Source organism: Catenuloplanes japonicus, assembly GCF_000717135.1.
GTDB classification, from domain to species: Bacteria; Actinomycetota; Actinomycetes; order Mycobacteriales; family Micromonosporaceae; genus Catenuloplanes; species Catenuloplanes japonicus.
Genome location: NZ_JNXY01000051.1, coordinates 1 through 46,514, shown reverse-complemented (window position 1 = coordinate 46,514; position 46,514 = coordinate 1). Strand labels below are relative to the sequence as shown.

The window sequence follows — 46,514 nt, the reverse complement described above, 5'->3', positions numbered from 1 at the left end:
TGCACGTTCAGCTGCTCGGCCAACCGGCGAATCGTCGGCTTCGGCTCCGACTCGCGATACAGACGCACGGCACGTGCCCTGAGTTCGTCGGGGTACTTCTTCGGTGCGGCCACGGATACTTCCTCCCCATGATCAGTCGATCATGCTTGAGAAGCTCCGCCAAACCGGGGGGGGGGGGAACTCACGTCATGGATCCGCAAGGATCGACGCTCGTACGATCGGGACGGCCTTGCTGACCAAGGGACGTGCGATGACCTACGACGAAAATCTACAGTGGCCCGCGTCGGAGTACATTGGACGCGAGCATCGCAACGTGGATTGGGGAGATATCGATTACCAGGTCGACAGCGAAACGGCCGAGCGCATCGTCGAGCTGCGCCGGATCGAACAGCTCGACGACCCGATCGATATCAGTACACGCCTGGCCCGAGAGGGCCACACCGCCTCGCCAGCGACCGTCGAGTGGGTGCTCGAGCAGAGCGTCGAGCAGTCGTAACCACCCGCCACAGGTGCAGCGGCCCAGATGGTGGCCACCTGCTTCGTTTGGATGGGCGAGCAGGTGTGGCCTCTACGAGCTGCACCTCGATCCGGTGCAACCATTCGCCTCCCAGCAGCAACCGCATCCCGGACAACCAACCGGCCTCGTCGGCCTGCACCATACACTCAACACCAAGCTCGTGGCCGCCGTACTCGGTTTCGACCCGCGGGCCCCGTTCCTATCTCAATCATCCATCCGTGGTCGGACAACGCCGACAGCGCAGACACAGACAGGCGAATCCTGAACGGTCGACGCGGCCGTGGCGGGCGTTGGTTCTGGCGAAGCTCCTCTCGGCCGAACAGTGGGTCATGGCATCAGCCCAGCAGCATGAGCCTGGGTGATCAGAAAGCCGACCACGAATCAACCGATCGCCATCTACACAGCTAGTCCTAGATTCGACACAATGCGTGAATGTCGTCTCTCCCTTCAGAGCCGAATCCAGCGCTTCGCCTGGTTGCCGCACGTGCGGGCAGCGACGCCGTCGAGCAGGCGATCCGGCTTGGCAACACGGCACGTTCGACGCTCGGTCACCTGGCGTTCGCCGTCTACGACGATGCCGCGGCGAAGGGCTGTCTTCGCGTGGCATACCAGGGTGAACGGGCGGTGGCGTATGCGCTGTACGGCCTGGGCCGGGGGCGCGTCAGACTGACGCACCTATGTGTGGACGAGAAGTTTCGGGGACACGGCTTCGCGCGGATCCTCGTGGACGACATCAGTCAGCGACATGCCGAGTACCGGGGCATCCTGGTGCGCTGCCGCCATGACTATGGCCTGGCCGAAATGTGGATCAGTCTGGGCTTCACCAGCATCGGCGAGAAAGCCGGCCGGGGCCGTGACCGCGAGCCGATTGTGGAATGGTGGCGCGATCACGGCCATCCCAACCTGTTCACCGTCGACGCCGAGACCGTTCTCGTCCGCGCCGCGATCGATTTGAACATCCTTCGCGATCTCGCAGAGTCGGCGCGAGGAGACCGCGAAGACTCATTGTCGCTGCTCAGCGACCAGATGGCGGGGCGCCTGGAGTTGGTGCGCACTGCGGCTCTCGATCGGGAGATCGCCACCATGAACGGCGATCTGCGCGCCCGGTGCTCGCGCACCGCGCAACCGTTCCCGTCAGTCCGTGCGGACGGGACCTTCACCTCGCAGCTCAGGGCGCAGTTGACGGTGGAGGGAAAGAAGACACATCCGGACTATCCACGGAACGCCAACGATCGGTTCGACCTCGCGCACGTGGCGGATGCCGCAGCGTCGGGAGTCAAGGTTCTGATCACCAAAGACAGCGACCTCACGCGGACGCTCGGCCCAGCTGCAGCAGACCACGGCGTGCGGATTCTGCGCCCGAGTGACGTGGTCGTTCACCTGGATGAGTTGGAGAGAGCGGAGTCGTACCGCCCGGTGGATCTGCTGGCCACGGGCTACGTACGGCATCTGATCGGCAGCGGCCACGACGATTCCACCGCCGTGCTCGCCAATCGGCGGGGCGGTGAGAGCCCCAAGCATTTGCTTCAGGCTATGCGGAAACTCGCGCTCGGCAAACACGACCGCATCGGCGTCTACGGGCCCGACGGAAGCATCGACGGGCTGTACGGGCTGGTCACGACGCCGGATAAACTTGTGGTGCCGCTGCTGCGCGTCACGGACGCACCTATCGGAGATACCCTGGCGCGCCAGTTGCTGTTCCTTGTCAGGCAACAGGCGCGTGATGCCGGCAGGCATGTCGTTCGCATTACCGACGGGTATGCGTCGTCGCAGGTCAGGTCCGCCGCGTTGACTGACGGTTTCGTCGGCGACGGACAGGACCTCGTTGCCTATGTGCTTCCGGCGGTCGGTACGGCAGGAGAGGTCGAACACCAGGCGGTCGTGGCGGCGCGCCGTGCCGGGCTCATCGAGCCGGCTACCTTACGATCCGGTATGCCCTCGTTGGTGGCCTCTGAGCTGGAACGCGCATGGTGGCCCGCGAAGATCATCGACAGCCGGCTGCCGACCTATCTCCTGCCGATCCAGCAGGCGTACTCCGCCGACCTTCTCGGCGTACCGGCCGGGCTTCTCCCGCGCCAGAACCACCTCGGCCTCAACCGAGAGCACGTCTACTACCGCAGCCCACGAGGTCTGCGCTTCTCCGCGCCGGCCCGGCTGCTGTGGTACATGAGCGCCACCGGCCCCACCACAGCCGCACCCCCAGGCGTCGTCGCCTGCTCGGCGCTCGACTCCGTCGTTGAAGGTTCGCCCGACGACCTGCACAGCAGGTTCCGGCATCTTGGGGTCTGGGACCGGTCCTCAGTCTGGGGCGTTGCCCGGGAGCAACGAGCGCAGGCGTTGAGGTTCACCAATACCGAGATTCTCGCCCGGCCGGTGCCACGCCGCCGCCTTGCCGATCTTCTGCGTCAACACGGACTGGCGGCGCAGGCTCCACAAGGTCCAATGAGGGTTCCGGCTGCGCTCTTCGCAGCGATATATAGAGAAGGTGTTGAACGGTGACGAGTCCGAAGACGCTGCTTCTGTCGCTTCGCCCGCGGTTCGCCGCGGCGATCCTGGACGGCACCAAGACGATCGAGATCAGGCGCCGGCCGGTCAACGCCCTGCCAGGAACTCCGGTCATCCTGTACGCCAGTAGCCCTGTCATGGCCATCGTCGGCACCGCCCGCCTCCGAACGGTCGAGTCCATGCCCGCCGACATGGCCTGGCAACGCTTCCAGAGCAGCTTCGCGCTGAACCGGCCGGAATTCGACGCCTACCTCGACGGAGTCGATACCGCGGTCCTCCTCCACCTACGCGCCATCAACACCCTAAACGAACCGCTGCCACTACGAGGACTCCGACAGTCAGGGACATTTCAACCACCACAGAGCTTCCGGTACGTTGCGGCATCCGACCCCGCGCCCCTGCATCGTCTCGCCCTAACCGCATAGACCCCGCCCAGGCAAAAGCTTTCGCTGCCTGGTGACCGGCCCTCGGACGCGGGGCCTCTCGTAGGTTCGAAGGGCGTTGCGTCCGTTAACACTGTCATCATGAAACTCGTGGCTACATCGGGGCCTCCGTGTAGATTGGATTCGTGAGCGTCGCATCAAACGGACTCGTTTCTGCTGCTGAGGTGGCCCGCCTCGCGGGCGTCACCCGCGCAGCGGTCTCAAATTGGCGACGCCGACACGCCGACTTCCCCGCTCCGGTAGGTGGCGGACGGAACGCGCTGTTCGTACTCTCAGAGGTGAACGACTGGCTTGATCGACAACGGAAACCTAGTCAGGCTTCCGACGAGGTGCTCGTCTGGCAAGCCCTCCGGGAACGGTACGGCGACGACATCGTCACCGGTATTGCTGATGTCGCCGAACTATTCACATTAAGTGCCTCCGGCCGCCTTGATGAGACAACTCAACTACGGTTGACCGCGATGGCCGCGCAGAGCAGCCCTTCAGAGGTAATCGATGCACTCATCGAGCGATCGCTCCCCTCAGGCGGGACTTTCACGGCTCCACCCCTTGCTGCTGTCGTGTCTCGGCTCGCGAGACTCGACGCAGGCGTCATATTCGACCCGGCTTGCGGCTCGGCATCGCTCCTCTTGACCGTCGCGCCAGGCCCGAATGTGCGCGTAGTCGGTCAAGAGGTCAACGAGACTTTCGCGCGCCTAGCGACAGCGCGTGCCGCTCTTGCCAACCTCGAATTCAGTATCGTCGTCGGCGACTCGCTTCAGGCGGATGGCTGGCCTGAGCTTCGCGCCGACTTGGTGGTCTGCGATCCTCCAGTCGGCAGCACAGCGTGGGGACGAGAGAACCTCATGCTCGACCCACGGTGGGAGTTTGGTGTGCCCACCAAAGCTGAGGTCGAGCTGGCTTGGCTACAACATTGCTACGCCCATCTGGCGCCTGGTGGAACGGCGATCGTGGCGATGCCACCGTCGGTGGCGTACCGGCGGCCAGGACGTCGAATCCGGGCCGAACTTGTGCGGCGCGGAGTCCTCACACAGGTCACCGCGTTGCCGCCCGGTCTAGCCACCGCCCACTCACAACCAGTACACCTTTGGTCGGTGGTCCGACCAGGGCAGACCAGCGGCCCGGTCGCCTCGGTTCGCTTCTGCGACTTGAGCGATGTCGACCCCATGGGCTCACTGCTTCCGGACGAGCATCATGTAGCCGAGGTACCACTGGTCGACCTTCTGGACGAGGATGTCGACCTGACACCGACCCGATACACAAAGTCGACGCAGCTCGACTGGACCGCTCAGTATTCAGCCGCTCGGAAAGCTGCTCTCGATCAGCTTAGCCAGGTAGCCCGTGAGCTACCGAGTCTCACGGCAGGACCAGGAAGCCTTGAAGGTAGTTCACTGCGCGTGTCTGATCTGAGCCGCGCCGGCCTGGTCGTCATTCACGACGGAACGGTGACGTCAAACAGCGACCAGCTCGATACCGCCTTCCTACGCGGATTCCTTCACAGTTCGACAAACGTCTCTCGGGCGACCAGCGGCAGTGGCAGCTTCCGCGCCGACATCCGCGGCGCTCGCATCCCTCAAATGAGCATCGATGAGCAGCGCCGCTACGCCGTAACGTTCCAGGCGCTCGACCGGGCAGAGGAACGGCTGCGCGAGATCACTCTCACCAGTCTCGACATGATTGCCCGAGCGCGCGAGGGTCTGGCTTCCGGCACGTTGCGGCCGGAGGCTTGATTTTCAGTGATCTCGACGGACGAAAGGGCTTGGCTGCCTGCTCCAGGAGACGTGTAGCGCCTCCCTTGCACGGGTGCACGCGACGAAGAGCAGGCAGCGCTCCCTAAGGAGATCACTGTCATGTTGCACGCGGTCGACCTCGGCTGGCGTGACTTCCTTCGCGAACGGCACCGACTGAGCCGTGACCCCCGCCACAGCGACACAACGAAACTCGAGCCCTTTCATCGCATGCATGGTCGACAGCCGTACACCGTCCTCGGTCGCTGCTGGGTTGTCCTTCACTCGCACCGTCCGTACTCCGGCCGCGGACAGCGCCTCGGCGATCCGGTTCAGCAAGAGGTTGAATCGAGCGCACACCGCGATCTCGCTGCTGTTGACCCCGCCGGCCAACCACTCCTGCACCTGGGCAACCAGAGCCGCCACTTCCTCCTGCTCGCTGGCATAGCCCGAGATGTGCGGCCGGCGTCCGTGCAGCAGGGAGCGATAGCCCGCGAGAGTGTCCGAGCCCTGGCCCTCCAGGTCCGCGACCGGCGACTCGTGCATGAGGCCGGCCGACCAGCTCAAGATCTCCTCGGTGTTTCGGTAGTTGAGGCGCAATCGGCTGCTGCGTCCGGCAACCGAAATGCCCACCGATGCCAGTGAAACCCGGTTGTCGTAGATGCGTTGGTGTGGATCGCCGGTCAAGAACAGATCGTCGGGACCGGGTGCCACCGCGGCTCGCAACAGTCGCCACTGCATCGGATGCAGGTCTTGCGCTTCATCGACGACCACATGCTGGAATTCGCGCATGGCCGGCTTCGCCCCGTCGACCAGCTCTGCGGCCGTCGCGCACATTCGCAGCTGGGTGGTCTTTCCCGCAGCGCTCAACTCCCCATGAAATGCCTCGACTGCATCCCAGATTAGATCTCGTTGTGGCGCTCCGATCGCACGGCCTCGACCTCGCCGCGCAGCGGCACGGTACTCCTCGCGGGTGCGCAGGTTCTGCGCCAGGATCACATGCCGGTACTCCTGCTGGAGAAACTGCTCAGCCCACGGCAAGCCGAGCCGACGCTGAACTCGACGCCACAGCTGTCGTTCATCGACGTCGCCGATCGGGGCGGGTGCCCGGCCTGACAGTTGTTGCACGGTCCGGTACGCGTAGGCGTTGACCGTGGAGACCTCCAGCCGAGGGGGCAGAGTGTCGACGCCGAGCAGCAGAGATAGGTTCGCCCGGAGCGTGTCGGCAAGCGCGTTGGTGAACGTGGTCAGCAGGATCCGATGGTCGGGGTATCGGGCCAGGAGGTGTTTGACCCGGTGCAGCGCGACGACGGTCTTTCCGGTTCCAGGACCACCGGTCACCTGGGCTGAGCCGAGGAATGAGACACGATAGGCGACCCGCCGCTGAGACGGGTGAAGGAAGACTCGCCATGCCTCGAACGGCTTCTCCAAAGCTTCGATCAGCTCATCGGGGCTGGTGACCAGCGTGATTCGGCTGCGGGTGTTGGCGATTGCGATCGCCAGACTCTGCTCGGACTCGTCGATCGGGTCGGGTGGACGTCGTTCCGCGACGACGTCGCGGTAGACCTCTTCCGGGCTGAAGCCCTCGGCGAGGTACTGCAGCACCTCGAACTGGTCCTCGGGGAGCAGCGTGCCGAACGCGTCGAGTTGGACCTTGTCGACGATTGTGCGCACCGCTCGCAGCACCTGGTCGTCGACTCCGAGATCGCGGAGCACGCTATCGGAGTGCTTCGCGAACAGCAGCGATGGTGCCTTCGCCGCCTCCTTCTCGAGCACCGGGGTCAGCTGTTCGATCGCGACGACGTTGCGTACCTCCAGCGCCCGGGTAGCAGTATTGACGGTGTAGACCCGTTTGGCCGCCCATCCGTATGCGTCGTCATGAGGCACCACGTTGAGCAGGAGGAAGGTCTCACTACCGTCGTCCGGAGCGAGGACGACACCGCGCCAGAAGTCGGTGATCCGGATGGTCCGCATCCGAGCGTCACGCGAGTTGTTGACCGACTCCAGATGCAGTCCCTTATCTGCATAGAGCTCGGCAACTGTCAGCTGTTGAAATTTCGCCATCGCCTTGCGCACGCCGGCCTTCATCGGCTTTTCCAGAACGTCATAGCTCTGCCAAAAGCTGGTGGCGAAGGCAAGCTGCGGCACGTCACACCCTCCGTGGTGATCGACGATTAGACGGTGACGATACTGTCCTGCTCGGTCAGGTGGGCTTGCTCGTAGAACCATTGCAGGCTCTCCAGCAGGATGTCGGCGGCGCCGGGAGTAGTGAGGACTTTCAGTGGAAAACCCGGGCGCAGGGTCAGCTTTGCGGCGGCGATCTCGACCCCCGGCACCCGGTTGAGCCGCTGTCGAAGCTGCTCCCGCAACGCCGGATCGTCGAACGGAGCACGGCTGCTCAGATGCTGGAACACCACCTCGAACTTGCCGCTCGGGTAGATGGTCGCCGGCCAGATGTCACCCTCGGTATGCCCTCTCTCGCGGGCCATCAGGAAGCACGACGTCTCAGCGGCCTCACCGTAGAGCAGACTGCCGCCCAACTCGGACCAGCGGTCGAGCAACGCCAGAGTCGCCCCGGCAACCCTGCCATCCTGAAGCACACCCATCTGCTCGGCGAAACGCTCGGCCCGCAGCTTCGCCTCCGCCAACCGAGGCCGAGGCATCCTCTGGGGTAGGTCTTCCGGGGCAGCGCCGCTCAGTTGAGCCAGCTCTTCGAGGTCGATGCGCTGGGCGGGATTGGCCACGCCCTGTTCGCTGAACGCCACGCCCTCCGAGGTCAACACCTTCATGGGGTCGTCAGTTCGGCCGTCCGGCCAGCGGAAACCACCCGCGACGGTCCCCTCGGCCTGCAGCACCCGGTGGGCGTTCGGGACGGGGTGGGCGCGTAGGCGGTTGCCGACCGGCTGCGGCGCGGTGCCGATCAGCGCAGCGAGATCACCGTACGTCGTCCAGGCACCCGCGGGCATCGCGGCGAGGGCCTTGGTCATGAGGTCCCAGCGGACCTCGTTCTGATCGGTCGTCTGCGCGGTCGGACCCGGCCAATATGCGATGATCCGTTCGGCGAGCGACTCGGCACGGGCTCGAATCTGCGGCCGGCCCCAGCGCTCGCTGTCGATGATGTCCTGAGTCAGCCGCAGGCCGCTCTTGGCCAGTTGCACCCGTTTGACGGGGAACGGGCTGTTACCCAGTTCGGCGTTGTAGCCGGTCAGGGTCAGATTACCCAGGGTATGCACCAGGGCGTCGTGGACCTCGGTGACGTTTTCGTCCGGATTGAGGTCCGCGGCGAGCATGCGCTGCCACTCCGGACCGATCTTCTGCGGCAACACGTGCTCGATGGTCAGCTTGCCCAGCGAGACGGGCTCCTTGCTGCCGTACGACTCCTCCAGCCAGCGCATCACCAGGGTCCGCTGTGCGGCCCGCCCGTTCGTATAGAACGGCAGCGTCCGGACAGCGTTGCGGACATCGTTGTCAGTGGCGTAGTACTTGCGGCCGGCCGAGAGGTAGGCGTGCACCGCCTGATCGACTGGCAGGTCCTTGTCCATCTCGGTGACGATCGACAGCAGGTTCCGGTTGATGTTCGCGGTGGCCCGGCCGATCAGCAGGCGCCGGACCAGGAAACTCTCCACATAGTGCAGTGCGGCGGCCACCTGGCTGCTGGTCGCGGTCTTCTGGCTGCGCCGGTCCAGCAGATGCAGTACAACCGGGTACACCGTCGTCGTACCCCACACATAGAGACGTTCGAGCCGGAAACGTACCGCCGGGTCCTGCTCCTCCTGGGGGTGCAGGATGAGCCGCAGCAGCTCACCGAGCCGACCGAACCGGCGCACCTCCGCCTCGACCTGATCCTCGGTGTCCAACCGGTCGAGTTGGGCCTGCTGCCGCGCGTAGGTGTCGCTCTGCGTGACGCGGACGTCCCGGTGAACCAGGTCGAGCCAGAACAGCAGCTCCAGCTCTGCCGGAGTGAGCCGCTCCTGCAACGGCAGCCAGTGCGCGTCGTAGACAGCCCTGCCCCGGCTCGGCAGCCGCATGAACAGGTAGTTGCGCAGCAGGTCGGCCTGGGTCAGCTTGAGACCGGTGTTGTTCAGCGACTCGAAGATCCGGTACACGTTGTCACCGGCCTGCGCGGTGACCGACACCAACCCTAGACCGAAGATCACCGCCTCTTCGAGTCGCTGGATCTCCGACGCCACGTCCGGCTCGGCCAGCTTCGCGCAGAAGTAGCGGTACGCGGCGCCGACCAAACCCTCGCCGGCCAGAGCCGAAGAATCCACGCATGCGACGTACGCCTCCAGATCGGCCTGGGTCGGGACGAGCTTGAGCCGACGCTGCGGAGCGTACTTATTGATCAGGTACTGCTCGTTGAGCCGGCCCTCATGCTCGACGCCCTCGGTGACAACCCGGTGATCACGGATCGCACAGAGCAGGATCGAGAGGGTAGTGAGGCGCTGCTGACCATCGACCACCAGGAAATCCTGTACGCCGGCCGGCCCGTTCTGAGGACTGGGCGCGAGCACCAAAGACCCGATGAAGTGCGTGGCCTTCGGGTTGCCCACCCGATCTTCGGCGAGCCGGAGAAGGTCATCCCACAAGCGTTCCAGGTGGTGCTCGGTCCACGAGTAGGTGCGCTGATAGAGCGGCACCTGATATTGCCTGGCGCCTTCGAGCAGACCTTGCAGGGTGGTCTCGGCTGCCACAACCATCGGAGGTGATCACCTTCATCTATTCCAGCCCGTTGCGGGCGACGTCGTTGTCGGGAGCGGGATGATGCCGGTCACTGCGCGGGGTGCCGCGGACCGTGCCCGGGTGGTGGGTTCAACGTCGAGGTGTAATTCTCGCCGTCGAGCGGCTGCGTAAGGCTCAGCCCGGCGGACGCCATCCGCTCATACTCAGCCAGCACCATTTCCTTGGTCCGGTACGAGCCGTACTTCGCAATCTCGTTGTTCTTCAAACCACCATTCTCGGTCTGGAAGCTCTCCAGGATATAGTCAACGTCCTTACGGACAATTCCATATAAGTGAAAGCAATACGCGTCCAGCTCTGCTCGGATGTGCGCACGCCGCTCCTCGTCCCAACGGAAGGGGGAAGTCCCGGCTGCATCGCCAAGGTCCATCGCGATCCCGACCATGTCCCACGTCGTATAGGTGAGTTCCTTCACACGCGGAACAAAGAACGAAGTATGGTCAGCCAGAACAGCAGGCGCGGGCACCGGAAGCTGCTTCCACACGAACTGTTTTAGGTGGGCACCACTGACTTTTTGACGACTCACGTAGTCGAATACTAGCGAGCTCTGCACGGCAATCAGGGCAGCAGCAAGTACAGGAGAGACCCGCGGGAGCATCAGTGGAAAAGTCTCCACAACGGCGGTGCGCGGCAGAAAGGCCGGGATAGCCGTTCTCTCATCGGTAGTGCGGCAGATGTCACGCCAACCGCATAGCCACTGCCGATCCCAGGCAACATCACCTAGTCGGATTTCCACACCGGGCACACGCATTTCTTTTCTTTTTCGCACCGTCTCAATTAGACCATTTTCTGCAACCCAATAACGCGGCATTGCCTGATTCGAAGAATCAAACTTGCCTTCGATTGAGACTCTTTCGCGCTCTTCGTTGCCCTCTCCAAAAAATGAATTCCACCGATGATCGAAGTGATGAACCATCTTGCCTTCATAGAGGGGGAGCATTCTGTCATCGCCGCGAACAAAAAAGTTCCCCCGATCAATCGCCCAGCCGTCAGCTTCAAGAAAATCGCGATTTCGAAATAGATCCGAGTCATCTGTAGTATGAAATGGAGTTGGAACGAAATCGATTGGCCAACCTTTCCGATCACCACCCGCCTCGGCAACAAGGACCGGCATCCGGCGATATATGTCGAGCGTAAGATCAGCGTCTCGACGACTTCGAAAAATCGGCAGGTTTCCCGTATTGGGACTCATCAATTTGATCTCATCCGGACTGAGAGCAAAGATCCGGGAAACATCTTCAAGCTCAGCGGGGTCTGACATAAAGAAAGCAAACCGTGATACAGGTTCACTCAAAGAAGTTCCGGTAAGCGACAGTAGGCAGAACTTATAGCGAGAATCCACGCCAACAAAGAGCGGCTTCCTATTATCAAAATCATACAGTGCCGAGACTGCACCGCGAGCGGTGAAATTTGCAAAAAGATACTGCGCCGCCGCGCCGGTCGCAATAGCAGTCGGGATGATAAATCCAATTCTGCCAGTGGCTTTCACTAGTGCGGACGCTCGCTCAGCGAAAAGCTGATCGATCTGCAACATGGTTACGCCCTTGACCGTGAGACCCTTTGAGCACATAGGGAAAATCCCGGAGTCGCCAGCGAAGTGGAAAGTGGCCTTCACAGTGCGACGGGCTTCCCGGTAGCGCTGTCCACCAGCTGGATTCTCGACCTCCCACTCCTCGATCCGGTTACGCCGAGCCACACCGGCAACAGCAGCAATCGCGGGTTTGACTACACTAAAATATTTCTTGTCTTCAAAGTCGACCTTGTCCCACGGCGGATTTCCCAGCACACAGGAGAATCCTCCGTCCCATCCAACAGCCCGGTCAATATGGTCTTCGGCAGATTCCTCCGACACAGCGAAGATCTCCGGGAAGACGAGATGCCAGTGAAAGAAGCTGTACTGACTACGGAGCCGTTCGATCTCCTGGAGTGTCTCCGCCGGCGCGGCACCTTTGGCGTCGCCCTGTAGGTTTACGAAGACCTCGTGGGTAATTGGGGCGGGTGCTTCTTTAGCCTTGTGCCAGGCAAAGGCAGCACACCAGGCGTCGGCCACCCGAACGGCCTTCTGATAGTCGTCGGAGCGGGTCCAGCTCTGGTACGCATCCGCCTGCCGACGGACATCTCGGAGGCTGTCGACGGCTACGCTGGTGATTTTCTGGAGTTCGCTGGCGAATCCAGTGTTCGCCGTGACTGCCTGGCGAAGCAGCTTATCGGTGCTGAGCTGCCCGGACCGTTCCTGGGCGTTACGTCGTCCCAAAGCCGCGGCAAACTGCGCGTTGTCGCCCTCGACCGGTTTGAATGCCTTGTCCGGAATGCCGTCACGTAGCAGCGCGGGCGTCGCCCCGATGAGGGCGTTGCCGTGCCGCAGATGTGCATCAAGGAAGCCGAGCGGCTTGCCTGGCTCCAGTGCCTCCAACCACAGCGAGACCTTCGCGAGTTCAATGGCCATCGGGTTCAAGTCCACCCCGTAGAGGCATCGGGCGACCACCTCATGCAGGGCATGCCGTACCGAATCCAAGGTTGGTTCCGGATTACTCTCCCGAACCGCGGCAACGCGCTTGGCGATCCGGCGAGCCGCCGCTACGAGGAAGTGGCCGGAACCACACGCCGGGTCGCAGACCGTCAGGGAGAGCAGCTCGTCGACGACGAACCGTGCCGTGTCAGGGCTCCCAACCCGCGCCGCCTTCTGCTCGCCACGCCGCTGCGCGTCGTCAATGACCGGGTCAAGGGAGGTATCCAGTACCCTTTCGATCAGCGACGTCGGCGTGTAATAGGAACCAGTATTCTTGCGATCGTTGCCGAGCCTATTGACCAGTTCAAACGTAGCCTCATCAGCACTGTACTTTGGTACGAGTTCAAGTAGCGACTCGTAGATGGAGCCCAGTTCCTCGGCACCCATGTTGCGGTAGTCGACCTGCCGCCAGCGACCGGATTTTTCGTCGCGTACCCGGCATAGCTGGCGTACCGCTTCGAGAATATCGGCGTTGGCAAGTAACAATTCATGCAATGGTGCGTCGGCCGTGCCGTTGTCGAAAAGCCCGCCAAGACCGGGCAGACCCAACTCGGGTCGGCCATGTTCGTTACCCAACGCGTCCAAAACAATCCTCAACGCCTGGTAGAGATCGGTGTGGCTAGTGCCACGGCGGCGTAGGGCTTGGCGGCGCAGCCGAGCTGAAGAGAAATAGTCCGCAAAGCGTCGGCGAACCTGTTCCGACGCGTTGGGGGCAAGCAGCGCGTCGCGGTCCTCCGCGACGAACAGAAAAATCAGGCGGTATACCAGGCGCAGCAGGGCGGTGTGCAGGGTCTCGGCGTCTAGATGTTGTCGAAGACGGCCGTTGGCGGGGTGGCGAAGGAAGCCGGTGCCCAGGGTGGTGATGGCGTTCTGGACGCCGTCACGCAAGTGGTCCAACGCACGGGTGCCAGAGGCGATCGCCTCGACGCGCCATTTCTCCAGCCAGCAGCTGGCCGGCAGGGCGCCGTCGGCGATGTCGAACCGAGAGACGTGCAGCAGCCGGTAGAGCAGAACAAACTCGCTGAACAGTTCGCCGTCGAAGATGGCTTCCAGATCGAATTCGACGTACGAGGCGGTGGCCAGGGCGCTGGAGTCACGAAGCAGGCGGATCTGACGGCCGTTGGCGAGCACAGCCCACAGATGGGTGCTGGTCCGGTTGAGACACTCCTGGACCAACGATTGTGGCGGTACGGAGCCGGGCGCTGGACGCATGTCGAGCGTGGCGTTCCATCTGATGAGGTGAATCGGCACATGCTGCCAGCGGTGGCTGATCGGGAAGGCCTTCGCACCGTCGTCGGCGCTGATGCCGGCGGCACCGACCGGGGTCAGAAGCCCAAAGCCCAACGTGTTGAACAGTGGCTCCAGCCATTCCCGGACGGCGAGGCCGGTCGGGTCGGCTGGGGTATCCGCGTCGGGGGCCACCGGCAGCTTCTGCCGCAGCTCCGCCCAGATCGACTTGAGGTAGTCCCAGTGGCGCTCGGCCTCGTCGCGTACCGACCGGCTCCCAACGATCCGGTAGTCGGCAGGTGCGGAGCCGGTGACGTCCCGTCCCTCGGAGATCCGGACGAGCATGTCGGCCGGCAGCAGACCACCGATCGTGTGGACTGCGGAGAACACCTGGTTGCGGGCGGTTGCTGACATCAGGCGTTTCCTCCGGTGGCCGGCAGGTAGACGAAGGCACCGAGAACGTCGGCAGGCTTCAGGGCGGTGACGCTGACGCCGCGTACGATTTCCCCTGCGGCGCTGCGGACCCGACGGTGCGAGTCGAGCAGGTCGGCGGCGAGTACATCACCGTACGTGTCCAGATGCTCGGTGGCAGCCGGGAGATTCTCGATCAGGCGGCGGAGGGTGCTCTCCGCGAAACCGCGATCGGTGTTCTCGACCGGGGTCGCGTCAAGCAAATCCAGGGCCGCGCCGTTCGGCAGCCAGGTGGCATTTGTGGGAGCGCCCTGGAATGCTAGAAGGCGAGCGTCTTCGGCGATCAGTTGCCGGAAGTCGGCGCGGGTCGGCAGCGTCAGTTGGAAACGGTAGCGGACGAGCAGCAGGGTGGTGCGTACAGCGACCGCTCGGGTACGGATGACGCCGCAGCGACGGGCTGGGCGCCGACCGTCGATCTGCGGGTCGAGTGCCGAGTTCAGCACGTGGCTGGCGAGGGCGCTTACTACCGGGTCGGTGCGGACCAGGGCTGCCTCACCACGATCGACCGCCGGACTGGCCCTGAACGACAGTGGTGAGTTGCCCGCAGAGCCGACCAGCGGCGCCAGAGTGTCGCGTAGCCCGACTGGGCAGCCGCTGAGGTCTGCGGTGAAATCGCCGCCGGAAGCGGGAACCTCACGAAGGACGCCGTCGAGCGCGGTCAGCGACCGGCGTACGAAGTCCTGGACCTCGCTGGTCCGGCCGAGGGTCTCGCGAATCGCGGTGACTTCGCGAGCTACCTCCTCCGGATGGATCGAGCGCTGAGCAAATCGGGAACGGGAGGTTCGCTCGCGCTCGGCGGCCGAGTTCCACTCGGCGTCGAGTGCCGCCGCCCTCTCGTCGACACGACCCGGCTGAAGGTCCGCGTCGAAAAGACTCTCCTGCTGGTATGCGGGGCGGCCACGGATGAGTAGCCATTCCACTATCGCGTCGGTGACGCCGGTGGATTCGGCGTCGGGGATGCTGACGGAGACCCCGAGGTCCTTACGAATCTGTCGGTGTTTGCGGATGAGTACTTCGAGGACCTTGCCGTCGATGCCGTTGTCGGCCCCGTACAGAGTGATGACCTTGACCTCGGAGCGCTGCTGGCCGAACCGGTCGACCCGGCCTTCGCGCTGGTCGTGGCGTGTCGGGTTCCAGGCCAGGTCGTAGTGGACGACCGCGTCGAAGTGGTGCTGGAGGTTGACGCCCTCGGAAAGGCAGTCGGTCGCGATCAGGACACGGCGGGCATCGGGCTCCTCCCCTGCTTTGGTCGCGAGGGCTTCGATGCGCTGCCGGCGCTGCTGCGGCGAGAGTGTGCCGGTGACCGCCTGAATCTCGGTTTGGCGACCGAGCTTGCCATGGAGCTGCTCGGCGACGTATTCGGCAGTCGGGATGTAACGGCAGAAGACGATCGGATGGTAGCCGTCGCGCAGGAGGGCCTTCAGATGCTTAATAAGAGCGGCCAGCTTGAGATCTTCGGCGGGCCCTTCGAGTTGTGCAGCGCGCTCGGCCAGTTCGGCAAGCCTGGATTCGCTGGCTGGTGTCTGTGCTCCCGGCGCGACGTCGAGCCCTTCGAGGCTGTCGCTGTCTGCGGAGTCGCTGATCAGCGGTGCGCCGAGCTGGTCAGCCTCGACGGCGCTGTTCGCCGCGGCAGCCGCCGACCTGGTGCGCAGCGTCTGGGCTGCTGCCCGTGGGGACGAGACCAGCGATCGCAGCAGTGCAATCGCGGACCACCAGGCGATCCGGGCCTCGCGCTTGCCATGGGTGCCGGCGACAGCAACCTGCTCACCGGCGTACGCGATGGCGTCGTCCAGCAGGCTCCGGTAGGCGGGAGACAGCTTGTAGGTCTCGTCCTTGAAGAGCCGGTCGGCGGGAAATGACGTGGCCTCGGCGAGGGTGTCGTCCTTCAGCCCGTCTTCGACAGTGAGGTATTGACGGACATCGGCACGCTTGCGATGCACGAAGTGCTGAGCCAGAAGCCGTCGGCCGGATTCTCGATCCAGATCCACGGTCGCGAGGTCAGGCCGGAGTAGGCCGAGTAGGTTGCGGAATGCGCTCTCCTTGCCGCTGTGCGGGGTGGCGGTGACCAGCAGCAGGTGGCGCTCGGGGTCGGCAGCGACACGTTGCAGGAGCTCGAAGCGCAGCTGATTCTGTGTTGAAGTCTTCTCGTCAGCCGCGACGCAGGTATGTGCCTCGTCGACGATGACCAAGTCCGGGCAGTGCCGGACGAAATCGTCACGGTGCCGGGTCGACTTGATGAAGTCGGTTGAGACAATCACGTTGGGGTGACGATCGAACAACGACTGTCCCAGGTCGAGCCCACGCTCCAGGCGCGACACGGTCGAGGCGAGCACTAGTTCGGCGTCGATGCCGAACTTGGTGCGCAGTTCCTCCTGCCACTGTTCGGCCAGCGCCGGGGAGCAGAGCACCGCCAGTCCACGAACGCTGCCCTGGGCGAGCATCTCGGTGGCGATGAGGCCGGCTTCGACGGTCTTGCCGATGCCGACGTCGTCAGAGATCAGTAATCGGACGGTGCGTTGCCGCAGCGCCATCATCAACGGAACCAGTTGGTAGGCGCGTGGTTCGACAGCGATTCCGGCCAGTGACCGGAATGGGCCGGCGCCGGCCCGGAATCCGATTCTCAATGCGGAGCGCAACAGCCCGGCCGCATAGGCATCGCCGGCGTCCGTGGGGTCCGGCGGCGGGAACTGTGCGCCGTGCACCTCTTCGAAGCTGGGGAATACCGCGGCAATGTCGTCGTCGGCGCCACCGAGCGGGCGCAGCACCAGCATGTCGGCGGCGCTCTCGGGCAGCACTACCCAGTCCCGTCCGCGGGCCGAGACCAGCGAGCCGGGAGCGAAGGTTGAACTCATCGGTGGGTGGATCCTTCCGTACTGCCGCAGGTCATTCGCTGGAGCCGGGGCCGAAATAGGACGGGTGCTGTTTGACGATGGCCGCCCAGTCGCCGTTGTGAGGGAATCGGATGACCTCCCAGCCCAAGTCGTAGAGTCGTTCCTCAGCGTCGGCATCGCGCTCGGCGATGACCGCGTGGTCGTGCACCGGCCCATCGACGAAGATGGCGACGTTGACGCCGGGCAGCAGGTAGGCGAAGTCGGGCCGGGCCAGCGCTCCCGCAACGTGGTATTGGGTCTCGTGGGGAAGGTGATACCCGCGGGCTTTGAGCCACGCCAGCAGGTCAGTCTCCAGACTCGAGTCGGCCTGCCCGGTGAGCCTGGCCAGCTGTTCGGAGCGGGACTCTCCACGGCCGGTGGCGAGCGCCTCCCCGTTGGCGAAACGCACCAGGAGGTCGTTGATCAGCTGCCGGTCGATCGCGGAGTGGTCGAGCTGGTTGCCGTAGGTGAGCAGGCACTCGTAGCAACCACGGGCGCAGGGCCGGTCCGGGTGCGCGCCGCCGCGGTCGGTGCCGTCGGCGGTGAAGTGGCAGATGTCGAGTGCTTCGGCAGCGGCAGCGGCCAGAGCGCGCGGATCCGATTGCATCTGGCGCAGCACTCCAGCGCCACCCTCGGCTGCCTCCATAAACAGCATGCGGTCTCGCGGTCCTTCGACCGGGGGTAGCAGTTCGCTGACCAGTTCGGAGTCCTCCAGCTCGAAGGCGGCCTCGATCCCGCGCTCCAGCGCGTACATCAGAGTCAATGCTGCCTCGCGTGGTAGCGGGTCGACGAGTTTCACCACAAGGACGTTGCGCCGGTCCTCGACGTACGGCAGCACTCGCCGCTTGCGACGCTTCTCGTTTCCGGCATCGTCGACGACCGGCATCTCGGTGGAGTCCCCGGCAGCTTCGGCGGCATCACGCTCGTTCATCCACTCCCCGTTGACCGGATCGAGCCAGAACCCATCCGGCTCGTTCGGCTTGGCGCGCAGCCGGCCCTTGTTGGTGATTCGCACGGTCGCCGAATCACCGTACGCCAGGGCTGCGATCGGACCACCGGGGCCCGACACCAGGGCGTCACGGCGGCCAGCCCGCTGCCCGTGGTCGGTGAACCGGTAGGAGGTGACGAGTCGGAAGCCAGCCCGGCGGCGCTCCTCTTCATCCGAGGAGATCCGCTCTCGCCGGCGCGTGTACACGGTGTGCAGTTGCAACAGACCTGTTGTTTCGACGCGAAGCGGTTCGTCGCACATCTCGCAGCGAACCGCGTGATGTCGGGACTCGTGGTGGTATCCGCAGCTCTCGCAGCGGCGGGCCGCGGTGGTGGTCACCTCGCCGTCGGAGTCGGGCGGCAGTTGGATGCGGGTTACCTGGAAGCGGGCGCCCTCGTGATAGATGAGGGCACCCGGCCCGAACTCTCGGATGGCCAGAAACCGAGGTCGCTGCAGATAGTCGCCGTCGTCGAATCGACGCCCCGACGCCGGGACGTATGCGGCCAGCGGCAGCCGCGGGAACGAGTATCCGGGCAGAAAGCCTTCGCTCGCCAGGTAGCGGTACGGGTTGAAGTCCGACAGCACCGACCGGTTCTCCACGGACTCGTTCTTCAACAGGGCGAGCTGGGTCTCCGCCTCTCGACGCCGGCTGACAGCAGCACGCTGGTCGCGGTCGGCGAGCGTGTGATCGAGGACCCTGCGGTTCTGTTCCGCCTGGTCGATCAGTGCCGCTCGGAACAGCTCACGCCACCGGTCAAAAGCCCAGTTGAACTCGTGTGGCGCGTGCCTGACCTTGTCCTCGATCCATTCCTCATCCCACCATGAGGTCTTCTCACGAAATTCTGGGATCAGTGCGGCCAGTGCCTGCCGCGCCGCCGCGACAGTCCTGGCGGCCGCGGTCGAGTTCTGCATCGATGCCTGGATGTTGTCGTGCAACTGGAGCTGTGGTGCCGGAACCCGGGCTCCCTCTGGATAAGAAATATCGATGACGGACGGGATGTTGTGGCCCAGCTTCATTCCGCTCTCGGCCAGCCAGAGGGCGTGAATGTGTGAACGGACCAGGTCCTCGTTGGCCAGGTCGAGGCGGGGTGGGGCTACGACGCCGGCGACCATGCGCTCGGAGCGCCGGAAGTAGTACTGGTCATGGCTGTTGCCGGTGGCGCAGTAGGTGGTGATCAGCGCGGGCTGTCCGGATCTGCCGGCTCGGCCGCTGCGCTGCGCGTAATTGGCGGGCGTCGGTGGCACGTTTCGCATCAGAACTGCGTTCAGTTCCGAGATGTCTACGCCCAGTTCCATGGTGGGCGAGCAGTACAGGAGCTTCAGCTCCGCGGCGCGGAAGGCGATCTCCCGGGCTTCCCGCTCCGCTGGAGCGACCTGAGCGGTGTGCTCGCGAGCGACGAGTCCACCCAGCTCACGAGCGGTATCCCGGTAGAGGTCGCGGAAGAAGTCATTCACCCGTGGGCCGTCGCCACTGGCATACGTCCGGGTCAAGGGGTCGTAGGTTCCGGACTGGCCTTTTCCGGCCCGCCAGATGAGGGTGGCGGCCGAGACCCGATAGCCGGTCACCGGTGTAGCACCGGACGGGCGACGGCCACGTCCAGCTCGTTCCGGTGCCTGCCTGACCTCGGCGACCATCCCGGCGTCGGTCAGAATGCGCAGCAAATCGACGATGACCTTCTGGGTGTCGTCGATCGACAGTTGTGGGAAGTGCGAACGGCGTAGGTACTTGCCGAACTTCCCTCGACCGCCCAGGAAGAGGCCGGAACGATCCATCCCGGGCCGCGACGGCTGCGGGTAGACCGTGCTAATGCGCGGCCCGTCGGTTTTGGCCAGCACCCACGGATCGACGAGCCGCTCCTCGCTCGCGCGTTGAAGGGTGTCGAAATCGTCCCGGAAATACTGCACGTCGACGGCGAGCGCCCGTCGCATCTCGTCCAGCAGCGCGCGCAGGATCTGCTCGCGCTGGTCCGCCTCTGCGGACTTCAGCACATCGCTGCTTCTGGACCACCGGTCCTGCTCCTGCGCGAGCCAACCCAAATCTGCGTAGTCGATCTCGATCAGGCCGGTCTGCTCCAGGTTTGGCATGGTCACCCGCCAGCCGCGCTCCAGGTCAAGATAGACGCGGAAGGCGACGACGTCCCGCAAGGTCCGCTCGGCTGCTCTGGCCAAGCTCGGCGCGAGACCGTCGCCGCGAGAGAAGTCCGCCGGTGCCAGAGCCATCGCCTTGGTGACCTGCTCGGCCAGGTTTTCATGATGTAACCCGTCCGGGCCAGCGGCGAGGGCTGCTTGATACAGGGCTCCGCGCAGTTGGGTGACCTGAACGAAGTCGTTGAAGTGGCCCGCCTGCAGCGAGGCGTCTTGCCGGTTGTCGACAAAGGCAAGCAGCTTTCGAGCACGCGCATCTAGTGCTTCTGGCGCTACGGCCCGCAAGGATCGGACTACAGAGGCTGAGATTACCGAGGTGGCTGACGACCGACCCTCCTGGTCCAGGGTCGCAAGCTTGGCGAAGTCCTTCCCGCGCACTTGCTCGTAGCTGACTCCACACTGGGGGCAGAACAGGAAGGGCGCCGGGATGAACGCCGCGTGCAGGTCGCCACGGCCCTCGACACCGTGCGGATCCACCGTAATCGGGCGGGGAAGGCGGGGCAGATAGCTGTCACGGACGGTCTCCGCACCGGACTCATCGGTCTCCAACCACGAGTCTGGAAGGCGGCGCTCCCCGATAGCCTCCGCCGTGGAGGCTGGCCATCCCCGCTCGCGGTCGATGTACAGATAGCCGTCACCGGTACGGCCGCCGGTCGCGTTCGTATCCCGTCGCGGCTCGTAGACGACACGGTCGGCTTCCTCGGTGCGCCACACCGTCAGATACTCCTGCCCGCACTCGCGGCAGAAGGCGAGCGGCAACAGGATCTTTCCGCCAGACCCGGGCTGGATAAGCTGATAGTCCCTCGTCAGATGGCGCACCATCTCGTCCTCGAGAGTCACGTAGACCGTGTCTCCCTTGGAGAGGAACTGGTGGAGCCGGAAGGCGAACAGCGGCCGGTCGTCCTCTGGATTTAGGGCCTGCGCTCCTGCCTGCAGGGTCTGCTGAATCGCCGTGACACAGGTCGACTCCGCGACACCACTCATCGCAGCCAGGTCCTTTGCCGCGTCGGCGACCCGGGCCGGCGGCTGGCGCTTCTTGGTGTCGTCGGTCAAGCCAAAGCGGGTCTCGATCCATCGGGCCAGCGGATCTGCGGCCAGGTCTGCGTAGGCGCGCGGTGCTCCCGGCGCACGCAGACGCTCGGCCGGCACGGTCTCCGGTGTCCGCCCGGTCGCACGTACCAAGGTCTCGCCGATGACATGATCGGGAATGATCTGCGTACCGAACAGATCCGTGGCAACTCCGGCGACGACCCGTCGCTGCATGTCGGGAGTTCCCTCGGTCGACATGGTCGCCGAGGTACCGATGCACTGCAGCTCCTCGGCCGCGCAGGCCTGCCGGACACGACGAATCAACAGGGCGACATCTGCACCCTGACGACCTCGGTAGGTATGCAACTCGTCGAACACGAGGAACTCCAACCCGCGGGCCATCCGGATCAAGGAACGGCGCTCGTCCGGGCGGGTCAGCATGAGTTCCAACATCACGTAGTTGGTCAGCAGGATGTCCGGCGGGTTGTCCCGGATCTGCTTCTTAGTGTTCTCGGACTCCTGACCGGTGTAGCGCGCGTAGGTGACCGGCTCGTTTCCGGTGCCGTAACCATTGCGCAAATACTTGTCGAGCTCCTGGACCTGACTGTTCGCCAGGGCGTTCATCGGGTAGACGACGATCGCCCGCACTCGCCCGCCGGACTGCCGCCCGGCCTCTGCTCGCGCCCGCAGTACCCGGTCGACGATCGGCACAATGTACGACAGGGACTTCCCGGAACCGGTGCCCGTGGTCAGAACGTAGGAAGCCCCCGCCTGAGCGAGGTCTATCGCCTGCCGCTGATGCCGGTAGAGCGCCAGCGGCCGGCCGTCGCAGACCTGGCTGTCGTCACGCTTCTTCGCCTGAAAGATCCTGGCACACTCGGGATGCAGCACTCCATCGCGGACGAGTTCGACGACGTTGCCGCCGGGAGCAAACGACGGGCTCAGCGACAGCCAGGGTTCCGGCCACTGAGCCTTACTGTCGAGGTCATCCTCCACGAACGACTTGATCCGATCGTCGCGGATGACGGTGCCACCCTCGGTGAACCGGCGGTAGTCGGCGATCATCTGGTCATGCACCGCGAAGACATCCATGCCGGCGGTCGGCCTCGGCCGATCGCCTCCCGCTTCCCTCTCCTGATTCACTGCAGCGGGCGACGCCGGTAGTGGTGCGACCGGCACGTAACCAGTTGGATCGAGTTCCTCCCAGCCATCGATCGGCTCACTTACCGGTACCACGTCCAGCATGGCGAGGAGACGGTCGCGCACTTCGGCGGCCGTAACCGGTCGATGCGCCGGATCCTTCTCAAGCAGCTGGACGACCAGCCTGTTCAGGCTCTCAGGGACGTCCGAGCGGAGGATCTTGATATCCGACGGCATCTCGTAAAGGTGTCTCTGACCGACTTCATGGGCAGCCCCGTCCATGAACGGTGCCACGCCTGTCAACATCTCGAAGAGCACGCAGCCAAGGGCGTAAAGGTCCGCCGCCGGGGTGACCTTCGAACGCTGGAACTGCTCCGGAGCCATATAGCGAGCAGTCCCGACCGTCATTCCGGTGCCGGTAACCGGCGAGGTCTCCTTGTCATCGACGATCCGACCCATACCGAAATCGAGCACCTTCACCCGGCCGCCCTTGGTCAACATCAGGTTGGCCGGCTTCAGGTCCCGGTGGATGACATCGGCAAGGTGAGCAGCGAAGAGGCCGTCCGCGATCTGGGCGCCGACGGCGACCACCCAACGCAGCGGCAGCTGGGGATGTTCGCTGATCAGGTCTCTGAGCGTCTCGCCTGACAGGAGCTCCATCGCCAGGTACGGACGGCCCTCCTCGTCCACCCCGCCGTCCACCAAACGAGGCAGTTGCGGATGGTCCAACTTGCCCATAATGCGGATCTCGCGCTGAAAGCGCTGGACCACCAGTTCTTCGCGGGAGGCAGGCACGCCTCCGGAACGGGTCCGCAGAATCAATTTGACGGCGACGATCGAATCGGCCTCACCGGCCTGCTCATCCTGCGCGCGATAGACCTCGCCCATATTGCCTCGGCCGACCACGCCGAGAAGTCGAAAACGGTTCGCCACCAGTTCCACGACAAAAACCCCCACGCGCGCTGACTCAACCCCGCCGTTTTCGACCAGACCTCACCTAAAGTAAGGACGCTGTGTCGCCACACTACTGTACACATCCCACGTCAGGCTACCCCGTTTTGTACGTTGATAGTGTAAACACACTCTCGCCGAGGCGTCCCTGGCCCTACTGTCCAGCATGTATCGACCGAGATCGCGGATGTGACAGTCGACCTGAGATGGACCGAGGGATGCCGACAGGCGGGATGCAGCACCAACCTTCGCCAGACGCTCCGAGCTCGTTACGGCATGCGGGGGCGATGTTGACCACGTCCGTGCACAAGCGATCACGGCGCGGCGGGCCCAACGGTGTGGTCAGCGTCAGCGGCCCACTTTGGCGATGCACCCGATGCTCTCGGACAGCCGCCGGGCGGCGTCACGGCCCCGAGTAACCTCCTACAGCGCGCCAAGCGCGTCTCCGCAGACGGCCCGAGGATAGCCCCGACGGCCCGTTCCCATCTGCCATGCGTCGAGGCGCATGGTCGGCTTCCCTCACGCGACGACGGCGTGGCCGCACCCACCGGCTCATCGAGCGGAACCACACCTCAGTGAACGCTCTGCTGGTGTTTCCGTTGTGCTCCTCAAAAGTCCCGGCGCTCGGCCGCACAGCGCGGGTTCGAGTGAAGTCAGCCATCCGCGGCCCGGCGATTCATTCAGCCCGCACCGACGATCTCCGGCATCAGGGTGATGATCTCGCGGTATGTCGCCACGGTGAGGTCTTCCGGCACCTCGGCATCTCGGGCTTGAACGAGGTCGTCGAGCAGGGTACGGACCTCCACCTGGTGCCCTGCTCGGTATGCAATGCGGATGGCGTCGAGCCAGGGGTGGTCTTCGGCGCGTTCCCGATCGGCTTGCCAGGCGATGTCGACGGCCCGCCGGGCGCTGGCGAGATCGCCGGCATCAAGGCAAAGGGCGACGTACTGGTGGACGGTATCGACGATCGCGGAGACGAGGTGGTGGGGCTGGATGGCGCTGTCGGGTAGCCAGGCGTATGGGGTGCGGTAGCGGGTGGAGTAGGTGAGGTCGGCACCGGCGAGTGGCTGGCCGCGGACGAGTTCGAGCGCACGCCGCAGGTCGGCAGCGCCGTCCGGGCCGGTGGTTTCGGCGCGGGTGCGGAGGCGGCGGAAGAGGTGCCAGTCGAGTAGGTAGCCGTCGTGGAGGTGGTAGGTGCGGTCGATGCTGTTGTTCGGTGGGAGCCAGGGCTGGCCGTCGGGGGTTTCGGCCAGCCAGCGACGGGTGCGGCTCATGGCGACGCGGCGGCTTCGTGGGCTGACGATGGTTTCGGGCCAGAGGGCGGCGTCGAGTTGTTCGCCGGTGGCGCCGTGGCGTCCGCGGGAGGCGAGGTAGACGACGATCTCGCGGTGGAAGCGGAGTCGTTCGTCGGGTGGAGGGCCGGCGGCCTGGACATCGACTGGGCCGAGGATCGCGATGCGCAGCCGGGTGGTTGCCGGGTTGTGCCAGTCCGCGAGATCTGCGTCGAGGGTGGCATCGCTATCCGGTACCCGGAGGCGACGGGTGGCGGGCACCGGTGTGGGTGTGGGCTTCGGCGGCGTGTTGCCGGCCGGCTCTTCGGCCGGAGCGACGACCGTCAGCTCGGGGAGGAGGTGTCCGTGGGCGTCGGTGCCGTTGGCCCATTCCTCGGTCGCGGGCGGTACCGGCTCGTCGACGGGCGCGGATGCGGCGGGTTGGCGGGATTGTGCGCTGCGGAACAGTCGCGCGAGGTTGGCGAGTTGGTCGGCGGGCAGGCCGGTGGCGTAGAGCCCGGTCGTGTTGAGCCAGTCCAGGTTGACGGTGCCGTCCGCGTCGACCTGAAGCGTGAATCGGGTGTCGGCGCGAGAAGCGGCGGCGATGGCTTCCGCGTCGTGGAGGGCGTTTTCGGTGAGTCCCACGGCGGTGGCCGTGTCGGGGCCGGTGGCGAGGATGACGAGCGGTGACGGCTGTGCGTCGTGGGCGTGCGAGATCCGTGCGGCGAGCCGGTCTGCCGAGGCGGTGGTGGCCCGGTGTTGTGCGAGCGTGTGTGCCTGGGCTGCGGATACCGTGCGGAGGCGGTGGCCGCCGAGGGCGGTGAGGTGTTCGGCGTCTGCCGGGGTCAGGCCGGTGACGATGATGTCGGTGTCGTCGGACCAGGTGCTGGTGGCCAGTTCGGCGGCGAGGTAGCGCAGCATGTCTGCGGCCTGCCGCGGGTCGCCGGTGATCGCCAGGATGCCGACGCGTTCGAGGTCGACGAGCAGGTGGTGGCCTTGCGGGTGTGAGGCGACGGTGACCAGCGTCGGCAGCAGCGCGACCTCGTCGCCGTTCACGGCCGGCAGGACGGCTTCGGCGTCGAGCAGCCACCGAGTGTCGGCCGGGTCCGTGGCGAATGGTGATGGCGGTTCGCCTACGGGGGTGGTGAGGATCAGGTGCAGCGCGTCTGGGCTGATCCAGACGGCGATGATGTCCGGCAGCCGCTCTGTGGGAGTGTCCCGAAGCAGGTGGGTAAGGGCGCGGAGTGCGTGGTCGAGGCGCTCGATGTCGGCAGGTCGGGCTGCCGCGCGTACCGTCGTCTCGGTTTGTGGTTGTGGTGCCGCCGTCAGACGGTGGTGGAGCCGGCGGTGCTGGAGTTGCCGGTTGCGCTGCCGGTGCAGCTGGTTGAGCAGCAGCGCTGCGAGCAGCCCGGACGTGGCGAGCGTGGCGGTGACCGGAAGCGCCAGGTCGAACAGATCGGTCTCGTCTGGCTCCGGCGCGGCCTGTGCCGGCTCGGGTGTGTCCTGCGCCGCGGGCGGTGGTGCCGTCCACGGCGTGTCCGCGTGGTCGGGACGCTCGGGTCGCGGGGCGGGTGCCGGCATGTTTGGTGGTGGGGCGATAGCGGCGAGGTATGTGCCGTGGGCGTGGGTGCGGGATCCGCGGTCGTGGGCTTCGGTGGGCAGGGTGAGGGTCCAGCCGGGGGTGATGATGTCGGGGAAGTCGGGGTCGTCGGCGTATTGGGGGTTGAGGTCGGCGATCTCCAGGTAGCGGTCTGCCGCGCCGAGTGTCCGGCCGGCGATGTGCCACATCCAGTCGCCTTCAGCCACCCGGTATCGAGGAGCGGCGGCGACGGTGGCTGGCTGCTGCCGGGCTGTGCCGAGGCGCGCGGTGGGGTTGGCTTCGGGGATCGCGTCGATGTGGGTGATGACGGCGGGTGGTGCGGCGAGTGCGAGGTTGCTGCCGACGCCTGCGGCTGCGGTGCCGGCGAGCCCGGCGGCGAGCGTGCGCAGCGGTCCGGGCAGACGCGGCCGCGGCAGCCGGATACCCGCCGTGACGGCAAGGATCTCGGCAGCGGTGACGTAGAGCAAGGCCGCGGCCAGGACCAGCCACAGCGCCGCGAGGACGACGGCCGCGCCGGCCAAGACGAGCGAGACCGGGGCCGGTCCCGAATCGTTGAGCAGCGCGCGCAGGTCGGCTGCGGTCGGCAGATACGGACTCCACCACCGGTACGTCAGGACTGCCGCCGTGGGCGGCCCGCCGACGAACGCGGCCACGCCGGCCAGCGACCACGCAAACCGGGCCGCGCGCCCGGCACGAACCCGTACCGACAGTCGCCGGACGGCGGGCGGGGTGGGTTCCCAGACGGAGTCGAGGCGGGTGATGTCGCGGTCGCTGGTGTTGTCGCTGTCGGACACGGCACCCCTCCGGCCGGGTGGCACACGGTGCGACGGGTGAAGACCCGTCGAACGACCGTCATACTGCGGCGGCTGTGCGGGTGGCCACCCGATAGCCATGGATCTTTCACCATGTGCATATGTCAGCTCTCTACATGTGGGTTGGTGTGGCTCCGTCCATCCGCTGGGGCAGACTCGGCGCATGCTGGCCGCGGACACGCACCTGTGCATCGACTTCGGCACCGCCACCACCACCGCACTACTGTCCACCCCGGACGGACGCTGGCTACCCGTCGTCATCGATGGCACCACCACCGGGCCGAGCGGCGTCTGGCTCGACGCGCAGACCGGCACGCTCCTCACCGGTGCCGCCGCTGTCAACGCCGCACGGGTACGACCGGAAACCTGGATCGCCGAGCCGCTGCGCCACGTCGGCGGCGAACCGATCCACATCGCTGACACCACCTTGGACCCGATCGAAGTGGTCGCGGCGGTCCTGCGCAGCGTCGCCGCGCACGCGGCTGGGCTCGCCGGGGCGCCGGTCGGTGGGCTAACGTTGGTCGTGCCGTGCCGGTGGGGACCGCACCGCCGGCAGCAGATGCGCCTCGCCGCCAGCAGAACCGGCCTGCCCGAGCCGCGCCTGATCGCCGACACCGTCGCCGTCGCCACGCACTGGGCGGCCTGGTCAGCGACACCGGTCACCGCCGGTACCTGCGTGCTGGTGGTCAACGCGGGCGCGGGCGGCGTCACCCTCGCCGTCATCCAGCACAACGACGACGGCGCCCAGCTGCTCGCCCACCACCTCATCCCCGACTCAGACGCCGCCCACCTCGACACCGCGCTCGCCGTGCAGATCGTGTCGCACGCCCCGGGGGCGGGCCCGGAGTTGTGGGAGAAGCTGAGCGCGCCGGAGTCCGCGGTCGCACGCCACCAGCTACTCGACGCGGTCCGCGCGGCGAAGGAGGCTCTCGGGCGGCAGCTGCCGCGGGCGGCGATCATGCTGCCCGACCCGTACCCGCCGGCGATCCTCGACCAGACCGGACTCCACACCGCGACCACCGTGCTACGGCAGCGGATACCGGACGCCACCACCCAAGTCCTCGCCGCGGCGGACACCCGCCGCGAAGACCTCACCGTCGTGCTCCTGACGGGAGGTCATGCCGTCCTGCCCGGCTTCGCCGACACCGTTCGCGAGGCGACCGGCCTGCCGCTGCTGCCGATCAGCCGGCCTGATGCGGCCGCCGACGGTGCCATGCGCATCGCCGGACCACGTATCGCCCGCACCTCGGCTGAGGGCGTTCCGGACGTGCCGGCGCCGCGGATCAAGTACCGGTGGCGCAGCCTCCTCGCACCTCTCGCTCTTGCACTCGCCGCGCTCGCGCTGCTGCTCCAGGCGTTGGAGACCGGCTGGACCCGCGAGGTCAACAGCGACCCCCTGGTCGCGTTCGTGGACCTCCCACAGCTCGGCATCAGCGGACTGGTCATCGCGCTCGCCTGCTGGAGCCACGCCACCAGCCTCGCCTTCCTGCTTCACGACGCCGGCACCACACCCGCCGAACTTGCCGCCAGCGCCCGCGTCGCCCGCCGCGCCCTACTCACCGCGGCTGCGGTCGCACTCGCGCTCGCCGCCGCGTTCGGTGTCACCACCAGCGCCCACTTCAACCTCTACCAAGACACCTTCACCCGCTGGCCGATCGGGTTCGCCATCCCCGTCGTGGCCCTGACCGCCACCGCCGGAATCCTCGTGACCCGCATCTCACCGGAGAGCGTGCCCGCGTGGGTCCGGGACTGCCGAACGCCCGTCGCGGCCACGCTCGTCGCCGCGACCGGCATCCTCATCAACAACGCCGGCACCTCCGGCACTGTCCCGGACCTGCTCAGCTTCGGCTTCTCCCTCGCCACCATCGAACGAATCGGGATCGGCCTCCTCGGCGTCGGCATCACACTCGCGATCACCCGGCACCGCACGGCCCGGATCATCGCCGCCATCGGACTCGGTACCGCCTTCGGTGTTCTCTACACCTTCCGGACCAAGGACTACTACCTCTGGGCCTTCACCACCGTCTTCATGTGGTGGGTCCTCACCGCGTTCTTCCGCACCGTCCGCGCCGCCTCACCCACCATCGACGGGGGAATCAGGCACGTCCTGAAGTAGCAGGCAGAGGCATCTCGACGGAACCAGCCGCTGGCCTCGGGGAGACCTGGTTATGGCTGCCGGGAGATCTTCGCCGCCGCGGCGCCGAGGAAGGCTGTCCAGCTGTCCTCGGTGAACCGCAGGACGGGGCCGAATGCGCCTGCCTTGCTGTCGCGGACTTCGACGCCTCCGTTGTGGCAGCGTGTCTCCACACACTGACCGCCGTTGCTGCCGGAGCGGGTGGAAGTGATCCACGGGGTGGTCTGGCCAGCCTTCATAGGTACTCCTTCAGTGGTACTGCCTGTTTGCGGCAGAGTTCGTGTATTCGACGGTACGCGTCGACCTCGACCGGCTTCTCCAGGTATCGGGCACCCGTGTGTGACTCGATGTAGGCCACGGCAGGATCATCCGGGCTCGCGAAGTCGAGGACGGTGAAGGGACCCGTATGCATCGCGGCGTGCGCGCCGGCCCGCCAGGTAAGGATCCAGATGTCGACGTGAGGCAGCGCGGCGAGTTCAGTCAGCCGCTGCTTCTGCTCGGCCATGACGGCAGGTCCGCCAACCTGCCGGGTGAGAACACCCTCGCCGAAGATCACCGAGGTGCGGAGTGGAGGCTTGCGGCTGGTGATGAGCTTCTGGCGGCTCTGCCGGAGTTTGATCTGCCTGCTGATCTCCGGCTGCGGGTGCGGCTGGCCGCTTCCGTCATAGAGTGCTTGGACGTAGTCCGGCGTCTGGAACAACCCGTGAACGACTTCCGGATCGTATATGCGGATTTCGGTCGCGGTGGACTCCAGTTCGACGTACATGCCGAACCATTCCGGCAGATCGCCGCCGAAGTCCTCTAGGAGGCCCTGCTCGGCGGTCTTCAGTGCCAGCGCGGCGATCGCATCGGTCAGGGCTTGGTCTGCGCCGTACAGCCAGCACAGCGCGCGGGCGTCAGCGACCTTGATGCGGGTCTTGCCGTTCTCGATGCGCCAGAGGGTTGTCTTGGAGACGAGACCTGCAGCCTCGACGTCTCGATCGCTCTTGCCTGCCTGCTCGCGAAGCCGGCGCAGACGTCTTCCCAGCTGACGCCTGCTAACCGTCGAGCCCATGGCTGGCATGTCCACCTCCGAAGTATTTCACGGCGAAACCGTCCGCCATAGATACCAAGATCGAAATATTCATGGCGAAGCAATCCTTCACGAACTATCGCGCAGCGATATCACTTCACATTGGAAGTTTCAAAATGAACCGTTGCACAACAACCTCATGAGCACAAGGCTTCTATCTGCGGCCGCTTGCTTGACTCCCAGGCTCGCCATTTGGCCTGTTCAAGCACCGGTCAAGGTCTTCAATTTTGAAGGAGGAATTCATGGCCGACATTTCTCCGACCATGGGCGGGTTGAGACGGCGGCTGACCGTTACTGACCTTCTCGCGTACGGGCTGGTATTCATGGTGCCGGTCGCGCCGATGGCGATCTTTGGGGCCGTGTTCGCCGCGTCTCACGGCATGGTCGTGCTCGCCTACCTTGTGGGTGCGGTCACGATGGGGTTCACCGCGGTGTCGTACGCGCAGATGGTGAAGGCGTTCCCGCTGGCCGGTTCGGTCTATACCTACGCCGGTCGGGGTATCGCGCCGTCGGTGGGTTTCCTGGCCGGGTGGGCGATGCTCGCCGACTACGTGGCCGTGCCGTGTCTGCTGGCGGTGGTCGCCGCGGTGAGCATGCACGCGACCGTCCCGCTGATCCCCGTCTGGGCGTGGGTGTTGGCGTTTGTCGGCGTGAACATGGTGATCAACGTGTCCGGGATCCGGGTCACCGCGACCGCCACCCGCCTGTTCCTGATCGCGGAACTGATTGTTCTGGCCGTGTTCCTGCTGGTCGCGGGGTGGGTGGTGTGGCGTGAGGGCGGGAACGGCTGGTCGTGGGAGCCGGTGTTCGACCCGGCCGCGTTCTCGTGGCCGGTGGTGCTGGCCGGGGTAAGCGTCGCGATGCTGTCGTTCCTCGGCTTCGACGCGATCACCCTCCTGGCGGAGGAGCATGACGGTGCGGCGAAGCGGGTCGGATGGGCGATGATCGCCGCGCTCGGGCTGGCCGCGGTGCTGTTCGCGGCGCAGACCTGGCTCGCCGCCCTGCTCATCCCAGATCCCGGCCGACTGATCGCGGACGGCGACCCGTCCGGAACCGCGTTCTACCAGGCTGCCGGAACGGCTGTCGGCTGGTTGTCCGGGATGTGTGCAGTGGCGACCGCACTGGCGTGGGGGATCGCGAACTCGCTGGTCGCGCAGACCGCGACATCGAGGTTGTTGTTCGCGATGGCCCGCGACCGGCAGCTACCGACCCTGCTGGCGAAGGTGTCGATCCGGCGCGGCGTCCCGGTCAACGCGATCCTCACCACGGCCGCACTGTCCGTCGGCCTGGGTCTCTACATGGCGGTGCGGGCGGACGGGGTGGTGCTGCTGTCGTCCCTGGTCAACTTCGGCGCGCTCACCGGGTTCGTGATCCTGCATGTCAACGTGGTCTGGCACTACCTGGTCCGGCAGCGCAGCCGCCGCTGGATCCCGCACCTGCTCGTGCCCGTGGCCGGCGTCGGCCTGCTGGTCGCGGTCGCGGTCCACGCGAACGTCCTCGCCCAACGGGCTGGCCTGCTCTGGATCGCCTCCGGGGCCGTCGTCCTGGCCGGACTGTGGATCGCAGGTATGCGCCCACAACTTGCGGGCATGCCCGGCACCGCAAACCCTACGACGGGAGCCCACCATGTCTGACGACGTCTTCCACTACCAGCCTGCTGAGAGCGCCTTGTCCTACCGGTTCGGGCGGGTGCCGTCGGTGGCGGGTGTGCAGCCCTGGCGGCTGCTACGGATCGACACCTGGGATTGCTACGGCGGCCGGGTCACCAGCGTCGAGGATCTGCCCAGCGAGGTGTGTGAGTTCCCGAATCTGAATCCGGTGTCGGGTCCGATCGACGTCAACGGCGTCCGCGCCGGCGACACGCTCGCTATCCACATCGTGTCCCTGACACCGCGACAGCCGTTCGGGTTCTCCTCGACGTTCCCGCACTTCGGCACGCTCACCTCCACCACCGCGACCGCCACCCTCCAGCCACCTTTGCCGGAACGGGTCTGGCGGTACGAGATAGACGGCGGCAGCATCACCTACCAGGCCCGCGGCAGCGACTACCGGGTGGCGATGCCGCTCGCCCCGATGCTCGGCACGATCGGCGTCGCCCCCGCCGCCGGCGAGTCCCTCAGCACCCTGATGCCCGGCCCGCACGGCGGGAACCTCGACATCCCCGAGATCACGGCCGGTGCCACGGTCTATCTCGGTGTCAACGTGGAGGGTGGGCAGTTCTCGATCGGTGACGGCCACGCCCGTCAAGGCCACGGTGAGATCTCCGGTGCCGCTGTGGAGATCCCGCTCACCGTCGAGCTGATCGTCGACGTCATCCCCGGCGTGCGGACGCTGTGGCCGCGGATCGAGACGGACACCGCGATCTACTCGGTCGGCTGCGCCCGCCCGCTGGAGGACGCGGTCCGGATCGGCGGCGTCGACCTGACCGGCTGGGTGCGGGAACTGACCGGCCTGGACTCCCACGACGCGTACCAGCTGATCGCTCAGGCCGGTGACGTCACCATCGGCAACGTCTGCGACGCCCTCTACACGGCGCCCGCGAGCATCGGCAAACGCGACCTGCGTGGCGCTGAGGCGTACGGGGGCACGCACCGGCAGCTGCGCCATCTCGCCGACTCTTTCAGGAACCGTCCATGACCACCACGGTACGAGACCGGCTGTTCTTCCTCGCCCACGACGAAGACCGGGACCTGGCGCCGCACGTGCATCCCGCGCTGCTCGACTACGCCCTTGCCGGCGCCACCATCATCGACCTGCTCCTGCACGACTGGATCCGCATCCATGACGACACGATCTGGCCGGGACCTGCTCTACGAGATCAGCCCCACCATGTACGACCGCACCCAAGCCGCCCTCATCGCCACCGGCACCATCCGCGAACACCGACGCCGATTCCGACGCACCGGGCACCGGCTCAACGACCCCCGCGCCGCCGGCACACCGCGGGCCGTCATCCGCAGCCTCGTCCTCGCCACCTCAGCCCGGAAAAACTTCAGCCGCCAACCCGGCACGGACGCACTCGCCGCGCTCGTCAACGCCGTCCACCTCTACCCACCGCTCCATCTCGACCTCACCGACGCCGAGATCCGCGGTCTGCTGAACCTCAACACCCGCGGGATCGCCACCAGCGCCCGCCCCGGTGCCGCTGCCCGCGCGATCCCGTATATCGCCAGCTGTGTCGAGGATGCGGTGGCCGCGCACACGGTCGCGGTCTACCGCTGAACACGGGGCTCGCCGAGCCCTGGGTGCACCACCTCCTACTCTTCGAGAAGAGGAAGCCACCAGATGTCTGACACCGAGATTCGGCCTGTGGGCAGAGGCCAGCCGAAGTACGAGCAGCTGTTGAACCGGATCCGGGACCAGATCCTTCGCGGTGAACTGCTGCCCGGCGCGAAACTCCCCTCGTCCAGAACGCTCGAAAGCAGCTACGAGGCATCGCCCGGGACCATCACCCGGGCGATGCTCATTCTGGAGGGACTTCGCTACATCGAGGGCCGTCCCGGAGACGGGCGCTACGTACGCCCGCCCGCCGACTGGCGCGAAGACGGCCGCCACCGCCTGCCGGTCCCCGACAGCCAGGACGAGACCGGCGAGTCCAGCCTCCCGCCAGACCCTGAGATCGCTCACCCTGTCCCGGTGGTCTCCGACATTCTGGCTGTCTGCCGCCGCACCGGACTGACGGTGGAAAAGGCTCCCGCCGGGCTGTTGTGGGGCTGGGTGAAATGTGCCACCGGAGCCCGCGCGATCACGGTGCTCGTCAACCCGCCGGACGCGCCACGGCACGCCTCGCAACTGCTGGCGTTCCAACAGTCGCATGCCTCCCACCGCGCACCGCGACGGCGGGGTCAGGTGACGGCATGACGGCGATCTTCCAGTTCCGCGTGCTGGTCGCACCCGCGCCCGACGACACCCAGACGATGGGCATCCTTGCCCTCGACGACACGTCCGCCGTCGAGATCGCCCCGGAGGAGAACACCGGCCTGGTGCACTTCGATCGGTCGGCGCCGAGCCTGGCCAGCGCGATCGCCACCGCCACACTGGACCTGGAACGACTGGGGCTACGGCCGTGCCGGCCGGGGCAGCGAGAACTGGTCACGATCCCGGAAGCGGCCAGCCGATTCGCACTCGCGGTGGAAGACTTCAGAGCCGTGCTGACCGGCACGCTGTCCGAACGACACGCGCCGCGCCCGATCCGGAAATACACCGTCGGGGACGAACCGGTGTTCGAGTGGCCGGAACTCGCCGAGTGGACGCGAAATCGCATCGGCTTCGTGATACCGGACGACGGACCCACTCTCGACGCGGCCGGCCTCGCCATGCGCCTACGCCTGCACATCCATGCGGGAGACGTACCCGACATCGACACGCTGACCGCGCTGGTCACACCACCCCGCAAACGCCACCACAAAAGCCCGCGGAGCACGACCGGCCAGAGCGGCAGCAACGACAACGAGACCGACGTCAACGAACAGAAATAGAAACAAGCCCTTGCCTATCGGGCCGCAGCGTGCGCTTCGCGCTGCGGGTCCCCAGGCGTAGACGCGTCCGATCAGCTCAGCTTGCTACGCGCCCGCCCGCGCAAAGCCCGGTCCGGAACTCGCAGTTCTGCCCCGGCCGTGCTTCAGGCGCCTCGGATGCGGCCGCCCTGGCCGGCGTCGCACGTGAAGGGCGATGACCGGTCCGCATCTGGAGTCGGCAACAGATGCGGACCGGCCTGCGGTCCAGCACGGCAGGGGGCGCAGGAGTGGCGAGTGTTCGCGCTCTGCCATATGTCTCAGCGAGCGCGACTCCTGCGGCTCTGCGCCGGCCGTGCGGCCCGCGCAGATCACAACCTAATCGATTAAGACTTCCGATGTCGCCCCGCAGCACTCGATCGAGTTACACCGGCCGTAACGCTCATCGACATCAGGCAGGCGCGGCGGGACCGCAGAGTAGCTACCGCGTCACCGGTCCGGGAGAGCACGGTCGCCCAAGCAAGCTACCTGGCCACCCCATAAGAGAACTGAGCATGGGCCCACCCCACTAGCCGAGGCCGGCAGGCCGGTCGGGTGAGGGAGCTGGCATCGGCGGCGGTGCCCACGTATACGGGCCGAGTTGGCGGCCCTGCCGGACGGTACGTTGTCCAGCTGGCCGGCGATGGCGGTGACGATGCCCACCTTCAGGCGGCCGACGGCGTCTTGTCTCCTTGCGACCCCGGACGCCAGCGCGTGCAGCCGTGGTTTGTCGGTGGGGTTGAGTGCCCCCGTTGCTACTGGCGTTCGGCGTCGCACTGACGTGACTCGGTGGCGTGTCAGTGAGTTTCAGCGCCAACCTCGTCAGGCAGCGGATGCCACTACGATGCCGAGACGTGACCGATGATCTCTCGCTGTCTCCGTTTCTTCTGTATGCGCGTGACGACGGCCAGCAGGAGTTGGTGCTCTTTGACGGCGACATGGAGGATGTCGAAGACGTCTTCGATGGTCTCGATGCCGAGAGCAACGGACACGGGTGGCAGAGCCTCGCTCAGTGGCTGGTCCACGCCGAGATGCCCGGCCTCGCCGACGAGATCTGGTTCAGCTCCGAGAGCGGCACCTTCGTGGCGGGGAGCTCCGACCCTGCAGCGCTACGTCGACTGGGCGGGCGTCTACACGCTGCGTTCCACGATCGCGCTCTGCTATCGCGGCTCATCACCGAAGCCGAACCCGACTGACCCTCGGAACTTGGCAGAGTCGTTCGTGGCGTAGGACTTCGACCGGCCGATCCCCAGGATCGCCCCGGCCGTCTCCACCTCCGTGGTCGAGCCCAGGCGCAGCCGTACTGCGTCGATCGTCCACACCCTGTCACGCCGCCGGACAGTGCTGCTCGCGTCTGATGCTGCCGTAGTCATATCGCTCCTCCGAACTCGTCAAGTGCCGGTCTGTGGATAACCGAGCTGCTTGTGGATCATGGTGGGAAGCTTTCCGTCCGGGTGTTAGCGGCACCCGCTACACCGACGACAGCCAGCTGAGCGGCGATCCGTGGGAGGTCCGCTCCCTGCGCTAGCCGAAAGCCGTGGGTCGGCCCACGCGATGCCCTACCGGACGATGCAGGGGATCACAGTCCCGGCGGAAGCCCCGGAAGATAGGTCGTCAAGCCGGTCCGGCGAGCGCGCACAGCAGCCGCGACGCGGTGTCGTTCTGCAGCGGGTAGCCGCTCTGCGGCTTCGTCCTCGGTGAGGAAGGCCCAGGTGCTGAGCTCGTCCTCCCGCAGCCGGATCGGCGTGTCCGCAGGTAGTTCACCGCAGTCGAACAGCATGTTGATCAGAGCACGCTGGCGCTTTCCCGCGGGCAGCGCGAAGTCGACCAGGAGCAGCTGGCCGGGAGAGATCTTGAGGCCGAGTTCCTCGGCGACCTCGCGGGTGCATCCGTCGTGCGGGTACTCGCCGGCATCGAGGTAGCCGCCGGGCCACGCCCACGCGTCCTTGTAGACGGGTTTGACGAGCAGGATCCTGCCGGTGCCGGCCTCGGTGATCAGCGCCGCGGTCGTAGCGTGGAACGCGGCCAGCTGGGCGTAGAACACGTCGGGCTCGGTCCAGGTGCTCATCGGCAGGACGGTAGCCGATCCGCGGCAGATCACGTAGCGGCCAGCACGTCCCGGTGACGATCGAAGAACGCGCCGACGACCGGCACGCCCCGGCAGGGATGCAGACACTGGGCCAGCTCGGCGATGCGCCGGCGGACCCGCCGGGATCGGACGGTGCCGGCGTGCACGATGACGCGGTCCCCGTACGCGCACGCCTCGTCCAGATCGTGGCCGTCGGCGAGCGCAGTGGCCAGGAGCGCGGTGTGCAGGGCGTGGGTATGGCTGCTGTCGGCGGATACCGACGGCACGCAACACCGCGCAACATCGTTGACGGCCGGTCGCGCCGCCAGCAACGATCGATGCGTCGGGCGCAACATTCCGCAACGTCTCGAGGGCAGGAGCCGGCTATGCGTCTAACGTTCGTCGGAAAGGACCCGGAGTCGAATCCGACCGGTTCACCGACCGTGTATCGCACAGATCGTGGAAGTTGGGTGGTGCAGGGCTGGGTGGTAACCGACAGCCATGCGCTCGCGCTGATGAACATTCCCGAGGGGGAGGCCTGCGTGGAGATCCCCGATCGGATGATCCCGTTCTTCAAGGAGGACCGTGCCGTCGATCAGTGAGTCCGAGTTCGCCGGCCTGCTGCAGACGTTCACGCGCGAGTCGCTGCACCTGGAGACACGCGACGCGTACGGAACCGAGACCGAGCTGCCCTACATGGCGAAATGGTCGAGGGGCGAGCCGGACGATCTCGCCTGGCTGGCGGACTGGTGCGCCACGCTGCGCGCACACACCGCGCGGGGCGCCACGGTACGGCGAGCCCGGATCGTGTCCGAGCCGTTGAGCGCCTACCAGCGGTGGTCCCACAGCATCGCGCAGCCGATGGTCGACGCGGGCGAGGACATCCGGTGGGTGCCCCGCCGGCTGGTCTCCTCGATCGGGATCCCCGGCAACGACTTCTACCTGCTTGACGACCACCTGGCAGTCTTCCTGATCTACACCGGGGACGGGCTGAACGCATCCTTCGAGACCTCGACGGACCCGGCCGACCTCTCCTTGTGCCGTTCCGCGTTCGAGGCGGTGTGGAAGGTGGCTGTTCCGCACCGTGAGTACCAGCCCGTCTAGCGCCGCCCGACAGGCACAGGAAGCGCTCGGCGTCTTCCTGCGGGAGATTCGCCTGGAGGCGGGGCTCACCGGTCGCGCGCTGGCGAAGGCGACCGGTCAGCACTACACCCGGGTCAGCAAGATCGAGAACGGGGTGCAGGCGCCGGCACCCCGCGATATCGAGGCGTGGTGCCGGGTATGCGGCGCTGAAGAGCACATTCCGGACCTGCTGGCCAGTCTGCGGGCGGTCGAGTCGGCGTACCAGGAGTTCCGCCGGCAGGGCCGGGCCGGCATGAAGCGGGTGCTCGGTGCGCACACCCTCGGCCGGTACGAGCAGACCTCGGTGTTCCGGATCTACGAGCACAATGTCGTCCCGGGCCTGTTCCAGACGGCTGACTACTGCGCGGCGATGCTGTCGTTCTGGATCGGCTTCCTTCAGACCCCCGATGATCTCGACGCCGCCGTCGCGGTACGGATGCAACGCCAGCAGGTGATCTACGAACGCGGGCGGCGGTTCGCCGTCGTGCTCGAGGAACAGGCGCTACGCACCCTGTTCGGCGACATCGAGGTGCAGGCCGGCCAGCTCGACCGGCTTCTCACGGTGATGTCGCTACCGAGCGTGTCGGTCGGCATCATCCCGTTGATGGTGGCCCGGACCGGTGTGGCTTCCACCGGCTTCTGGATCTTCGACGAGGCGATGGTGGCGCTGGAGACGCCCACGGCGAGCATCGAGGTCACCCGCCCCCAGGAGATCGCACTGTACGGACGGATGTTCGGTCACCTGCAAACCACGGCGGTCTACGGCCGGCAGGCCCGTGCCATCGTCAGCGCGGCAGTCCGTGACCTCGGCCAGCCGCAACATTCCGCAACATCGTGGACCGGCCCCGCCGACCGCTCCTAGCGTCGAACGTGCACGACAGTCGATCTGCCATGCACGTTACCGGCGAAGGAGGTCTGCCATGTCCACCCGCAGCGCGATGACGTCTGGAACCGGTCCGCTCAGCCCGCCGGCCTTCCCGACCATGACCGACGCGTACGTCGCGGTCCTCCGGCACGTGCACGCCCACCACCATGAACGACTCGTCGATGTCGGGCACCCCTGCTGGGAAGCCCGGGACACGTCCTTCCGGGTGACCGCGCCACAACATCGCCTCGTCCTCCTCCGGGCACGGCGGGCGAACATCGCGTTCAACATCGCGGAGACCCTGTGGTACCTGGCCGGCCGGGCGGACTCACACATGATCTGCCACTACGCGCCACGACTGGCGAAGCTGGCAGATGCCGACGGGATGCTGACCGGCACCGCCTACGGCCCGCCGCTGTTCCGCCCGCGCCCCGCCGACGGGCGGTCCCAGTTCGATCAGGTCATCGACCTGATCCGGCAGGACCCGGCCACCAAACGCGCCGCACTGGTGATCATGCGCCCGGACGAGGTCGCCGACCCGGCGAACCCGGATGTGTCGTGCACCCTCGCACTGCACCTGATGCTCCGCGCGGGCCGGCTGCACATGACGACCTACATGCGCGGCAACGACGCCCTAATCGGCCTGCTCGGTGACGCCTACGCGTTCACGGTCATCCAGGAACACGCCGCCGTCCTGCTCGGCGCCGACGTCGGCGACTACACCCACCACGCCGGGTCGATGCACATCAACGTCCCGGACATCCCTCGGTCCACGGCGATTATCGACGAAGCCGTCCGGCTGCCACCGCCACGGTTCGACATGGAACCCATGACCGCCTCCAGCGCAGCCCGGCTCGGCACCGTGCTGTCTTGGGAAGAGGCGCTCAGGACGAACACGGCAGCCCTGACCTCCTCCGAAGCGGCCGCGCTCCCCGTTGACGGCTTCTGGCGGCAGGCCCTCGCCGTACTGGAGGCGTACCGGCAGATCCGCCACACGGACCGGCGCGTCGACGCAGCGACCATCGCCCTAATGGGTCCCGCCCATCACTGGCTGATGGCCGCCCGCTGGCCCCACCGTGTCCCCGAGCACCTGCCGGCCGCCGGAGCCAGGCCGTGAACAACCCGGTCCGATGGGAGCGCTGGACGGTCGTCCTGCTCAAACCGGACTGTCTGCGCCGCGGCCTCGCCGGCGACGTCCTCGACATGGTCCGGCACCACCTCCACGTCGTCGACGTCCGTACCGTCCTGCCGACCGAGGCGCAGATCTTCGCGCACTACGACGACATCCTCGACCGCTCGGCCGTACTCGGCCGGGACGTCCCCGCCGAGCTGCGCCGCATCTACGTCGGCCGGCCCACCGGCATCGCACTCGCACACGGGCCGCGGGCAGCACGACGGCTACGCGTCCTGCTCGGCCCGACCGATCCCGCGGTCGCCCCCACCGGCACCATCCGTGGACGGTTCGGCGCGGACACACTCGCCGCCGCGATCAGCGACGGCCGGCTCGTCGACAACCTCATCCACAGCTCAGACACCATCGACGCCGCCGCCCGCGACTTCGACATCTGGTACGGGCCAGGACACCGCCACCTGCTCGCGCCACCACGCAGCCCCGTACCCGGGAGGGCATCATGACGCACGACATCACCGCACACCCCCGGCAGCTGTCGCTCATGCCGGCCGCCGACCAGGCACAGCTCGATGACTACATGGCCACGATCGTCGGATACCGCAAGTCCGGCCTGTCGCTCAACCACATCATCGGCTGCCCGCTCGACTGCGGATACTGCGTCCGTCACTTCTGGGGAAACTTCGACGTGAAAACACCCCAGCTCCTGACCTCCACCGACGAGGCGGTCCGGATGCTCGTCGGACACCACGCATTCCAGCCGCACGTCACCCCGCTGCAACTGCTCAACAAAGCCACCGACCCGTTCCTGCCCGGCGTCAAACCCCACCTCTTCGAGGTCCTGCGCACCCTCGACCACGCCGGCTACACCAACCACGTTCTGATCATCACCCGGTTCAGCGTCACCTCCGCAGACATGACCGCCCTCGACGAGCTCCGGCACCTCAAGGTCACCCTGCTGCTGACCTACTCAGGAATCACCGACGACCGCATCGAACCGATCGCCCGCAGCCGGATCACCACCCGATCCATCCACATCGCCGCGACCCACCCCCGCCGCCGGACCAAGGTCATCCTGTACTGGCGGCCTATCGTCCCCGGCTGGAACGACAGCCCCGCCACCATGGCACACGTCCTCGACGTAGGCCGCTACGCCGACGCCCTCGTCTTCACCGGCCTCTACCACAAGAAGGAGAACGCCACCTACCTCACCGACCTCGGCGTCACCCTGCCCTACGGCGCCGGCGAATACCACCGCCGCAAGACCATGGCAGCCGACCTCGACACCCGTGTCGTCGCCGCCTGGCGCGCCTCGGGGATCAGCACACCCCTGTTCCGCAAGACCTCATGCGGCGTCACCTACGCCCACGACGACCCCGACTACAACGGCCACTGGGGCGTCCGAGAATTATGCGACATCTGCCCGGCAGCACAACGCCACCGATGCGCGACCGCCCACCGGCAACCCACCGACCAGGACGTCCGCAACGTCCTCGACCAGTTCGGCTACCAGTCGCAGTTCACCGTCGACGACGGCCACGTATGGACCCACGGACTCGGCGAACAACGCCGCTACGCTCTCCAGCACACCCTCAGATACCAGATCTGGGAAATCGACCAACCACACGCCCTCCACGCACACGGCCGCTCCCTCACCGGCAACCAGCTCCCACCAGACCAGCAGCAGGACTTCGTCCGCATCCGCGACACCTTCACCCAGCAGGTCGTTACCACCGACGACTAGAAACCACGACCTGGAGCACCATGAACGACATCTGGTGGCAAGCGCCCCTGGTCGCTCTCGACCTCGAAGGCACCGGAGCACAGGACAAGAACCAGGAAGCGATTCTCGAAATCGCCGCCGTACGACTCGTCAACGGACGGCCCGACCAGGACACCGCATTCCACAGCCTCATCAACCCCGGACGCCCCGTGCCCCACCGCCCGTGGATCAGCCCCGGCCTCACCGACACCACGCTCGCCACCGCACCCACCACCGCCACGGTCAGCACCACCCTGGCACCACGGCTACACGCCTGCTACCTCGTCGGACACAACATCCGCGTCGACTGGAAACTCCTCCACCGACACTTCCCCACGATCGAGATCGCCGGACTGATCGACACGCTCCGCCTCGCCCGCACCGCAACCCCCGGCATGCGGCACTCCCTCACCGCGCTGCTCGACCACTTCAATCTCACCGACGAAGTCACCGCCACCACCGGCAGCCAGCCACACCGCGCCCTCTGGGACACCATCGGCGCCGCGCACCTGCTCCACGCGCTCATCCGACACCACTGGGCCCAAGAACCCACCTTCACCGCGCTTTTCCACATCGCCGGCATCACGGCCGAAAGCGACAGACCACAATCAGCACCGGGACCCGAGCAGGATGCCCTGTTCGATGTGGGCAAGCCTCACCACATCTGACGACCGGCAGCTCCCGTCCGCCGGACCGATTCTGCAAGCGCCGCCCAGTTCCCGGACCTCCGGACCACCAGTGATCAAGAGCGGCGGAAGCCAGTCGACCCGGCTGGACTACTCGATGCGTGGCGAGAGGACTCGCGGATCTGGGGATGGTCAGGATCGAGCCGGTCGCGAGGACCGCCCGCGTGGGTCGTCGACCGTCCGTGCGCGTTCGACCAGTTCGAGGGTGGCTGTCCCAAGGACGCACGCACGCGGAGAACCGTGTACCCGCCTGGAAGGCGTTCGACCGGTCCGCACCCGGATCGGGAGCGGACGCGGACCGGTCGGCTTTCCGCACGGCAGGATGCAGGTAATCCGAGCGCCGCGCTCAAGCTGTGCGTCTTAGCGAGCGCGTCTCCTGCGTCCTTTCGCAAGCCGTGCGGCCTGCGCGGACCAACATAATCGATTAAGGCGATTCGAGGATGTCCTGTCACCCGGTCGAGGGGCCCGCTCGCGTTCGTGCCGCCGCTCGACTACCGGCCACGGCGAGAAGAACGGTCGGGTGAAGCCGCCGGCAGCGGGGAAGCGTGACCGCGGACCCGTGTCGAGTTCGCCGCTCCATCGGACCGGACGTTGTCGAGCTGGCCGGCGATCGCGGTAACGCTGCTGGCCTGCTCCGGGGCATCGTCATGTCCGCGCTGCGGCGTGGCGAGCGTGTGCAGTCGGTCAACCAGCGTCTCGGCAGGCCCTTCGAGCTTGGTCATGACCTTCCACACCGGCCGCACCCGGTGCGCGAGCCGGCTGCTCGTTCCGGTGAGGACGTAGGTAGGCGTAAGCAGACGGTGCTGCTCGATCCCTCGTTCCACCGCGAAGCTCACTCCGGCCGCGAGGTCCGGCAGCGACTGCGCCGCCTGATGGACCTGCGCGGCCCGCCTCCCTTGGATCGTCTGGCCAGCAAGATCCCGCAGAAGCTTGGCCGCAGCGGTGACAGCAGGCCGCATCGGATAGGCGACGTCCGGATGAGCACCGAGCCCGCCGGCCAGCCGGGCGGCCTCCCGCCACAGCGCTGCTGTCACATCCGTATCCGCCACGGCACCCTCCGGGGCTGTGCGCCCGACCGCTGCCCCGAGGCTCGCGAGCCGGGACCCGAGCACGCACGCATCCGCGACGTCCACCATCGTGATCTGCTCCGGACGCTGAAACATCTGCGCCGACACCGACTGCACCACCACGAACACGTCACGGATCCCGACGACCTCCCGCGCCGACACATCTCCCGGAACAGCCACCCGCAGATGCTGCAGTACCGACGGCTGTGTCCTTCCCGCCGCCCACTCCAGCCACCACTCCACCGAGCGGCCCGACAGCGCTGCGATGGACTCGTAATCGCCTACATGAGTCTCCCGCAGCCGAGACCCGACACCACCCGGCTGGTCCAGCACTCGCTGCAACTGCTGATCGACACGGCACGAGGCCGCCATCACCGAGGCGAGATCCCCGAGCCCGCCCGCCATGGCGCCCCGGCGTACCGCCGCACCCGCCTGACTTCGCGCCTGCCCGGTCGGCTCCAGATGACTCGCCAGCACATCCCCTGCAGTCCGCAACGCCGACGACGCCGCCAGTAGCTTCCCGGCAACCCCATCACCGGTACGGACCGGTAGCCACCGTCGAGAGCCGTGGCCCCTGCCGGTAGCGATCACCGCGCGCAATACCCGGTTCACGTCCTCCGGCGCGCCCTGCAGCCCAGCCGTCATCACCGCACGCAGCTCCACCGCGGTATGCCGGAACACCGGAACAGCCCCCTGATCCGCCCCGACCACCAGCTCCCGCAGCCGCTCCGCGCTCTCGTAGACCGACCGCCGGGCCTTCAACACCGCCGCCGCACCCGCATGATCTGCGATGCCGACCGCCCGCACCGCCACAGCCTCCAGCGAGATCACTGCCCGATCCAGCCAGCTTCCGTACGTCATCCCGGCCGCCGCGCCATGTCTCGCAGATCATCCGCCGCTGTCACCAACCTCCACCGCCGGTCGACCGGCATACTCGCGTCCCGACCGAGCACGTCCAGACCGTCCGCCGCCGCCAACGCCATCTGCCGCGCCGACTCCAGAACGAACGGATTCTCCGTCGCCGGAGTCACCAGCAGCCGATACTGTGCCTCCTCCGGAAACAGCATCGACACCATCAGGTTCGACTCCACTCCCAACCGCTCCCAGCCATGCGCCACCTCGGACTGGGAGCCCGAGGTGATCCACCCGTGTGCCAACAGCTGCAACGCCAACGGCACTGCTTCTGCGATCTGTTCCGGCGCCAGCAACGCCGCGTGCACGACCCGGATCGCCTCCGGCAGCTCGTCGTAGACGACCTCGCCCGCGTTCGACATAAACCCTCCCTGCATCGCGCGAACCCCCGGCAGGTCAGTCCGTGCCGAGCAGTTCGAGAATCGACGGGATCGGCACCCGGTACCGGCGCCCGATCCGCAACAGCTGCACCGGAAACTCCCCCGACTTCGCCAGCTGATACGACTTCGACCGCCCGATCCCGAAAATCGCCCCGGCCGTCTCCACGTCCGTCGTCGACCCCAAACCCCGAACCGCGTCGATCGTCCACACCCGGCGAGCCCGCTTCGTTGCATCGGTGCCTTGCACTGAATTACTCATACACCCTCCGCACCTGCCAGCGGCTGAACCCTGTGGACAGCCAGCTGCCTGTGGATAACGGCGAGGATGTTTCCGTTCGCGTGTTAGCGGCAGCGTTGCGCTGCTCCGCCGCCTAATACTGCAACCCGAGGTCGCGGGTCTGTCAAATTAACGGTGTAACTGGTGTTTTGTGGTTACTTGGTTCCTGGGGTGAGTCGGCCTTCGAAGGTGAGGGCGAAGGCGTTGAGGGCTGCTTTCCAGCGGGTGATCCAGCGTTTGCGGCCGGTGCCGGTCGGGTCGAGGGACATCACGGCGAGGTAGACGCACTTGAGTGCGGCTTGCTCGTTCGGGAAGTGCCCGCGGGCCCGGACCGCGCGGCGGATGCGGGCGTTGACACTCTCGATCGCGTTGGTGGAGCAGATGACCTTGCGGATTTCCGGGTCGTAGGCCAGGAACGGGACGAACTCGGCCCAGGCGTTCTCCCAGAGCCGGACGATCGCCGGATACTTGCGCCCCCAGGCCTCGGCGAATTCCAGGAACCGGTCACCGGCCGCGGCCTCGGTCGGGGCGGTGTAGACGGGCTTCAACGCCTTCGCGATCGGATCCCAGTCCTGCCGGGCGGCGTAGCGGAACGAGTTGCGCAGCAGGTGCACCACGCAGGTCTGCACCACGGTCTGCGGCCAGACCTGGTTGATCGCGTCCGGCAGGCCCGTGAGGCCGTCGCAGACGGCCATCAGGACGTCGGTGACGCCGCGGTTCTTTAGCTCGGTGCAGACGGTGTACCAGAACTTCGCGCCCTCGCCGCCGTCACCGGCCCAGAGCCCGAGGATGTCGCGGGTCCCGTCGACGGTGACGGCCATGGCGACGTAGACCGGCCGGTTCGCGACCTTCCCGTCCCGGATCTTGACGTTGATCGCGTCGAGGAACACGACCGGGTAGACGGCGTCCAGCGGCCGGTTCTGCCACTCGGACATGCCGTCGACGACCTTGTCGGTGATCGTCGAGATCGTCTGCCGGGACACCTCCGCGCCATAGACCTCGGCCAGGTGGGCGCTGATCTCGCCGGTCGTCAGGCCCTTCGCGGACAGGGACAGGACCATGTCCTCGACCCCGGCCAGCCGGCGCTGCCGCTTCCGGACGATCTGCGGCTCGAACGAGCCGTCCCGGTCCCTCGGGACGGTGATCTCGACCGGCCCGACATCGGTCAGGACCGTCTTCGCCCGGCTGCCGTTACGGGAGTTCCCGCCGGTCTTCCCGGCCGGATCATGCTTGTCATAGCCGAGATGATCGGTGATCTCCCCGTCCAGCGCGGCCTCGATCACCCGCTTCGTCAACTGCTGCAACAGGCCGCCCTCACCGGTCAGCTGCAGGCCCGCGGCACGGGCCTGTTCCACCAGCCGACCGACCAGCTCCGCGTCCACACCCTCCGGCGTGAGGCCGGAGTTCTTCTTCTTGCCCACCGCGGCAGTATCCACGGCATCGGTCGTCATCTTCATCAGGGTGCGTCTCCTTGATCAGGAGTTACACCGTTGTTTTTACAGTCCCGAGGTCGCTACCTGAGCTGCGGTGATTCGTTGTTCGGTGGTGCTGGGTGATGCGGTGCTTGCGGAGTGGCAGGCGGGTTTGGATGATCTGTTCGCG

31 protein-coding genes are annotated in these 46,514 nt (G+C 66.3%); 18 read left to right on the top strand and 13 right to left on the bottom strand.

Going from position 1 to position 46,514, the window contains the following annotated elements; all coding sequences use genetic code 11:
- Window positions 1-250 precede the first annotated feature (250 nt).
- From OP04_RS46630 to OP04_RS46615, 4 genes are all read left to right on the top strand, one after another.
- Window positions 251-496, top strand: a complete 246-nt coding sequence (locus OP04_RS46630) for a hypothetical protein (protein ID WP_033346510.1) — start codon at window positions 251-253, stop codon at window positions 494-496.
- A 453-nt stretch (window positions 497-949) separates the two neighbouring features.
- Window positions 950-3,016, top strand: coding sequence for a GNAT family N-acetyltransferase (locus OP04_RS46625; protein ID WP_033346509.1), 2,067 nt, complete (start codon window positions 950-952; stop codon window positions 3,014-3,016).
- Window positions 3,013-3,447 (top strand): ASCH domain-containing protein, encoded by a 435-nt coding sequence (locus OP04_RS46620; RefSeq protein WP_033346508.1) that lies wholly within the window; start codon window positions 3,013-3,015, stop codon window positions 3,445-3,447. The genes OP04_RS46625 and OP04_RS46620 overlap by 4 nt, the downstream gene beginning before the upstream one ends.
- A 143-nt stretch (window positions 3,448-3,590) precedes the next feature.
- The gene (locus OP04_RS46615) at window positions 3,591-5,195 is read left to right on the top strand and encodes an N-6 DNA methylase (protein ID WP_033346507.1); all 1,605 of its coding nucleotides are present in this window, start codon (window positions 3,591-3,593) and stop codon (window positions 5,193-5,195) included.
- Window positions 5,196-5,198: 3 nt separating this feature from the next.
- Here the strand turns inward: OP04_RS46615 and OP04_RS46610 are convergent, their stop codons facing one another.
- The 6 genes from OP04_RS46610 to OP04_RS46585 form a co-directional block, all read right to left on the bottom strand.
- Complete coding sequence (locus OP04_RS46610; RefSeq protein WP_033346506.1) at window positions 5,199-7,340, bottom strand: UvrD-helicase domain-containing protein; 2,142 nt, start codon at window positions 7,338-7,340, stop codon at window positions 5,199-5,201.
- A gap of 26 nt (window positions 7,341-7,366) precedes the next feature.
- Window positions 7,367-9,892, bottom strand: coding sequence for a GmrSD restriction endonuclease domain-containing protein (locus OP04_RS46605; RefSeq protein ID WP_033346505.1), 2,526 nt, complete (start codon window positions 9,890-9,892; stop codon window positions 7,367-7,369).
- A gap of 71 nt (window positions 9,893-9,963) precedes the next feature.
- Complete coding sequence (locus OP04_RS46600; protein WP_033346504.1) at window positions 9,964-14,082, bottom strand: Eco57I restriction-modification methylase domain-containing protein; 4,119 nt, start codon at window positions 14,080-14,082, stop codon at window positions 9,964-9,966.
- Window positions 14,082-16,991 (bottom strand): DEAD/DEAH box helicase, encoded by a 2,910-nt coding sequence (locus tag OP04_RS46595; protein WP_033346503.1) that lies wholly within the window; start codon window positions 16,989-16,991, stop codon window positions 14,082-14,084. Before OP04_RS46595 ends, OP04_RS46600 begins: the two co-directional genes overlap by 1 nt.
- 31 nt (window positions 16,992-17,022) lie before the next feature.
- On the bottom strand, window positions 17,023-23,253 hold the full coding sequence (locus tag OP04_RS46590; protein WP_033346519.1) for a protein kinase domain-containing protein: 6,231 nt from the start codon (window positions 23,251-23,253) through the stop codon (window positions 17,023-17,025).
- A gap of 689 nt (window positions 23,254-23,942) precedes the next feature.
- Window positions 23,943-26,786: a peptidoglycan-binding protein gene (locus OP04_RS46585; protein ID WP_157241275.1), complete on the bottom strand. Its 2,844-nt coding sequence runs from the start codon at window positions 26,784-26,786 to the stop codon at window positions 23,943-23,945.
- 322 nt (window positions 26,787-27,108) lie between these two features.
- Here OP04_RS46585 and OP04_RS46580 point away from each other — a divergent pair, with 322 nt between their 5' ends.
- On the top strand, window positions 27,109-29,061 hold the full coding sequence (locus OP04_RS46580; RefSeq protein WP_033346502.1) for an Hsp70 family protein: 1,953 nt from the start codon (window positions 27,109-27,111) through the stop codon (window positions 29,059-29,061).
- Between the two features lie 50 nt (window positions 29,062-29,111).
- Here the strand turns inward: OP04_RS46580 and OP04_RS46575 are convergent, their stop codons facing one another.
- Entirely contained in the window at window positions 29,112-29,318 is a 207-nt protein-coding gene (locus tag OP04_RS46575; protein WP_033346501.1) for a DUF397 domain-containing protein, read from the bottom strand.
- A complete protein-coding gene (locus OP04_RS46570) occupies window positions 29,315-30,142 on the bottom strand; it encodes a helix-turn-helix domain-containing protein (RefSeq protein ID WP_033346517.1) in 828 nt (275 codons plus the stop codon). The genes OP04_RS46575 and OP04_RS46570 overlap by 4 nt, the downstream gene beginning before the upstream one ends.
- A 251-nt stretch (window positions 30,143-30,393) precedes the next feature.
- On the opposite strand from OP04_RS46570, the gene OP04_RS46565 reads away from it, so the two are divergent.
- The 6 genes from OP04_RS46565 to OP04_RS46540 all read left to right on the top strand — a co-directional run bounded on the left by OP04_RS46565 (window position 30,394) and on the right by OP04_RS46540 (window position 35,840).
- Entirely contained in the window at window positions 30,394-31,785 is a 1,392-nt protein-coding gene (locus OP04_RS46565; RefSeq protein ID WP_051800125.1) for an APC family permease, read from the top strand.
- Window positions 31,778-32,788 (top strand): acetamidase/formamidase family protein, encoded by a 1,011-nt coding sequence (locus OP04_RS46560; RefSeq protein WP_033346500.1) that lies wholly within the window; start codon window positions 31,778-31,780, stop codon window positions 32,786-32,788. Before OP04_RS46565 ends, OP04_RS46560 begins: the two co-directional genes overlap by 8 nt.
- Window positions 32,789-32,932: 144 nt before the next feature.
- Window positions 32,933-33,373, top strand: a complete 441-nt coding sequence (locus OP04_RS46555; RefSeq protein ID WP_033346499.1) for a GPP34 family phosphoprotein — start codon at window positions 32,933-32,935, stop codon at window positions 33,371-33,373.
- Window positions 33,374-33,436: 63 nt separating this feature from the next.
- The gene (locus OP04_RS55190) at window positions 33,437-34,012 is read left to right on the top strand and encodes a winged helix-turn-helix domain-containing protein (protein WP_063746892.1); all 576 of its coding nucleotides are present in this window, start codon (window positions 33,437-33,439) and stop codon (window positions 34,010-34,012) included.
- Window positions 34,009-34,629, top strand: coding sequence for a hypothetical protein (locus OP04_RS46545; protein WP_033346498.1), 621 nt, complete (start codon window positions 34,009-34,011; stop codon window positions 34,627-34,629). The genes OP04_RS55190 and OP04_RS46545 overlap by 4 nt, the downstream gene beginning before the upstream one ends.
- Before the next feature lie 869 nt (window positions 34,630-35,498).
- Window positions 35,499-35,840, top strand: coding sequence for an Imm51 family immunity protein (locus OP04_RS46540; RefSeq protein WP_051800124.1), 342 nt, complete (start codon window positions 35,499-35,501; stop codon window positions 35,838-35,840).
- A gap of 383 nt (window positions 35,841-36,223) precedes the next feature.
- On the opposite strand, the gene OP04_RS46535 is transcribed toward OP04_RS46540, so the two are convergent.
- On the bottom strand, window positions 36,224-36,712 hold the full coding sequence (locus OP04_RS46535; protein ID WP_033346497.1) for an NUDIX domain-containing protein: 489 nt from the start codon (window positions 36,710-36,712) through the stop codon (window positions 36,224-36,226).
- Between the two features lie 53 nt (window positions 36,713-36,765).
- On the opposite strand from OP04_RS46535, the gene OP04_RS54235 reads away from it, so the two are divergent.
- Genes OP04_RS54235 through OP04_RS46500 form a run of 7 tightly spaced genes read left to right on the top strand, consistent with a single transcriptional unit; the run spans window position 36,766 to window position 42,258 of the window.
- Window positions 36,766-37,314 carry a hypothetical protein gene (locus OP04_RS54235; protein WP_157241271.1) on the top strand — a complete coding sequence of 183 codons (549 nt, stop codon included), beginning with the start codon at window positions 36,766-36,768 and terminating at the stop codon, window positions 37,312-37,314.
- On the top strand, window positions 37,298-37,816 hold the full coding sequence (locus tag OP04_RS46525) for a DUF6879 family protein (protein WP_033346495.1): 519 nt from the start codon (window positions 37,298-37,300) through the stop codon (window positions 37,814-37,816). The genes OP04_RS54235 and OP04_RS46525 overlap by 17 nt, the downstream gene beginning before the upstream one ends.
- The gene (locus OP04_RS46520; RefSeq protein WP_051800123.1) at window positions 37,797-38,696 is read left to right on the top strand and encodes a helix-turn-helix domain-containing protein; all 900 of its coding nucleotides are present in this window, start codon (window positions 37,797-37,799) and stop codon (window positions 38,694-38,696) included. Before OP04_RS46525 ends, OP04_RS46520 begins: the two co-directional genes overlap by 20 nt.
- A 58-nt stretch (window positions 38,697-38,754) precedes the next feature.
- Window positions 38,755-39,816, top strand: a complete 1,062-nt coding sequence (locus OP04_RS46515; RefSeq protein WP_051800122.1) for a thymidylate synthase — start codon at window positions 38,755-38,757, stop codon at window positions 39,814-39,816.
- The gene (locus OP04_RS46510) at window positions 39,813-40,334 is read left to right on the top strand and encodes a nucleoside-diphosphate kinase (protein WP_033346494.1); all 522 of its coding nucleotides are present in this window, start codon (window positions 39,813-39,815) and stop codon (window positions 40,332-40,334) included. The genes OP04_RS46515 and OP04_RS46510 overlap by 4 nt, the downstream gene beginning before the upstream one ends.
- A complete protein-coding gene (locus OP04_RS46505; protein ID WP_033346493.1) occupies window positions 40,331-41,572 on the top strand; it encodes a hypothetical protein in 1,242 nt (413 codons plus the stop codon). Before OP04_RS46510 ends, OP04_RS46505 begins: the two co-directional genes overlap by 4 nt.
- 20 nt (window positions 41,573-41,592) lie before the next feature.
- Window positions 41,593-42,258: a 3'-5' exonuclease gene (locus OP04_RS46500; protein WP_033346492.1), complete on the top strand. Its 666-nt coding sequence runs from the start codon at window positions 41,593-41,595 to the stop codon at window positions 42,256-42,258.
- A gap of 509 nt (window positions 42,259-42,767) precedes the next feature.
- On the opposite strand, the gene OP04_RS46495 is transcribed toward OP04_RS46500, so the two are convergent.
- The 4 genes from OP04_RS46495 to OP04_RS46480 form a co-directional block, all read right to left on the bottom strand.
- Window positions 42,768-44,174, bottom strand: coding sequence for a hypothetical protein (locus OP04_RS46495; RefSeq protein WP_157241269.1), 1,407 nt, complete (start codon window positions 44,172-44,174; stop codon window positions 42,768-42,770).
- Window positions 44,175-44,200: 26 nt separating this feature from the next.
- Entirely contained in the window at window positions 44,201-44,617 is a 417-nt protein-coding gene (locus tag OP04_RS46490; protein WP_157241267.1) for a hypothetical protein, read from the bottom strand.
- Window positions 44,618-44,651: 34 nt separating this feature from the next.
- Window positions 44,652-44,819 (bottom strand): helix-turn-helix domain-containing protein, encoded by a 168-nt coding sequence (locus OP04_RS46485; protein ID WP_232324007.1) that lies wholly within the window; start codon window positions 44,817-44,819, stop codon window positions 44,652-44,654.
- Window positions 44,820-45,067: 248 nt separating this feature from the next.
- Window positions 45,068-46,369, bottom strand: a complete 1,302-nt coding sequence (locus OP04_RS46480; RefSeq protein WP_085067328.1) for an IS256 family transposase — start codon at window positions 46,367-46,369, stop codon at window positions 45,068-45,070.
- Between the last annotated feature and the right edge of the window lie 145 nt (window positions 46,370-46,514).

What these genes read in the sequence shown, in the direction of transcription:
- OP04_RS46630 (WP_033346510.1), top strand. Translation starts at nt 251, where the DNA reads ATGACCTACGACGAAAATCTACAGTGGCCCGCGTCGGAGTACATTGGA.
- OP04_RS46625 (WP_033346509.1), top strand. Translation starts at nt 950, where the DNA reads ATGTCGTCTCTCCCTTCAGAGCCGAATCCAGCGCTTCGCCTGGTTGCC.
- OP04_RS46605 (WP_033346505.1), bottom strand. Translation starts at nt 9,892, where the DNA reads ATGGTTGTGGCAGCCGAGACCACCCTGCAAGGTCTGCTCGAAGGCGCC.
- OP04_RS46600 (WP_033346504.1), bottom strand. Translation starts at nt 14,082, where the DNA reads ATGTCAGCAACCGCCCGCAACCAGGTGTTCTCCGCAGTCCACACGATC.
- OP04_RS46595 (WP_033346503.1), bottom strand. Translation starts at nt 16,991, where the DNA reads ATGAGTTCAACCTTCGCTCCCGGCTCGCTGGTCTCGGCCCGCGGACGG.
- OP04_RS46580 (WP_033346502.1), top strand. Translation starts at nt 27,109, where the DNA reads ATGCTGGCCGCGGACACGCACCTGTGCATCGACTTCGGCACCGCCACC.
- OP04_RS46575 (WP_033346501.1), bottom strand. Translation starts at nt 29,318, where the DNA reads ATGAAGGCTGGCCAGACCACCCCGTGGATCACTTCCACCCGCTCCGGC.
- OP04_RS46570 (WP_033346517.1), bottom strand. Translation starts at nt 30,142, where the DNA reads ATGCCAGCCATGGGCTCGACGGTTAGCAGGCGTCAGCTGGGAAGACGT.
- OP04_RS46565 (WP_051800125.1), top strand. Translation starts at nt 30,394, where the DNA reads ATGGCCGACATTTCTCCGACCATGGGCGGGTTGAGACGGCGGCTGACC.
- OP04_RS46560 (WP_033346500.1), top strand. Translation starts at nt 31,778, where the DNA reads ATGTCTGACGACGTCTTCCACTACCAGCCTGCTGAGAGCGCCTTGTCC.
- OP04_RS46555 (WP_033346499.1), top strand. Translation starts at nt 32,933, where the DNA reads ATGACGACACGATCTGGCCGGGACCTGCTCTACGAGATCAGCCCCACC.
- OP04_RS55190 (WP_063746892.1), top strand. Translation starts at nt 33,437, where the DNA reads ATGTCTGACACCGAGATTCGGCCTGTGGGCAGAGGCCAGCCGAAGTAC.
- OP04_RS46545 (WP_033346498.1), top strand. Translation starts at nt 34,009, where the DNA reads ATGACGGCGATCTTCCAGTTCCGCGTGCTGGTCGCACCCGCGCCCGAC.
- OP04_RS46535 (WP_033346497.1), bottom strand. Translation starts at nt 36,712, where the DNA reads ATGAGCACCTGGACCGAGCCCGACGTGTTCTACGCCCAGCTGGCCGCG.
- OP04_RS46515 (WP_051800122.1), top strand. Translation starts at nt 38,755, where the DNA reads ATGTCCACCCGCAGCGCGATGACGTCTGGAACCGGTCCGCTCAGCCCG.
- OP04_RS46505 (WP_033346493.1), top strand. Translation starts at nt 40,331, where the DNA reads ATGACGCACGACATCACCGCACACCCCCGGCAGCTGTCGCTCATGCCG.
- OP04_RS46500 (WP_033346492.1), top strand. Translation starts at nt 41,593, where the DNA reads ATGAACGACATCTGGTGGCAAGCGCCCCTGGTCGCTCTCGACCTCGAA.
- OP04_RS46490 (WP_157241267.1), bottom strand. Translation starts at nt 44,617, where the DNA reads ATGTCGAACGCGGGCGAGGTCGTCTACGACGAGCTGCCGGAGGCGATC.
- OP04_RS46480 (WP_085067328.1), bottom strand. Translation starts at nt 46,369, where the DNA reads ATGAAGATGACGACCGATGCCGTGGATACTGCCGCGGTGGGCAAGAAG.